Below are 46632 nucleotides of genomic sequence, written 5' to 3'. Positions count from 1 at the left end.
ACGCAACCGGTCCTGGTAGAGGCGCACCGCACGGGCACGGGTCTCCTCGTCGAACTTGCGAGGTGCTCCCATCGCTCCAGTCTCCTTGCTCGATCAGGAGCCTCTCCACCACCCAGGACGATTCATCAACTCAAGTCAAGGTCTCTAGGTGTACTTGATCGGAGAGGTTGGTCGAGGTCGTGTGACGACACGATCTGGGCGCCCGGTCGCCGTGGCTGCCGCATGTCACGTTGGGTCATGAGTGTGGCGCGGGACGAGCTTCGTGAGCTCGTGGAGCAGCTGCCGGACGCAGAGGTGCCGACGGTGCTGGCCGAGGTGCGTCGGCACCTTGCGCCGGCGCCGCGGGGGCCGTGGCCCCCGGCGTTCTTCGGTGCGGGTCGAGCGGGACGTTCTGATGTGGCTGCGCGGTCGGAGGAGATCCTGGACGCGGGTGTTCCGGGTGCACGGCCGCGAGGACGTCGCCTCTCACCCTCAACGGACGGTGGTCATCCTCGTGCCCGCGTGCTCGAATAGACCGATCCGGAGACAAGCGGTACGACGAGTGTCACGAGGAGGCTACTCAGCGTGTCTGATCAGGACGCCTTCGGGCCGATCGACTTCATACTGATCGAATATCCCGACGACGCCGACACGACGGCCTGCGTCGACGCGATCACCGCTCTGGTGGAGCAAGGAACGATCCGCCTGTACGACGTCCTGCTGATCCGCAGGGCGGCCGACGGCTCGTACTCCGGAGTGGATCTCGGCGACGCGACGGCCGCGAGCGGCTTCACCGAGTTCGAAGGTGCGCGATCGGGCCTGATCGGTGACGACGACGTGAGCGCGGTGATCGAGGTGATGCGGCCGGGCACCATTGCCGCGTTGATCGTGTTCGAGAACGCCTGGGCGGCGCCGTTCGTCCGCGCCTCGCTGAATGCCGGGGGTGAAGTGATCGCCAGCCAGCGCATCCCGGCGTCGGACGTGGTCGAGGCGCTGGACATTCTCGAAGCAAGCCACGTGGGCTGATCGCGAGGAGAGGGAGGACGTCATGCCAGGCTTGTTGCGGGGAATCGCCAGGACCGCGGTCGTGGCCGGCACGGCAAGCGCGGTGGCCGGGAGGGTGCAGCGGCGCCAGGCGCGCAAGTTCGCCGAGAGCGACGCGCAGGTCTACGCACAACGGGAGCAGGCCTACGAGCAGCAGATGGCAGGCCAGAACCAGTACCAGCAACCGGCCCCTCCGCCTGAGCAGTACCAGCAACCGGCCCCGCCGCCTGCTGCCGCGCCGCAAACCGACGTGATCACGCAGCTCAAGGAGCTCGCCGAGCTCCGGGATCAGGGTGTGCTGACCGACGACGAGTTCGCCACGCAGAAGGCGCGGATCCTCGCCTGAGGGGTTCGGGTCAGAGGGAGCCGGCCGGGAACGACACGTACTTCGTCTCCAGGTACTCCTGCAGGCCGACCTCGCCGCCCTCGCGTCCGAGCCCGGACTGCTTGGTGCCGCCGAACGGAGCAGCCGCGTCCGAGACCAGCCCGCGGTTGAGCCCGACCATGCCGCACTCGAGCGCCGTCGCCGCCCGGAGGAGCGTGTCCGCCCCGGTGGAGTAGACGAACGCGACGAGGCCGGCCTCGGTGGCGTTCGCGAGGCGCAGGGCCTCCTGCTCGGTGTCGACGAGGTAGATCGGCGCGACCGGCGCGAAGAGCTCCGCATGCGCGATGTGTGCGTCGTGCGGGACGTGGTTCAGCACGACGGGCCGCAGGAAACCGCTGTCGGGTTCCGGCTCGTCCATGAGCACCGGTTCGGCACCCTCGGCGATCGCCGTGTGGACGAGTCGCACGGCGCGATCGCGCTGGGCCCGGTTCACCAGCGGGCCCAGCGTGGTCGCCGGATCGGAGCCCGGGCCGGTCACCTGCGCCCGGAGGCGTTCGGTGAGCCGGGCGACGAACTCGGCGGCCACGGGGCGTTCCACGATGAACCGGTTCGCCGCGACGCAGCTCTGCCCCCCGTTGCGCAGCTTCGCGGTCGTCGCGCCCTCCACGGCAGCGTCCAGGTCGGCGTCCGCGTACACGATGAAGGGTGCGTTCCCACCCAGCTCCATGGACGTGCGGACCACGCCCGCCGCGGCCGTGGCGAGCAGCGTCCGGCCGACCTCGGTCGATCCGGTGAAGGAGAGCTTGCGGATGCGCCGGTCGGCCAGGATCCGCTCGACGACCGGGCCCGGCCGGCTCGTCGTGACGACGTTGACGACGCCGGGTGGCACGCCGATCCCGTGGAGGAGCTCGGCGAACAGCAGGGCCGTCAGCGGCGTCTCCTCCGCCGGTTTCAGCAGGACGGTGCATCCCGCCGCGAGGGCGGGCGCGATCTTGCGCGTCGCCATCGCCAGGGGGAAGTTCCACGGCGTGACGAGCAGGGCCGGCCCGACCGGCTGCTGCAGCGTGAGGTGCATCGCGGCGCCGTCGGGCGCGGTGCGGGTCATGCCGTGGACCCGCACCGCCTCCTCCGCGTACCACCGGAGGAACTCGGCGCCGTAGCGCACCTCGGCCCGCGACTCCGCAAGGGGCTTGCCCATCTCCAGCGTGATGAGCCGGGCGAACTCCTCGCTGCGGGCGCTCAGCTCGTCGAAAGCCGCTCGCAGCAGCTCGGCACGCAGGCGCGGTGGCGTCCTCGACCAGCTCGGGAAGGCTGTCGCCGTCACCTCGACCAGGTCGGGGACGTCGTCGGGGCGCGCGTCGGCGACCTCGGCGACGGCATCGCCCGTCGCCGGATCCGCGACCGTGAACGTCATCCCGGACCTCGCGTCCCGCCACACGCCGCCGATCAGGAGGCCGGTCGGGATCCCGGTCGTCCGCCCTCCGGCGGGCTCCCGCACGTCGAGCCCGCTCAGTTCGACGTCGGTGCTCACGCGCTCGGCTCCGTCGCAGGCTCCGCGATGCGCTGCGGCGCCGACGCGCCGCCCGCCCGCGCCTGCGCGTAGGCGGCGCGCAGGTACTCCGTGTCGTTGCTGCCGCATTCCGCGCAGATGGGCGCGTGGTCGCCCGTCGCCGGGTTCCGGTCCATCTCCTGGGCGAGGTAGGAGCGGTCGCACGACGTGCACAGGACCCGCGCCTCCCACGGGTCGTCGACCTCGGACCGCGGGTCGTCCGGCCGCGAGAGGAGGACGTGCCGCTCGCCGGTCAGGAAGCGGCCGACCGCGTACAGGCTCCCGGCGAGGACGAACGTGATGGGTGACGACCAGGTCGCGCCGAAGGAACCCCCGGTCTGGACCAGGACGATGCCCGTCGTCGATGCACCGAACCAGGCGACGAGGCCGACGACGTTGAAGGCCGGAACGCGTCCGGGCCGGAACTCGAACTCCTCGGCGCGGCGTCGATCGCGGCGCGCGAAGGCGAGGTAGACCAGCGCGATCGCCACCCAGGCGACGACGACCACACCCTGCCACTGCAGGGCCTTGAGGAGGTAGGAGATCGCGTCCGTCAGCATCAGCCCGAACACGGCGACACCGATGATGACGACCCACACCCGGCGCGGCAGCCGCACCCGCAGCACGCGGGCGAAGAAGCTCTCGGCGTTGATGCTGGCGAGGTAGTAGTTCGCGGTGTTGATGCGGGTCTGGCTGACCCAGACGAGCGCGACACCGAAGATCCCGGTCAGGCCGACGATGGCCTGCACGGCGGACAGCTCGCTCAGCGTCCCGCCTGCCGCGAGGCTGTGCGCCAGGAAGATGCCGACGACGGCGTTGACGACCAGCGTGAGGACGTAGAAGAGCGGGCCGAAGGTGAGCCACCCGTGGAACCTGGCGTCCCCGGTCCGCGCGAGCCGGGCGTAGTCCCAGGTGAACGGCATCATGATCCAGACACCCATGTACGTGGTGAAGGCGAAGAGCCACCCGGGGGCGTGCACGTTCGTCGTCGGGTCGACGGGGCCCGCGGTCAGCCAGTCGTCGGTGTACCCGTACTCGACGATCGTCCAGACGACCGCCACCGTGAGGCCGATGTAGTAGAAGGGCAGCAGGAACCCGTTCAGCTTGTCGAGCCACGCCCGTACGCCGCCGATGACGAGCGGCACGCTGTAGGCCGCGACCACGGCGTACCAGAGCTCGATGGAGCCCACGCCGGTGTACTGCTGGAAGACGACCGCCACGACGGCGCCCTCGAACACCGCGTAGTAGAGCGCGGTGGCCCCGATGATGAACGGCGCGACCGCGGCGCCCAGGTATCCGAACAGCGCCCGGGAGAACAGCGCGCTGGAGATTCCCGTGCGGGCCGCGTACCGGCTGATCAGCGCGCCCATGACGCTGTAGGCGACGACGGACAACCCCAGGCCGATCAGCGTGTTCACCGTGCCGACGACCAGCGCGACCGTCGCGCCCACGATCAGCCAGAACATGGCGCTGGCGAATGCGTACCACGCCATCAGCAGCGAGACCCGGCCCGATCGCCAGGTCCTGGGCGCGACGTGCAGGGCATAGTCCTCGGTGGAGGCGCTCCGCACCACTTTCGGATCGTCGTGGAACGATACGTGGAGTGGGGCGATCGTTCTCGGCGCAGCCTGCTGCTCGGACATATCCACCTCCGGCCTTGTCGTACAATGCGAAACGGGTGAGCATCCGCGGTTTCCGAAGCCGTATGCGGCATTTCCGGCGGAGCGGTCGATTATTGACACGCGGCGCAAGCACAGACAAGTGTCAATCGACAAAAATCCGGCCGAGCGTCCTGTGGCGGTTACAGGACGCCGGGTGACCGGGCGTTTGTCACCATGACGAAAACGCGCTCGTGATCTGTGGTTCCGGACAACGTCGACGTGCGCGGTGGCCGGCTCCGTCACGATTCCGTCGAAGGCCTGCCCGGCCGTGGCCGGGTCGGTGCCGCAGCGCGCCGGCGGTGCGGTCGCGGGTTCTCGGAGCGATGACAACTCGACGGGTGTCGGCTCTCAACTCTCCCTATTGCTCCTCGAGAACGGCGTGACACACGATTGCGGCCCGGACGACGCCGGGAGCGCCCGGCACCCGGACCGTGGCGATGAGGGAGCGATGAGGGAGGTGGAGCCGATGGGACTTCGGGTCGCGGTCGACGTCGGCGGCACCTTCACCGACGTCTGCGTGGTGGGCGGGGACGGTGTCGGCCCCCGGGTCACGAAGGTGCCGACCACCGCGCATCCGGTCGACGCCGTGCTGCGCGGCATCGTCGACGCGGAGGTGGACCTGGCTGCCGTCGAGTCGCTCTCCCACGGCACCACCGTGGCCACCAACGCGCTGCTCAACCGGAGCTTCCGCGGGCCGCCCTCATCACCACGAAGGGCTTCCGCGACGTCATCGAGATCCGGCGGGGGACGAAGAGCGACCTGTGGGACGCCTATGACGACGTCGCCCCGCCCTACATCGCACGCCGCGACCGGCTCGTCGTGACCGAGCGCATCGACTCGACGGGCCGGGTGATCGCCCCGCTCGACACCGAGGAGGCGCACGCGGTCATCGAGGTGCTCCGCCGCCGCGGGATCGAGACCGTCGCCATCTGCTTCCTCAACTCCTACGTCAACCCGGTGCACGAGCGCGAGATGCAGGAGCTCGTCACGGCCGCGCTGCCCGGCGTCGCGGTCTCGGTGTCGAGCACGGTGCTGCCGGAGATCATGGAACACGAGCGGTTCTCCACCACCGTCGTGAACGCGCTGCTCTCGCCGCTCATCGAGCGGTACACGTCGAGCCTCGAACGCGAGCTGGTCGACGCCGGGTACCGAGGCAAGATCCATCTCCTGCACGGTGGCGGCGGCGTGATGACGGTCCACTCCGCGCAGAAGTACGCGGGCAGGCTCGCCTCGTCCGGCGTGGCCGCGGGAGCGATCGCGAGCAAGCACATCGCGCTGGCGTGCGGCTTCGACAACTCGATCGGCGCCGACATCGGCGGGACGAGCGCGGACATCTCCATCGTCGTCGGGGGCGAGTCGAAGATCGTCCGCAACTGGCACGTCGACTACGGCCACCCGATCTGCTTCCCCAGCCTGGAGGTGCTGACGATCGGCGCGGGCGGGGGATCGGTGGCCTGGGTCGACGACGGCGGTGCGCTGCGGGTCGGCCCGCACTCCGCGGGCGGCGTGCCGGGCCCCGCCTGCTACGGACTCGGCGGGCAGGCCGCGACCACCACCGACGCACAGCTCGTCCTCGGCAGGCTGAGCACGTCTCTTGCGGGCGGCCTGCGGATCCTCGTCCCGGAGCAGGCGGCCGCCGCCGTCGGCCGGATCGCGGCGCAGATCGGCTCCTCGGTCGAGGAGGCCGCGGCCGGGATCCTGCGCGTGGCATCGGCCAACATGGCCGACGCGCTGCGGATCATGTCGGTGCGCCGGGGCCACGACCCGCGCGACTTCGCGCTGATCGCTTTCGGCGGCGCCGGTCCGCTGCACGCCGTCGACCTCGCGCGCGAGCTCGGGATCCCGGAGGTCGTCGTGCCTGCGCACCCGGGCGTGACCTCGGCCGTCGGCTGCCTGCTGGTCGACATCCGCCACGACGTCGGCGCGATGTTCATCCGGGACGTGGAGTCGGCCGATCCCTACGAGGTCGAGTCGATGTTCCTCGAGCTGGAGTCGGCGTCGCGCGCGAGCCTCCTGGAGGACCGGGTCGAACCCGAGCGCATCAGTCTCCAGCGGTTCGTCGAGATGCGCTACCGCGGCCAGTCGAGGTCGCTGCCGGTCGCGGTCGACGGCCCCGTGCGGGTGCTCGACGGGCTCGTCGCGAAGTTCCACGCGCAGCACCGGCGCGAGTTCGGGTTCAGCCAGATCGGCGCCGAGGTCGAGCTGTACCAGCTCTCCGTCGCCGCGTTCGGGGTGGTCGACAAGCCGCGCATCACGCCGGGCAGCCACGGGACCGCGCCGCTGGAACCGGCCGCGCGCCGCCGGGTCCGGGTCACCGACGAGGACACCTGGATCGAGACGCCGGTGTACCGGCGCGAGGACCTCTACCCCGAGGCGCGGCTCGACGGTCCGGCGATCATCGCGCAGGCGGACTCGACGACGCTGCTGCCGCCGGACTCCGTCGCCGTCGTCGACGACATGCTGAACCTGCGCGTCTCGCCGTTCGCGGGGGTGAGGTCGCCGTGACCGCCGCCGGGCACGGGTCGCCGTTGGACCCGATCACGAGCGAGGTGCTGCGCAACGCGTTCGTCACGGCGGTCGACCTCATGGCCGAGCAGCTGCTGCGGACGGCGCACTCGTTCGTCATCCACGCCCGCGACTTCTCCGGTGCCGTCTGCGACGCAGGCGGTGACACGGTGGCCCAGGGCAGCCAGGACGTCGCCGTGCAGGTGGGCACGCTGCACTTCTCGGCGAAAGCCGTCCTCGAGGCCTTCCGGGGCGACATCTACGAGGGCGACGTGTTCGTGCTCAACGACCCGTACACGGGCGGCACGCACTTCAACGACGTGCGTGTCCTGCGCCCGATCTTCTCCGACGGTGTCCTGATCGCCATCGCCCAGTGCAACGGTCACTGGGCCGACATCGGGGGAGCGGCCCCCGGCTCGTTCGACACGGGCGCGGTCGAGCACTTCGGGGAGGGCCTGCGCATCACGCCGGTGCGGATCTGGTCGCGCGGGCGCTACCTGTCCGACGTCGGCCGCCTGATCGCCTCGAACACGCGGTCCCCCGAGGACGCCGAGGGCGACCTGCTGGCCCAGGCCGAAGCGACCCGCGTCTGCGAGCGGGAGATCCTGCGGCTGGTGGGCCGGTACGGCCAGGACTGCGTGATCGCGGCCTTCGCCGAGTCGCAGGCCTACGTGGAACGGGTGCTGCGGCGCCGCCTCGCCGCGCTGCCCGACGGCTACTGGGAGGCGCAGGACTACATCGACGTGGATCCGAACCTCGGTGAGGGCCTCGTCCCCATCAAGGTCGGCATGCGCATCGCGGGCGACCGGCTGCAGTACGACCTCAGCGGTTCGCACCCGGCCATCGGGAGCTTCCTGAACTCGGCGTTCGGCGGGAGCTACTCGGCGGTGGTCGCCGGCACCAAGACGTTCTTTCCCGACGTGCCGCTCAACTCGGGGTTCTACCGGCCGATGCTGGTCGACTTCGGGCCGCCGGGGTCGGTGGTCAACGCCTCCTGGCCGACCGCCGTGACCGGTTTCTACGCCGGGCCGTACGAGAAGATCGTCAGCGCGATCTTCCAGATCTGGTCCGAGATCGTGCCGCAGCGGGCGATCAGCACGTCGTTCAACCTCGAGTACCTGCTGCTCGGCGGGTACGACGTCCGCGGCGGCAGGCGCGACCAGTTCATGTACTACGACTGGATGGCCGGGGGATGGGGCGGCCGCAACGGGAAGGACGGTTCGAACGCCACGGCGTCGATCTTCGGCGTCGGACACGCGCTGCAGTCGATCGAGATGCAGGAGCGGACCTCGCCGATCCTCACCACGCGCTGCGAGCTGCAGACCGACTCCGGCGGCCCGGGCGAGTTCCGCGGCGGCCTCGGCCTGGTCAAGGCGGCGGTCCTCACCGACTGCGAGGGCGCCGTGCTGTCCTACTGCTCCGACCGGGCGCGTTCGGTGATCACCGGAACGCGGGGTGGGGCGCCGAGCTGCCCGCACGGGCTGTGGATGAACCGCAGCTCGCCCGGTGAGGAGTACGTGGGGTCGCTCGCCTCCCGGCTGGCCGTCGTGCCCGGGGACTCGCTGGAGCGGCCGTCGGCGGGCGGGGGCGGGTTCGGAGACCCGCTGGACCGCGATCCGGAGCGGGTGCGCGAGGACGTCGTCGACGGGTACGTGTCGGTGGACCGCGCGCGCAAGGACTACGGCGTGGTCGTCCGGATCGACCCACGCGATCCCGACGACGTCCTCGTCGACGTCGCGGCGACGGCGGCCGAGCGCGCGCGGCTCCGGGTGAGCCGGTTCCACTCGCTGCAGGCGCTTCCCCGCGAGATCGCCAAGCTCTACGTGGACGGCGAGCTCACGACATACGATCTCGTGCGCCAGTTCGGTGTGATTGTCGACTGGGGCAGCGGTCAGCTGCTCGAACGAACGACCGAACAATTCCGCGAGATCCAGCACGAACGTTGTGTGCGCCACTGGCGGCCGAGCGGCGACCAATAGTCGATCGGCGCCATCCCGCCCGTGCATTTCTGAAGGGCCCGACAAGGCAGATTCGAAGGAGGCTAGACCCATGGCATTACTGGAACGGTCCGCCTGGTACGACATCGCCCGCGACACCAACTGGTCGCCGCGCTACGTGACGTTCGACGAGCTCTTCCCGCCCGATCAGAGCGACCCGTACGGCATTCCGCTGGAGGAATGGGAACGATTCGACGAACCGTACAAGGTCTCCTACCGCGAGTACGTGAACGTGCAGCGCGAGAAGGACGCCGGAGCGTACTCGGTGAAGGCCGCCCTCGCCCGCTCCCGCTACTACGAGGACGCCGATCCGGCCTACCTGAGCATGCTGAAGCTGCACTACGGTGCGATCGCGCTGTCGGAGTACGCGGCCTGCCAGTCCGACGCCCGCATGACGCGGTTCTCGCGGTCGCCCGGCATGCGCAACATGGCGACGTTCGGGATGCTCGACGAGCTGCGGCACGGGCAGATCCAGCTGTACTTCCCGCACCAGCTGGTCTCCCTCGACCGGCAGTTCGACTGGGCGCACCAGGCACACCACAGCAAGAACTGGGCCGCGATCGCCGGTCGGCACGCCCTGGACGACGTGATGATGACGCGGGACGCCGTGACCACCTCCGTCATGCTCAACTTCACGTTCGAGACCGGGCTGACCAACATCCAGATGATCGGCCTGTCCGCCGATGCCGCGAACATGGGCGACTTCACGTTCGCGAACCTGATCACGAGCATCCAGTCGGACGAGGCGCGGCATGCGCAGATCGGCACCCCGGTCCTCGAGATCATGGTCCGCAACGGGCGCAAGGCGGAGGCCCAGCAGGCCGTCGACATCGCGTTCTGGCGGATCCACCGGATCTTCGCGATTCTCACCGGGATCCCCATGGACTACTGGATCCCGCTGGAGAAGCGCGACCGGTCGTTCAAGGAGTACATGACGGAGTTCGTCGGCGAGCAGTTCGAGCGCCAGCTGCTCGATCTCGGCCTGGAGCGGCCCTGGTACTGGGACATCTTCCTGGAGGACGTCGAGACCCACCACCACTGCCAGGCGGCGGCCACGTGGGCGTGGCGGAACACGCTGTGGTGGAACCCGACGGGCAACGTCGGACCGCGCGAGCGAGCGTGGCTCGAGGAGAAGTACCCGGGGTGGAACGACACGTTCGGCATGTACTGGGACGTCATCATCGAGAACATCCGAGCGGGCCACCCCGAGAAGTCCGAGGCCATCGGAATGCCCGCCATGTGCAACATGTGCCAGATCCCGATCTCGCATAAGGGCGGAACGGTCTGGCGGGCGCGCGCCCACCAGCTTGAGTACGAGGGCCGGCTCTACAGCTTCTGCAGCATGGTCTGTCAGTGGATCTTCGAGCTGGAGCCGGACCGGTACAAGACCTTCACCACGATCGCCGACCGGATGTACAACGGGGAGATCTCCCCGAACACGCCGGAGAACATCCTGCGCTACATGGGCGCAGGCGTTATCAGCGACGGTGGCCGCGACGCGCACGACCTGGCCTGGGTGAAGGCGTACGACGACGCCGGCGAAGGTCCGAAGACGCTCATCGCCGGCAGCTGATCCGTCGGCGCCGGTACCGAATCATCTCGCTCTAGAAACGGAGGATCTCGATGAGTTCGCTTGCCATCATCGGGCGGCTCGAGAAGGACGCGCACACCCGCATCATCGATGTGGACACGGACTTCACGATGGATGAGGTGGTCGAGGCGTGCCTGGCGCCCGCGGTCGGCTACCAGGCCCGGCACCCGAAGCCGGGGGCCACGTTGCGGGTGCGCCGCACCACGGACACGGATGATGCCGAGCCCTTCCCGCGGTCGATGACCGTGGCCGAGGCGAAGCTGCGGCACTTCCAGCAGATCGACATCTACGTGTCGGAGGAGTAGCCGCGCGATGGCGCACCCCCGGTTCCACCCCGTCTGCGCGGTGGACGACCTCTGGGCGGGCGAGATGCAGCCCGTCTCGGCCGGCGGCACGGACGTCCTGCTCCTGCGGACCGACGACGGTGCCGTCCGGGCGATCCAGCGGATCTGCCCGCATCAGGACCAGCCCCTCGACAACGGCGACTTCGACGGTTGCACGCTGACTTGCGGTGCGCACCTGTGGGAGTTCGACGTCCGGACCGGGCGCAGCATCAATCCGGACGACGCGTTGCTCGCGATGTACCCGGTCGAGGAGCGCGACGGGACGATCTACGTCGCTGTCGACGGAATACGTCCGTTTCATTCACACGCATGACGAGAACACGCATGACGAGAAAGGCGGCACAGTGACCGAGACCGAGGTCCGTCAGGCTGCCCGGCGCGCCGGCCCGTTGCTGCGCGGAGGCGACGTCTCCGTGGTGGCGGTGGACGCCATCGAGCAGGACAACCCGGGCAAGGAGATCCACGTCGACGACCACCGGACCTATGTCCGGGTCGAGGCCGAGGGCGGGCTGATCATCCGCCGGTCGACCATGGAGCGGCTGCTCGGCCGGCCGTTCACCATGCAGGAACTCGAAGTGAATCTGACCGGCTATTCCGGCCAGATCGACACCCATGACGAATACATGCGCTGGTACTTCCTCAGGTGACCGTCGAGGTATCGACGACCGGCGCGAACGAGGAGTAGTGATGAGTGCGAACGAGATCGACCTGAAACCGCTCAAGACGTGGAGCCATCTGGCGAAGAACCGGCGGCGGCCGACCGAGTACGAGATCGTCTCCACCAACCTGCTGTGGAGCACCGACGACGACGCCCCGTGGGCGATGGGGCCGAGCGTGCCGCTCAGCCGCTGGTACATCGAGTACCGGAACTCGAGCCCGCTGCGCCACGAGGACTGGGACGGGTTCCGCGACCCGGACCAGCTGGTCTACCGGACCTACAACATGATCCAGGACGGGCAGGAGTCGCACGTCGACGGCCTGCTCGCCGACCACAGCGGGAACGACCACGACGCCGGCCTGAGCCCGGAGTGGGTGGCCACCCTGGCGCGGTTCTACACCCCGGGGAAGTACCTCCTGCACACCGTCCAGATGGCCGCGGCCTATCTCGCCGCGCTCTCCCCGGCGAGCACGATCGAGAACTGCTTCATCTTCGAGTCCGGCGATCAGCTTCGCTGGGTCTCGCGGGTCTCCTACCGGACCGCCGAGCTGCGCGCGGCCCACCCGGAGCGCGAGTTCGGCGGCCAGGAGCGGCGCGTCTGGGAGGACGACGGCGCGTGGCAGGGTTTCCGCGAGCTGATGGAGCGCACCCTCGTCACGTGGGACTGGGCCGAGCAGTTCGTCGTGCTCAACCTCGTCGCGAAGCCGGCCGTCGACGCGGCGCTGCTGCGGTCGTTGTCGACGGTCGCCCAGCAGAACGGCGACACCCTGCTGGCGCTGCTCTGCCGGGCCCAGCTGATCGACAGCGACCGCACCGACCGCTGGTCGGAAGCCCTGCTCGCGTACGCGCTCGAGTCGGCCGAACACGGTGACCGCAACCGTGAGCTCGTGCGCGGCTGGTTCGAGCGATGGGCGCCGCTCGCGGACGCCGCAGTCGAGGCGTACTGCGGGGCGCTTTCGCCGACGCTGGACCACGCCCGGCTCGTGCGCGAGCTCGCCGCCCACCGCGAGTCGTTGCTCACCCGGACGCCGGTTCCGCACTAGGTCTCGTCGGCCGCGGCCCGGTGCCGACAGAATGTCGGCCTGGGCCGGACCACGTGGCGATCACTCCTGCGAGATGCGACGACGCGCACGATGACGTGCCCTGGGGAGGACCGGTGACGCTCACCCTGGCAGACGTCCTGCGGCAGGACGACTTCGGTATGGAGCTGCGCGCCGGAGGTGGCCGGGCGCTCGGCGCGGACGTGGCGGGCGCGACGGTGCTGCTGCTCGGCCAGCAGCCCACGAGCGAGCACCGTGCGCTGCTCCTGCTCACCAGCGGCGTCCCCGGCGGCGCGGACGCCGACGGCGAGCGGCTGCTCGTCGCCGCCGCCCGCCGGGCCGGTGCGGCGGGGATCGTGCGTGCCGTCGGCGTCGGCGAGCAGGTCCCGGAGGAGATGCTGGCGGCGGCCGAGGAGCTCGGCCTGCCCCTGCTGACGGCACCCCCCGGCGCCTCGCTGCGCGGCATCAAGGACGCCGTCAACGAACGCGTGACGCGGTCGGACCTGCAGCTCTACCAGCGCCTCCTGACGCTGCAGAGCAGCCTGATCGCGGCGGTGTCCGCGCCGGACTCGACGGGCTCGCTGCTGCGTCGCCTCGGCTCGGTCGTGCACAGCACGGTGATCCTCTACTACCCGGACGGGCGGCTGCTCGCCGCCACCGGGGACGGCCCGACCGACGTCATCTGGCGGCGCATCGACAAGGACCTGCACGAGCGGCAGCGGTTCACCGTCGGTCGATGGCAGGTCGTCGCCTCGCTCATCAACGGACCCGAGGACACGCGCCGCTGGATCGTCCTGGCGAAACGGGACACGCCGACGTCCGACGAGATCGTCTCGCCGCTGATCGCGACGGTCGAGCAGTTGCTGGACGTCATCGCACTCAACCGGCGCGCTGCGGCGAACGAGGAGGCGTTGCAGCGCGCCGACGTCCTGGTCCGTCTGGTGTCGAGCAGCGGGTACGAGCGGTTGGGGTGGGACAACGTGCGGCCGTACGGGTTCGTACCGCACGCGCCGTGCTACGTGGCGGCGATCGCGCTGCCGCAGTGGAGCGAACGGCTGCTGGATCCCGATCTGCATGCCCAGCAGCTGCGGGAGGCGACCCAGATCCTGCGCGGTCTGGTGGCGAACTCCTCGGCGCCGCACCTCGTGGCCTCGACCGAGGGGGTGGTCGTGCTGCTGGTGCAGGCGTCGGACACGCGCGTGGTCGACGAGTGCGTGGCGGTCCTGCGCGGCCGGGCTCTCGAAGCGTCGGCGGGGATCGGGCGCAAGGTGGCCTCGCTCGAGCAGATCGTGAACAGCTACCGCGACGCGCGGCTGGCGTTGACGCGGGCTCTCACCCGCCCGGACGGCAAGCCGGCCGTGCAGCGGTTCGAGGATTTCACGGTGGCCGACGTCGCGATCAGCACCGGGAACGAGGACCAGCTGTACCGCCGCTCGCGGGATCTGCTGGCGAAGATGGAGGGGAGCGCGTCGATCCTGGAGACCCTCAACGTCTACCTGGAGAACGATCTCAGCATCAACGACACCGCGAGCGCGCTGCACATCCATCCCAACTCCGTGCGCTACCGGATCGGGCGGGCGGAGGAGCTGATCGGCGGGTCGCTGCGCGAGCTGTCCACGATCGTCGACGTCTACCTGGCCGTGCAGGTGATCGCCCGCGCGCGGGCCGGGTCGGTCGCCGAGTTACCCGCTCGCCCTCGGGAGGAGGCGAAGGTCGCCCGACAGGCACCATGAGAGCGCCTCAGCCGCCGCTCGCCCGCACCAGCGTCCGGATCTCGCGGAGCGCGACCGAGAGGGTCGCCAGGTCCGACTGGCCGCACGCGGCGATGTCGTCGAGCAGGCGATGGCAGCGCTGCACGGCGGCGTCGATCGTCGCGATCCAGGCGCGCACGTGCTCGTGGCCGCGGCCGCCGGGCGGCATGGTCCGCATGACCTCGGCTGTGATCGCCGAGCGGACGACATGGAGGTCCTCGCGCAGCGCGGCCCTGGCGAGGGCCTGCCACCGGTCGTCGCGCGGCAGGCCGAGGATCCGGCCCTGCAGCCAGTCGAGCCGCAGATGCTCGTCGAGCGCGAAGTAGACCACTGCCACGTCGCCGACGGGGCGCCTGCTCGAACGGGCGACCGAGGTGATGTCGAGGGCCGCGATGAGGTCGGGCGACGTACGCACCGACCTGGCCAGCTCCTCCGGCACGCCCCCGTCCACGTGGGCCCGGACGGTTCCGTCGAGGGCGGTCCGCCGTTCCTCGCTGACGAGTCCCGGGATCAGCGCAACGAGCTCCTGCACACCGGGCTGGAAGAACTCGATCGTCGCGGTGATGTCGAGCGGCTGCGCGCGGTTGCGGAGCAGCCACCGGGTCGCCCGCTCGGCCAGCCGGCGTACCTCGAGGAAGAGGGAGATCTGCGTCGGGGTGTCGACGAGGTCGTCGAGCGCTTCGATCCGGGTCCACAGCGCGCTCAGGCCGAAGATCTCCCGGGCGGCCGTGTTCGCTCGCGCCACTTCCGCCGCGGAGAGACCCGTCTCCTCGGTCAGACGGAACATGAACGTGACGCCTGCCCGGTCGACGACGCGGTTGGTGACGCGGGTCGCGATGATCTCGCGGCGCAGTGAGTGCTCCCGGATCTGGTCCGGGTAGCGGGTCCGCAGCGCGTCGGGGAAGTACTCCTCGAGCTCCCTGCCCAGGTACGGGTCCTCCGGAACGGAGGAGGCGAGCAGCTCGCCGAACAGCCCGATCTTGCTGTACGCGAGGAGGACCGCGAACTCCGGCAGCGTGAGCCCCCCGTCGAGTTCGGCCCGGTTGGTGAGCTCCTCGGTGCTGGGGAGCTGCTCGAGCACCCGGTCGAGCCGCCCCGAGCGCTCCAGCGCGTCGAGGTACCGGACGTGGACGTCCCGCATCGCAGGGGCCTGCGCTGCGGCGAGGTGGAGCGCCCGGGTCTGGCCCTCGTTGTCGGCGAGGACCCGGGCCGCGACGTCGTCGGTCATCGCCGCGAGCAGTTCGTCGCGCTGCTTGCCGGTGAGATCGCCGTCCCGCACCACCCGGTCGAGGAGGATCTTGATGTTGACCTCGTGGTCGGAGCAGTCCACGCCGGCCGAGTTGTCGATGGCGTCGGTGTTGATCTGGCCACCACGCAGGGCGTACTCGATCCGCCCCCGCTGGGTGAAGCCGAGGTTCCCGCCCTCGCCGACCACCCGGCACCGCAGCTCGGTGGCATTGATCCGGACGGCGTCGTTGTTCTTGTCGCCGACCTCGGTGTTCAGCTCGGTCGACGCCTTGACATAGGTGCCGACACCCCCGTTCCACAGCAGGTCGACCGGCGCCTTGAGGATCGCGCGGATGAGCTCGTCCGGCGGGAGCGCTTCCGCGTCGACGTCGAGGGCCCGGCGCAGCTCATCCGCCAGCGGCACCGCCTTCGCCGTCCGGGGGAAGACCCCACCCCCTGGGGAGATGAGCGCCGGATCGTATTCCGCCCAGGACGAGCGGGGGATACCGAACAGCCGCGCGCGTTCGTCGAAGCTGCGCTCCGGATCGGGATCCGGGTCCAGGAAGATGTGCCGGTGGTCGAAGGCGGCCAGCAACTTGATGTGGCGCGACAGCATCATGCCGTTGCCGAACACATCACCGGACATGTCGCCGATCCCGGCGACGGTGAAGTCGTCGTTCTGGACGTCGACACCCAGTGCCCGGAAGTGTCGCCGCACCGAGACCCAGGCGCCGCGGGCGGTGATGCCCATTGCCTTGTGGTCGTAGCCCTGGGATCCACCGGAGGCGAACGCGTCGCCGAGCCAGAAGCGGTACTCCGCGGAGATCGAGTTCGCGATGTCGGAGAACGTCGCGGTGCCCTTGTCGGCGGCCACGACGAGATACGGGTCGTCGCCGTCGTGCCGGACGACGCGGGGCGGCGGCACGACATGCCCGTCGACCAGGTTGTCGGTGACGTCGAGCAGGCCCCGCACGAACGTCCGGTAGCAGGCCGCGACCTCGGCCTGGAGTGCGTCCCGGCCCGAGGGCGGGCACTTCACGACGAACCCGCCTTTGGCGCCGACGGGTACGATCACCGCGTTCTTCACGGTCTGGGCCTTGGCCAGGCCGAGGATCTCGGTGCGGAAGTCCTCGGGCCGGTCCGACCAGCGCAGCCCGCCCCGGGCGACGGGACCGCCGCGCAGGTGTACACCCTCCACCCGGGGCGAGTACACGAAGATCTCGAACATCGGCCGCGGCCGCGGCAGGTCCGGGATGCTGCGCGGGTCGAGCTTGAGAGCGATCGACGCGGCCCCCTCCTGGAGGTAGTTCGTCCGCACCGTCGCCGTCACCAGGTTCAGCAGGCTGCGCAGCACGCGGTCCTCGTTCAGGCTCTCCACCAGGTCGATCCGCCGCTCGATCTCGGCGACGGCCTGCTTGGTGGCCAGCCCGCGGTCCTCGAAACGGTCGACGTCGGGATCGAAGCGGATGGTGAACAGCTGGGCGAGCCGGGCCGAGATGTCCGGGTTGCCCACGAGCGTCGCGACCATGAAGTCGCGGCTGAACGTGGCCCCTGCCTGGCGCAGGTACTTGACGTACGCCCGAAGAACGGTCACATCCCGCCCGCGCAGCCCGGCGCGGAGAACGAGCCGGTTGAACCGGTCGTTCTCGATCTCGCCACGCCACACCGCGGCGAGCGTCTCCTGGAACCGCTCCCGCACGTCGGCGACGTCGAGCCCACCCAGGTCCTCGCGCCGCAACCCGAGGTCGTAGATCCACACAGGCGGTGCACCCGCGGGCCGGATCTCGTAGGGCCGTTCGTCGACGACCCGCGTCCCCATGTTCTCCAGCAGCGGCACCACGTCGGAGAGCATCAGGGGCTCGCCGTACCGGTACAGCTTCAGGCGGGGCGCCGGATCGACCGTGTCGAGCGGACGGTAGAGGTACATCGCGAGGCCGTCGGGTGGGCTCCCGGCGAGCAGGGCCTCGAGCCGGCGGATGTCGCTGACCGCCGTCCGGGCCGTGTGGTCGTCCTGGTATCCGGGGGGCAGTGCGTCGGAGTAGCGGCTGAACAGCAGCACCCCGTCCTCCTCGCCGAGTCGGTCGACGAGCGCCTCGGCGAGATCGTCGGTCCACGTGCGCAGGGTCGAGGCGAGCCGGGCCTCGATCACCGACACCTCCCGTTCGGGGGCCGTGCCGGGCTCGACGTAGATCACGAAGTGCAGGCGTGCCACCGCGGAGTCGGTCACGAGCGTGGACTCCTCGACGTGGACTCCGTGGAACGCGGTCATCAGGGTGTCGCGGATGCGCAGCCTGGCCGCCTCGTTGAGCCTGCCCAGGGGCAGGTCGACGAAACAGGAGAAGAACCGGCCGAAGCCGTCCCGGCGGACGCGCAGCCGGAGTCGTTGCCGGTGCTGCAGCTCGAGGATCGCGACGGCGTCGCCGTAGAGCTCATCCACACTGGACTGCAGGATCTCGTCCCTCGGGTAGTTGTCGAGGATGTCGACGAGCACCTGCGCCTCGTAGCTCTGCCGGGGGTCCGCGGTGCGATCCAGCACCGCCCGGATCTTCCGCCGCACGATCGGGATCTCGTCGAGCGCGGCCTTCGCCACGCTTCTCGGGTAGAGCCCGAGGAAGCGCCGCTCGCCGACCGCCAGGCCGTTCTCGTCGAACCGTTTGACACCGACGTAGTCGAGATGGATCCCGCGCTGGACGGTGGCGCGCGAGTTGGCCTTCGTGATGTTGAGCAGGACCGGTTCGAGCATCTTGCCCCGCACGTCGGGCGGCAGTTCCGACAGCGGGTGGGTGACGACCTTCCGGACGTCCCGACCGGCGTCTCGCAGGATGCCGAGCCCGGATCCGGCGACCGCCCGCAACACCTTCTCGTCGGGCCCGGTGACGAGCTCGTACTCCCGGTAGCCGAGGAAGGTGAAGTGATCGTCGGCGAGCCACTGCAGGAACTCCGCCGCCTCCGCCCGATCGTCCGGGTCGACGATCGGCGCCTCGGACCCCAGGCCCTGCGCGATGGAGACCGCCCGCTCCCGCATCGCGGCCCGGTCCTCGTACGCCGCCCGGACGTCGCCGAGCACGCGGATCAGGTCCAGTCGGAGCTGGTCGAGCACGTCCGGGTCGGCCTGGCGATCGATCTCGATGTGGTGGAAGGACTCCCGGACGATCTCGGTGTCCTCCGCGCCGCCCGCGTCGGCCTCGGTCCCCCCGAGCAGAGCGAGCAGTCGGCCGTCCGCATCGCGTACGACCTCGAAGACCGGGTGGAGGGCGATGTGCACGCCGAGTCCGTGCCGGGAGAGCTCGGTCTTGAGGGAGTCCGGGACGAACGGCACGTCGTCGGTCACCACCTGCACGACGCTGTGCGGGCACGCGAAGCCGTCCTCGTCGAAGGTCGGCGAGAACACCGTGACGGCGGGCTCACCCGGCTGCCGGCGGCGCGCCAGCCGCAGGTGGGCGAGCGCGGTCCCGAACAGGTCGGAGACGGTCCGGGCGGCGAGATCCTCGGCTGCGACCCGCTCGTAGTACCGGTCGACGAGTGACTGGAACAACCGGACCTCGGCACCACCCATGCGCTTCGACGCGTACTGGCGAAGACGCTCGATGATCTCCGACCGAACGTCTCGGGGCACAGCCTGCATGGCTCGCTCCTCCCACCACGCCTCACCGAGAGGGTTCCACCTTCGAGGCCGCTGTGGGGAGTCGTTCCGCCGCACGGCGCATGCGATGTGCGAACCGGGCGGCCTCTGTCCGTGACCGGGGGGCCTCGCGCTCCTATCCTGTCGGCATGGCCGCGGACGAACCGGCCCCCGGGGTGGCTCACCTCGAGGCGAACGACTGCTGGGCGTTGTTGCGATCCCGCGAGGTGGGGCGGCTGGCGCTCTGCATCGCAGGTCGCCCGGACATCTTCCCGATCAACTATGTCGTCGACCACGGGACGGTCGTGTTCCGGACGGCCGAGGGCACCAAGCTGGCAGCCGCGGTGACGGGTGAGGCGGTCGCGTTCGAGACGGACGGGTACGAGCCGGACAGCGGCGAGGCCTGGAGCGTCGTCGTGAAGGGGCACGCCGAGGAGATCTCGCGCGGCTACGACCTGCTCGACACCGCCGGCCTGCCGCTCTTCCCGTGGCACGCCTCGCCGAAGCAACGGTTCGTGCGGATCGTGCCCGACGAGATCAGCGGCAGGCGGTTCCACGTCGTCGGGCCCGAAGCGTGGACCACCCCGCTCTCGGACGCGCCCCGCACACCGAGCGAGTGAGGCGTGATCGCCGCGGACGAACGAGGATGGTCACCATGATGGACAGGGACACGACCGGAAGACTCGACACAGCTCGCGAGCACGCTGCGGACCACGCGACCGTCGAACGCCGCCATGTCGATGAGCATGCCGAGGTGTCGAGCAGGCATCTGGCCGCACACGAGGAGCTCTACGCCCGGCACCGGGACGAGCACGCCATGCTGGCGGACCAGCACATCAGCGGGCATGAGCGGGCGGCGTCCGCGTCGGCCCCCCGGCGGGCGGCCCTCAGCGCACGGCACGCCGGACAGCACCTCCGGATGGAGATTCGGCACGCGTCGCAGCACGCCTGGCTGGCCGCGAGTCACGCGGGCGCACGCCTGGGCATGGACTGCCGCCACGCGATGGAGCTGGTCGTCCAGGAGCGCCAGCACGCGAGGGCAGGCAGGCGCTCGGGTCGCTAGGGCTCACGCTCACGGGCATGTGGCGTGAGCCTCGGCCGGGGCTCGTGCATCCGGGCTCACCACCCCGCGGCGTCCAGCATGAACTGCCCGCGCTCCAGCGCGAGCAGCGCCCGCTTGGCGGCAAGGCCACCCGCGTAGCCGGTCAGCGCGCCGCTGGCGGCGACGACGCGGTGGCACGGGACGACCACCAGGACGGGGTTGCGGGCGCAGGCCGCACCGGCGCGGCGCGGGCCGTCCTCGGTCAGGCCGGCGGCGCGGGCCAGCTCGGCGTAGCTGCACGTCCCGCCGTACGGCACGCGGTGCAGGGCGTCGAGGACGCGACGGTGCTCCGGCTCGACCGCGGACAGGTCCACGGGGACGTCGAAGCCCGTACGGCGGCCGGCCAGGTACTCGTCGAGCTCCCGGGCAGCCTGGTCCAGCAGCCGGTGCTCGACCGTGCCCGCAACCGGCGTGGCACCGGGGCGCGGGCCGAACCGCACGCGGGTGAGCCCCCGCGGCGACGCGGAGAGGGTGACTGCTCCGAGCGCCGTCTCCCGGACGACGGTGGGGCGGCGGTGGGACCGGGTGATCATCGGATCCTCCTGGGTCGTGGTGCGGACGATCGGTCCGCCGTACGGAACACCTCCGGCGCGGGCGGGTTGCGCCGCAGCCGGCACGAGCCGGCCTCGTCGAGGCCCGAGACGCGCAGCGTGATGTTGAGCCGGCCCGCGCCCAGGCCGACGTCGAGGACGTCGTCAGCGGTGTGCGGCAGCAGCTTCGGGACGCCGTGGTAGGCGAGCCGGCTCTCGTCGCCGAAGACGAGCAGGTCGCCCGAGCGGAGCTCGAGGTCGACCCACGGACGGCCGCGCGAGTGCGGGTTGCCGAGCCGGAACAGGCACGGCGCGCCGAGCGAGAACGACACGACCGGGTCCGGGGCCCGCTCGTCGCTGTCGCGGTGCATCCCGAGCCGGGCGCCGTCGCGGTAGTGGTTGATCAGCGCGATGTCCGGGCGGTACGCCGATCCGCGGGCGGGGTCGCCGTAGGCGTCGGCGACGGCCGCGCGGCCGAGATCGCCGAGCCATTCCGGGAACGCGGCAACCGGTGAGCCGTCCTGGTCGTCACGGGTACGGGAGTAGCGGTAGGGCACCCAGTGCCAGCCCAGGCAGACGGTCTCGACGCTCATCCGGGCACCGTTCGGCAGCGCGGCGGCCCGGATGCCGGGACCCTCGGCGGCCCAGCGGCGGCACCGCTCCACGAGGATGCGCTGCTGGCGCAGGTCCAGCCAGCCCGGGACGTGCACCGCGCCGGGCGCCGGCTCGCGGCGCTCGTGGCGTGGGCCGGTCGGGCCGGCCGGGGCGGACATGCTCATCGGCTCCTCGGCGTGTCGTGGTGTCGGTGCGGGGCCGCGCCGTCGTCCGCGGGGCCCTCCGCAGGATCCGAACACCGCAGCGGGGAGGTCGGTTGCAGGTCGTTTGCCGGCGACCGGCGCTGGAAACCCGGACGAGGAGATCCCTCCCGCCCTCGACCGGATGGGGACCCGATGACCGCGCTGCACCCGACCGCGCTGCGCCGCAGGCGCGCCGAGCTGCTGCACCGGGTGGGCTCCGCACGCACCGTCGTCGACGTGTTCGTGCAGGCCGCTCGGCGCCTGCACGGCCTCGTGCTCCACGACGCCGCCGCCTGGGTGATGACGGACCCGGTGACCGGCCTGCCGGGCGCGCCGAGCCTGCTGGACGGCTTCGCCGCGCCCCTGGAGATGTGCACCGAGCACTGGCACCGCGAGTTCGTCGAGGACGACGTCCACCACTTCCGCGGGCTCGCCCGCGCCGCGAGCCCTGCCGCCGCGCTGCAGGCCGCCGTGGCCGAGCCCGAGCGGAGCGCGCGGTTCCGCTGGTTCGTCCGCCCCCTCGGCTTCGCCGACGAGCTGCGCGGCGTGCTCCGGGCGGGTGGCGTCACGTGGGCGATGGTGACGCTGTGGCGCCGCGACGGCGAGCCGCCGTTCTCCGCGGCCGAGGCCGACCTGGTCGCAGGCCTGTCGACCCCGCTCGCCGAGGCTGTGCAGCGGTGCGTCCGCGACGGCCTCGCGGGCGAGGCCGGTCCGGTCCGGGACTGCCCGGGCCTGCTGGTGTTCGACGAGGCGGGCCGGCTGGTCTCGGCGAACGAGCAGGCCGGCGCGTGGCTCGACGAGCTGCCCCGGCAGGAGCTGGTCCCCACGCCGTTCGGCCTGCAGGTCCCGGTGTGGGTCCTGGTGACCGCTGGTCGCGCCCGCCAGTCCCTCGCCGCGGGCGGGGACGGCTCCGTGCGGACGCGGGTGCGCTCACGCAACGGACGATGGCTCGTCGGCCACGCCTCCGCGACCCGCGACGCGGACGGGGCGCCCGCCGGCACCGCAGTGGTGATCGAACCGGCGAGCCCCGCCGCGATGGCCCCGGTCGTCGTCGAGGCCTACGGTCTCACCGAGCGGGAGCAGGAGATCACCTCCCGGATCTCCCGCGGGGCGGGCACCGGTGAGATCGCCCGCGCGTTGCACCTCTCCCCGCACACCGTGCGCGACCACGTCAAGGCGATCCTGGCCAAGGTCGGGGTGTCGAGTCGCGGCGAGCTGGTCTCCACGCTGTACCTGGACCACTTCGAACCCGCCCACGTCGCGGGCATCCATGTCGACGGGCCGCACTGATCCCCCTCAGTTGCGGGATGGGTGCCGGCGCGGCGGCGGGCGAGGGTCGAGGCATGAGAGCTACGAGGGGAACGAACACCTGGGCCGCGACGGTGGCGGCCGCCGCGCTCCTCCTGACGGGCCTCGGCGCGGTGACGGCCGCGCCCGCGTCCGCCGCGCCCGCGGCGGCGGGCCCGCAGGACCGCAGCTGCCGCATCGTCGTCACGGCGCGGGAGACCGTGAACGTCCACGTCACCGACGACGGCGACCCACCCGACGACAACGTCAGCCCGGCGCCGCCGAAGAACGGGACCGAGCGCGACCGCGACCGCATCGTCGGGGTGCTGGCCAAGGGTCGCAAGGCCTGCCTGACCGACGTGGGGCCCGGGCGCGAGGGCCGCTCGTACACGGTCGGCGGCGCCTGCACGCCCACGGGCAAGAACCGCTTCTGGGACGCCATCCGCTTCCAGGGGCAGGAGGGCTATGTCCCGTCGCCGTGTGTCCGGCGCTCGCTGCGCTGAGCGGCCGGGCTGGGAAGGGAGAGCCGACGACGGCCCGCAGCCTGTGGCGCCCCGACGGCGAGCCCGACTCCGACCCGGTGCTGCACAGCGGCTTCGCCGGGGTCGGGCGGCGCGACGGGCTCACGCGGCGGCGGGCCGGCAGGTCCGGCAGGGCCGGTACCCGGCCAGGCGGGCCTCGTCGAGGGTGGCGAAGCCGTGGCGGTGGGCGGGGGTGATCCGCCGGGCGTCGCGGCAGCTCGGGAAGCAGACGATGCCGGTGGTGTCGCTGGCCAGGTAGTGCACGCCCGCGCGGGCGAGCGCGGCGAGCTCGTCGAGGTCGGCGTGCTCGGCGCGCAGCAGCTCGGCCTTGCGCCCCGGCCCGAACATGTAGCCGCCGAGTGTGCCGTCGGCGCGGACGACCCGGTGGCAGGGCACCAGCAACGGCAGCGGGTTGCCGGCCAGCACCGTGCCGACCGCGCGGACCGCCGCGGGATGGCCCGCCTCGCGCGCGACCCAGCCGTAGGGGCGGACCTGCCCCGGCGGGATGCGGCGCGTCGCCAGCAGGACGTCGCGCTCGAACTCCGACACGGCGCTCAGGTCCAGCGGTGGGCGCCTCCCGGACCGGCCGCGCAGCGACGGCCCGATGCCGGCGGGCAGCCGCCCGGCGGGGCGCAACGGGCGGGCGAACCGGGCGCGGTAGGCGTCGGCGAACCCGTCCGCGCCGCCGTCCATCCCCGCCGCGGGGCGGACGAACTGGGCCCCGTCGGCGGTGAAGGCGACGAACATCTCCCCGAGCCGGCCCGGGGTGGTGGCCCAGCGGGCGAAGACCCGGTCGTCGAGGCTCGCCGGTGCGGTGGTCGCGAGCCCGGCCAGCGCGGCCAGGAGCCCGCCGGGGTCAGTGTCGGGGTCCGTGTCGAGGTCAGTGTCGAGGTCAGCGTCGGGGTCACGGTTCGCGCGGAGTACGGGGCGGCCGTTGCGGCCGGAGACGATCGTGATCATCGGGTCCTCCCTTCGAGGGCGTGCGTGGGTCGTACCGGGGGCGTGCCGGTCGCGGCGGCGCCCGCCGCCCCGCCGAGGAGCTCCCGCAGGCGGGCGAGCCCCCGCGAGATGTGGGACTTCGCCGTGCCCACCTTGCAGCCCAGGACCTCGGCCACCTCTGTGGTCGGCAGGCCCTGGACGTGGCGCAGCACGACGGCGGTCCGCTGCGCCTCCGGGAGGCGGGCCAGGACGTCGCCGAGCCGGCGCCGGACCTCGGCCGCCTCGACCTGCTCGGCGGGCCCCGGCGCGGGGCTCGGGTCCTCGGCCGGTTCGAAGGCCGGCGGCGGGCCGGGGCGCCGCGCGGCGTCCCGGGCGCGGTTGCGCGCCGTGTTGCGCAGGATCGTGAGCAGCCACGGCCGCACGGCGAGGTCCGCGATCCGCTCCGGCGGGTAGCCGCACAGCGCGCGGTAGGCCCGCAGCAGGGTCTCCGCGGCGAGGTCCTCGGCGTCGGCGTCGGCCCGGGCGAAGCTGCGGGCCACGGAGTACAGCAGGTCCCGGTGGGCATGCACGACCTGCGCGAACCCGGCGTCGAGGTCGCGGACCAGCCCGGCGGCGAGGGCGGCCTCGTCGCGGATCGGGGACGTCATGGCGGGCAGAACACCACCTCGGGCCGCTCGGTTGCAGGGGTGCTCAGCGGGCGTTGTGGAAGATGACGCCGAGCACGTGCCGGCTGCCGCTGTGCACGGCGCTGACGCCGTGGCGCATCTGGACGCGGTGGTCGCCGCGTGTCCCGCGCCGCGGGCGCGTGCGCACGGGGAAGATCACCGCCTGGCCCTGGCCCGGCCGCAGCACGATCGGCCGGGACTGCTGGCGGGGACGCTGCTCGACGAGCACGCTCTCGCCACCGGTGAAGTCCACGTCCGGACGGCTCAGCATGACCAGGAACTGCAGCGGGAACGTGAGGTCGCCGTAGACGTCCTGGTGCAGGCAGTTGTAGCCGGACGGGCCGTAGCGCAGCACGAGCGGGGTCGGCCGGTGCTGGCCCTGGGCGGCGCACGCCGCGAGCAGTCCGTCGAGCGTCTCGGGGTAGCCGCCCTCGCCGAGACGGAGTGCCCAGTCGTTCGCGACCCGCGCCAGCGGCGGGTACAGCGCCGTGCGCAACGCCTGGACCAGCGGGGGCAGCGGGTCGGCGAAGTAGCGGTAGCTGCCCTCGCCGAACGCGTGGCGCGCCATGTGGACCGTGCTGCGGAACCGGTCGTCCTCGTCGAACATGGCGATCGTCTCGGCGCACCGCTGCGCGTCGAGGATCGGCGGCGTGACCGCGCACCCGTCCTCGTCGAGGCGGCGGGCGAGCTCGGGCCAGTCCAGCGCGTCCAGGTCGAGACCGGTCGTGTCGAGCACGGTGTCGGGCACGGTGTCGGTGCGGGTGGCACCCATCGGTGCACCTCCTTGCGGGTCGCTCGCGTGTTCCGGGTACCTCAACACCGTCGCGGGGAGCCCGGTTGCACCTGGGTCGACCCGCACGACGACGGGCCACCCCACGCCGTGCACACCCCCGCGCGCCGTGTACACGCGCAGGTCGCGGTGCACACGGCCCGACGTCTGTGGGGTGACGTCACGGTGTGCACGGGTGGGCGGCGGCCCGCCGAACCGCGTACCGGCCCCGGTCAGGGCACGGTCACAGCTCCGCGAGCGGGACGTCGGTGTCCGCCAGCCGGTCGGGGTCGACCGGGGAGCCGGAGCGGATCAGGCGCTGGATGTCGTCGGTGACGTCCCAGACGTTGACGTTCATCCCGGCGAGCACCCGGCCACCGGCGAGCCAGAACGCGACGAACTCCCGGGCCTTCGGGTCCCCCCGGAACACGACCCGGTCGTAGCTGCCCGGTTCGGCGTGGCCCGAGTACTCCATGCCGAGGTCGTACTGGTCGGAGAAGAAGTACGGCACCCGGTCGTAGACCACGTCCTGGCCGAGCATCGAGCGCGCGGCTGCCGGGCCCCCGTTGAGCGCGTTCGCCCAGTGCTCGACCCGGATCCGCCGCTGGAGCAGGGGGTGGTCGGTGTTCGCGACGTCACCGGCGGCGTAGACGTCCGGGTCGCTCGTCCGCAGGGCCGCGTCGACCAGCACGCCGTCGTCCACCGCCAGCCCGGCCGCCTGCGCCAGCTCGACCGCGGGCCGGATCCCGATCCCGACGACGACCGCGTCGGCGGGCACCTCGGTGCCGTCGCCTCCATCGCCGCCGAGGACGACCGAGGCGACGTGCCCGTCGCGCCCGGTGATCTCGCGGATCCCGGTGCCGAGCCGCAGGTCGACGCCGTGCTCGGCGTGCAGGTCGGCGAAGACCTGGCCCAGCTCGTCACCGAGCACCCGCTGCAGCGGCAGCGGGGCCACCTCGACCAGCGTCACGGACGCGCCGTGCGTCCGCGCCGCCGCCGCGACCTCGAGCCCGATCCAGCCGCCGCCGATCACGACCACCCGGGCGCCCTCGGTGAGCACGTCGCGCAGCGTGTCGGCGTGCCCGATCCGGCGCAGGTAGTGCACCCCGTCCAGGTCGGCGCCGGGCACGCCGAGGCGGCGCACCACCGAGCCGGTGGCCAGCAGCAGCTTGTCGTACCCGAGCCGCTCACCGCCCGCCAGCGTGACCACGTGTGCCGCGGGATCGAGCCCCTCGGCCCGGACACCGGTGCGCAGCTCGATGCGCTGCTCGTCGTACCAGCCACGCTCGTGCACGAACGCCTTGTCCCGTTCCTCGCTGCCCAGCAGGTAGCCCTTGGACAGCGGCGGCCGCTCGTACGGCGCGTCGTCCTCCTCGCCGACGAGGACGACGCGGCCGGTGAAGCCCTCGGCGCGCAGCGTCTCCGCCGCCTTCGCGCCGGTGAGGCTCGCACCGACGATGACGAAGGTCCGGTCATCCTGGGGGGTGGATCCGGTCATGTGCTCCTCCACGTTGAGTGCGCCGCTGGGGTACGCGCCTCAGCTTGCCGGGGTACCCGGATGTGCGGGAGGGGATCCGGTCATCGCACCCCTTCCTTGCGCCAGCGTCACCGCGGCCCCGGCGTCGAGGCGGCCGTACCCGTACCAGGGGCTGTGGCCGGAGGCGTCCCACCGGCCGTTCTGCGGGTCGACCCGCTCGCAGGAGCGCCGCAGCACGTCGGCGACCTCCTCGCGGCGCAGCCCGGGGGCGACCGCGAGCACGAGCGCGGCCACCCCGGCCGCCCCCGGGCAGGAGCTGGACGTGCCGCCGAAGGAGTCGGTGTAGTTCCCGGCCGGGTCGCCCGCCCCGGTCCCGCCGCCGGGGTTGTAGCCGCCGCGGCCGGTGATGTCGGTGGTCCAGATGCCGGGGGTGAGCGGGGCGGGCCGCCCCTGCGCGGGGTAGGCGAAGTCGTTGCTGGGAAAGGCGCAGAAGACGGCGTCGCCCATGTCGCTGTAGACCGATCGCACGTCGCGGTCGTTGCTGGCCGCGACGGCGAGGACGGTGTCGTGGGAGGCGTAGCCGTCGAGGTCGACGCTCTCGTTGCCGTTCCCCGCGGCGAACAGCACGACGCAGCCCAGCCCGCCCCGGCCGCGGGTGGCGGCGAAGTCGATCGCGAGGCGGGTCTGGTCGGGCAGCGGCGTGCGGGCGCGGTGGCGCGGGTCGGAGGGATCGAACCAGGCGCCGTCGACGGGCCCCCAGCTGCAGGAGACGACGTCCGCGCCCTGCTCGGCGGCCCATCCGAACGCGGCGGCCTCGGCCTGCGAACCCAGCCCCGACACGAGCCGGATCGGCATCAGCCGCGCCCCCGGCGCCACGCCCGAGGCGCCCGCGCGACCGTCCGCGCAGGCCACGCCCGCGCAGGCGGTGCCGTGCTCCTCGCCGGACCGGGCGGGCCGCGGATCGGCGTCGCCGTTCGTCACGTCCCGGGGTGCGGCGATCTTGCCCGGGCCCGCGAACTCCTGGTGGTCGATGTCGATCCCGGTGTCGATCACCGCGATGGTGACGCCCTCGCCGCGGGTGACGGCGTGGGCCGCGGCGACGTTCGCGTCGGCGTCCACCCACCGCCCGTCGACCGTCGTGGCCTCGAGGTGCCACTGCTGCGGGGCGATCGCGCGTCTGCCCACCGCCCGCACGATCTCGGGATGGGCGAGCTCGACGTCGTCGCGCTGCAGGAGGCGCTGCGCGATCGCGAAGACCTCCTGCCCGGTGCCCTCGGCGGCGGCGGTGAACCAGCCGTTCACGGCGTAGGACGGCCGGTACCGGACGGCGAGGCCCTCGCTGCGCAGGATCTCGCGGCACCGCCCCTCGGGAACGTCCGCGCCGAAGGTCACGAAGACGTTCTCGGTGTACAGCACGGGTTCGCCGCTCTCCACGTCGACCAGGACGTGGCCAGCGAAGCGGGTGGCGGGGGAGTCGCGCAGCCCCGCGATGGCCTCCTCGACGGTGCGGGCGGACGGCTGGCGGCGCCGGTAGACCTCGACGCACGCCTCCGGGAACGCGAGGACCACGTCCATCCCCGCGACGAACCGGGCCTCCGGGGCCAGCACCGGCCCGGTGCGCAGGGAGCGCCGGTGCCGGGTGCGGACGGCGAGGAGCTCGGGATCGACCTCGAAGCGGAACGTCTCGCCGTCGCGTCCGCCGTACGTCACCTCGGGCATGGTCACCTCCGTGCCGGGAGCGCAAGCTTGCCCGGCCGCGCGGGCACCCGGCGGCCCGGGTTCAGTCCGGGCGGGCGCGGGCGCGCCCGGACCCCTGGGCCATGAACGCGGCGTGGCAGGCGAGGTTGACGGCCAGGAACTGGTTGGGGTCGTCGAGATCGACGCCGAGGACGTCGACGATGCGCCGGATCCGGTACGCGACGGTGTTGCGGTGCAGGTAGAGCTGCTCGCAGGTGCGGCTGATCGACCGGTTGTTCTCGAGGTACACCCGCAGCGTGGTGAAGTAGTCGTGCTGCTTGGCCCTGCCGAGGGTCGCCAGCGGAGCGAGCAGGTCGTCGATGCTCTGGCGCACGGACGTCGACGAGTACCACTCGACAAGCAGCCTGCTCAGCCCCGGCGCGTCGAACATGACCGGCTCGTTCGCCGCGCCGCGCAGGCGGGCGCTCTGGAGCGCGGAGTCGGCCTCGGCGCGCGAGGCGCGCAGCCCCTGCAGGCCCTCGTGGGATCCGCCGACGCCGCAGAGGATCTCGATGCCGGGCGAGGACTCCGCGGCCCGGTCGAGCACCGCCTGCACCGCCGCGCGCAGCCGCCGCAGCGCCGCGGGGCCGTCCGCGTGGTTGTGGGTGCGCACGAGCAGGACCCCGCCGGTGCGCGGGGCCATCGTCCAGGTGCCGTCGTGGTGGGCGGCGGTCTGCCGGGCGACCCGGCTCAGGGTCTGCGCCTGGTGGTAGGCGATGACGGTGTCGTCGCCCGCGATGTCCAGCAGGTTGGTGAACTCCAGGTCGACGACCTGGTTCCACGCCTCCACCCGGATGCCGAGATCGGCCGCGCGGCGCAGCCACGGCCCGCTGTCCTCGGCGGCGGCGTCGAGCAGCCGGTGCAGCAGCTCGCCCGCGGAGAGCAGGGACAGCTGCTCGGCCTGCTCGGCCTCGATGGTGCGCCTCGTCAGCGCCCCGCAGAGCCGCCACGTCACGAGGTGGGCGAGCGCGTCCTCGGGGGCGAGGGTCGGGCGGCGCTGCAGCCAGGGGCCGCGCGGATCGGTGAGCACCGCGGGGACGCCGGCGAGCGCCGGGTCGCGCTCGCCGACCGCGAGCCCGAAGGTCCGCGCGGCGCCGCTGCGGTGCAGCAGTTCGGGACCGGTCACGTCGGCCGGTCCCGCGGCCTCGAGCGCGTCGACGGCCCGGCAGATGTCGACGGCCCGGTCCAGCAGGGTCGGGAGCTGGGCGTCGAGCATCCGGACGACGGTCGTGAGCAGCTGCGTCACGTCGACGGGGCGGGTGAGGCGGATCATCGACAGGTCCTCGCGGCGGGCCAGTGCGAGCGCGCTGAGCGAGGGCGTCGGCGCCTCCGACTGCAGGACCAGCCCGGCCACGTCGTCGAGGCGGCGCAGCGCGACGTCGAGCCGGTAGCCCCGCGCCTCCCGGGACGCGACCCGGCCGAGCACGACCAGCGCGCCAGGCGGGCAGTCGTCGAGATCACGCAGGTCCTCGGCCAGCCAGGTGGCGCGGACCTCGCGTCCCGGCCTGCTGGAGGGTCCCGCCGAGACCTCTGTCAGGCCGGGGTGGCGATGTTCCAGCTCGGCGAGGACCTCGGCGACCGTCACACCCACCATCCGCACACCCCACACCTCAGGGTGTGATCTGTGCAAGCACCACAATCGAGACTGTGGTCTTGTGCATCTCGGCCATGGTTGTGACGGAGCGTGGTCACTAGCGTTCCGGCACATCACGCCGCCAGTGGAAGGGGCACTCGCGTGGCAGACGACTCCAGGCTCGGCATCCTGCTGCTGAGCACCACGGCGCCGGAGCGGCTCGGCGGTATGTCCAGGCGGTGCGAGGAACTCGGGTTCGACGAGATCTGGCTCGCGGAGGACTACTTCTTCTACGGCGGCTTCACCGGAGCCGCGCAGGCCCTCGCGGCCACCACGCGGGTGCGGGTCGGAATCGGCATCGTCTCCTGCGTCGCCCGCCACCCGGCGGTCACCGCGATGGAGATCGCCTCGCTGGACCGGGCCCACCCGGGCCGGTTCCTGCCCGGCGTCGGGCACGGCGTCCCCGCCTGGGTGGCGCAGATGGGCCTCACCCCGAAGTCGCCGATGCGGGCGCTGACCGAGGCCGTCACCGGGATCCGCGCACTGCTGAGCACGTCCGAACCGCTCACGACCGAGGGCGAGTACTTCACGTTCCGCGAGGTGGCGCTGTTCCACCCGCCGGCGGGCGACGTGCCGCTCTACCTCGGCGTGATCGGCGCGAAGGGCTGCGAGCTCGCCGGGCGCATCGCCGAGGGCAACGTCCTTTCGGTGCTGGCGCCGACCGAGTACGTGACCTGGGCCCGCGACCTCGGGCAGCGCGGACGCGATGCGGCCGGGCGTCCCGGCGCCTTCAGCGTGCCGACCTACGTGCTCACCGCGGTGGACACCGACCGCGACGCGGCCAGGGCGGCGGTGCGGGCCTCGATCGCGTTCTACCTCGCCGCCGTCGGCCCGACCCCGCTCACCGGCGCGATCGGGATCAACGACGAGGTCGCCGAGCTCGTGGCGGACGGGTACGACGCGGTCGTCGAGCGGATGCCCGAGGAGTGGGTGGACCGGCTGGCGATCTCCGGCACCCCCGCCGAGGTGGCGGCGCGGATCGAGCAGTACTGGGCCGCGGGTGCGGACAGCGTCGTGCTCTCACCCCAGCCGGCGGACTCCGTGGGCACGCAGCTGGAGCTGATCGCCGCGGAGGTCCTCCCGAGGCTGCACCGGTGACGGCAGTGACGACAGTGACGGCGACTTCTTCGGAGGCCGCGGCGCGGATCGACCTGGACAACCTGCCCGCCCTCGCGCTCGGCTGCACGGTGTTCGCCGGCGGGGGCGGCGGGGACCCCCGGATCGGCGAGCTGATGGCGATGGAGGCGATCCGCGAGCTCGGGCCGGTCCGGCTCCTGCCGCTGGACGCGCTCGCCGACGACGACCTGATCATGCCCTGCGGGATGATCGGCGCCCCGACCGTCATGGTCGAGAAGATCCCCAACGGAGCCGAGGGGCGCGTCATCCGCAAGGCCTACGAGGTCCGCTTCGGCAGGCCCGTCGCGGCCGTGATGCCGTTCGAGATGGGGGGCATCAACGGGGTCCTGCCGGTCGCCTGGGCGGCGTACGCGGGGCTGCCGCTGCTCGACGCCGACTTCATGGGCCGCGCCTTCCCCGAGCTGCAGATGCTCACCCCGCACCTGTTCGGCATGCCCGGCTCGCCCGCGGTGATCACCGACGAGCGCCTGCAGACCATCGAGTTCCACGCCCGCGACAACGTCTGGCTGGAGAAGCTCGTGCGCAACTGCGTCGCCTCGCTCGGCGGCTCGGCCTGCGGCGGGCTCTACCCGATGACGGCGGGCGCGGCGCGCCTGCCCGCGATCACCGGCACCGTGACCCGCGCGATCCGCATGGGCGAGGCCATCCGGCGCGGCGCCGAGGACCCCCTCGCCGCGATCGGGCAGGTCGCCCCGGTGACCCGGATCGGGCAGGGCAAGGTGGTCGACATCGAGCGGCGCACCAGCGGCGGGTTCGTCCGCGGCTCCGCTCTCGTCGAGGGACTCGGCACGGACAAGGGGCGGCTCTTCCGGCTGGAGTTCCAGAACGAGAACCTCGTGGTCCTCGAGGACGGCGAGCCGCTCGCGACGGTGCCCGACATCATCACGCTGCTCGACATCCACACCGGACACGGGATCGTGACCGAGGGCATCCGGTACGGGCAGCGGATCGAGATCGTCGCGTTCCCCGCGCCCGAGGTGTGGACGAGCCCGGAGGGGCTCTCCGCCGTGGGGCCACGGGCCTTCGGCTACGACTTCGACTTCGTCCCGGTGGGAGAGCGCCATGGCTGAGCCCACCTCCGAGCCCACCTCCGAGCCCACCTCCGAGCACGCCGCGGTCGCACCGCAGGCCCGCCTGCGCGTCGGCATCGACGTCGGTGGCACGAACACCGACGCGGTGATCGTCGACGAGCGGGACCGGCTGCTGGCGAAGGTCAAGCACCCCACCACCTCCGACGTCACGACCGGCATCCTCTCCGCGCTGCGGCTGGTCCTCGCCCAGCTCGACGGCGCGGCCGCCCGGGTCAGCCACGTCATGCTGGGCACCACGCACGCGACCAACGCGATCCTGGAGCGCCGCAACCTCAACCGGGTGGCCGCGCTGCGCCTGGGTGGTCCCGCGACGCACGCCGTGCCGCCGCTCACCGGCTGGCCGGACGACCTGCGCGCGGCGATCTCCTGCGGCGCGGTGGTGGTCGACGGCGGCGTCGAGATGACCGGCGAGCCCATCGTCCCGCTCGACGAGGACGCCGTGCGGCGCTTCCTCGACGGCGTGGCCGAGCAGGCGGAGGGGGTCGCGGTCTCGGGGGTCTTCTCCCCGGTGCTCTCCGACCAGGAGTTCCGGGTCGAGGAGCTGGTGCGGGAGGTGCTCGGCGACGTCCCGGTGTCGCTGAGCCACGAGATCGGCTCGCTCGGCCTCCTGGAGCGCGAGAACGCCTGCGTCCTCAACGCCGCGCTCGTCGCGGTGGCCGGGCGGGTCACCGCGGGGCTCGGCGATGCCATGAGCGCCAACGGGATCTCCGCCGAGGCCTACATCGCCCAGAACGACGGCACGCTGATGAGCCTGGACTACGTGCGCCGCTACCCGATCCTCACCATCGGCAGCGGGCCCACGAACAGCATGCGCGGTGCGAGCTACCTCACCGGCGTCACGGACGCGCTGGTCGTGGACGTCGGCGGTACCTCGACCGACATCGGGATCCTGTCGTCCGGATTCCCCAGGGAGTCGTCGACGGCCGTGGAGATCGGCGGGGTCCGGACGAACTTCCGGATGCCTGACCTCGTGTCGCTCGCCCTCGGCGGCGGGACGATCGTCGGCTCGGCGAACGGACAGGTGACGCTCGGGCCGGGCAGCGTCGGCTACCGGCTCACGACCGAGGCGCTGGTCTTCGGCGGGTCGGTCCCGACCCTGACCGACGCGATCGTGGCGACGGGCCGGGGCAACGGGATCGGCCGGATCGGTGACGCCTCGCGGGCCGCGGCCCACGAGGAGCTGCTGCGGCGCGCGATCGCCGAGGTCGACGCCCGCATCGAGGAGGGCGTGGACCGCGTCAAGACCTCCGGGCGCGAGCTGCCGCTGATCGCGGTCGGCGGGGGCAGCGGGCTGATCCCCGAGGTGCTGGCCGGGGTCGCCGGGGTCCACCGCCCGGACAACCACGACGTCGCGAACGCGATCGGGGCCGCCATCGCGTCGGTGTCCGGCGAGCTCGACCGCGTCTTCGCCTACGGCAAGGACGGCCGGGACGAGTCGATCGCCGAGGCCGTGCGACTGGCCCGCGACGAGGCGATCCGGGCCGGCGCGGACCCGGCCTACGTGGAGGTGGTGGAGATCGAGGAGGTGCCGCTGGCCTACCTCACCGAGCCCGTGGCGCGGGTGCGGGTGAAAGCGGCCGGCCCCCTGAAAACCCACTGACCGCTCGACGACCGACGGAAGGAGGCGCCATGGAGCTGCACGCCGCCGACTCGCTGGACGGGGCGCTCGACGTGCTGGCGCGCCACGGTGAGCGGTGCCAGGTCCTCGCGGGCGGCACCGACGTGATGATCCAGCTCGGCCGCGGGGAGATCGCCGCCTCGCTGCTGCTGCACATCGAACGGCTCGCCGAGCTGCGCACGGTCGGGTCGAACGGCTCGACCCGCATCGGCGCGCTCGTCACCCACCGCGCGCTCGCGACCGGCGCGCTCGGCACGGGGTACCGCGCCGTCGCCGAGTCCGCGGGGACCGTGGGCGGGCTGCAGACGCAGGCCGTGGGCACCCTCGGGGGCAACGTCTGCAACGCCTCGCCCGCCGCGGACACACTGCCCGCGCTGCTCGTGCACGACGCCGAGGTGACCCTGCGCAGCGCCACGGGCGGCCGGAGCGTGCCGCTGGAGCGCTTCGTCGTGGGCAGGCGGGCCACGGACCGGTCCCCGGACGAGCTGCTCACCGCGGTCACGCTGGCCGCGCCGCCACCGCGCAGCGGGGACGTGTACCTGAAGGTCGGCAGGCGCAGCGCCATGGAGGTGGCGATCGTGGGGCTCGCGATGCGCCTGACGTTCGACGGGGCGGGGACGATCACCGCGGCGCGCGTCGCCGCCGCCTCCGTCGCGCCGCGGCCGGTGCGGTCGACCGCCGCCGAGGCGGCCCTGGTCGGCAGCCGGGGAGGGGCGGAGGCGGTGCGGGCCGCCGCGGACGCCCTGCTCGGCGACATCGATCCCGTCGACGACGTGCGCGGCAGCGCCGCGTACCGGCGCCGGGTGATCCCGGGCCTGGTGGGCCGGGCCGTGCAGATCTGCGCGCAGCGAGCGGAGGGATGAGCATCGTGGACGTCACGTTCACCGTGAACGGCAGGCGGGCGACGGTCGCGACCGACCCGGCCGCCCCGCTGCTGGAGGTGCTGCGCGAGGAGCTGCAGCTGACCGGCACCAAGGAGGGCTGCAACGAGGGCGAGTGCGGCGCGTGCACCGTCCTCGTGGACGGGCTGCCGGTCGACTCCTGCATCTACGCGGCGGGGGCCACCGCGGGCCGCTCCGTCGAGACCGTCGAGGGCCTGGCGGACGACGCGCTCGGCCGCGACCTGCAGGCCGCCTTCGTCGCGGCCGGCGGCGTGCAGTGCGGTTTCTGCACCCCCGGGTTCCTCACCACGCTCGTGGCCGTGCTGCGCGAGAACCCCGCGCCGTCCGAGCAGGAGGTCCGCACCGCACTCGCGGGCAACATCTGCCGCTGCACCGGCTACAGCCAGATCCTCGACGCGGTCGCGGTCACGATCTCGGGGAGGAACGGGCGATGACCGTCATCGGCGAGCGCGTGCCCCGCACCGACGGGCGCGCCAAGGCCTCCGGAGAGGCCGTCTACGGCATCGACCACGCCGAGCCCGGCATGGTCTGGGGGGCGCTGCTGCGGTCCCCCGTGAGCTCGGGCCGGATCACCCGGCTCGACACCTCGCCCGCGACCGCGATGCCGGGCGTGCACGCCGTCGTCACCGCGGCCGACGCGCCCGACGCCTACGCCGGCTGGGTGCTGCGCGACCAGCGGCTGTTCGCCGGCGACCGGGTCCGCTACGAGGGGCAGCCGGTGGCCGCCGTCGCCGCCGACACGCTGGAGCTGGCCCGCGCGGCCGTCGCCGCGATCGTGCTGGAGATCGAGCCGCTGCCCGCGGTCGTGGACCTCGACGCCGCGCTGGCACCGGACGCGCCGCTGGTGCACCCGGACTGGGCGAGCTACGTCCCGGCCGGGGGCCCGGCGGCCGACTACCCGCGCCACGGCAACCTCGCGGCCGAGTCCGTCTCGGACCCGCCCGGGGTGGACGAGGCGTTCGCCCGCGCCCACCGGATCGTCGCCGACGAGTACCGGGTGCAACGCCAGTACCAGGCCTACATCGAGCCCAAGAGCGCCGTCGCGAGCTACCGCGACGGCCGGTACACGATCCACACCGCCCACCAGTTCCCCTACAACGTCCGCGACCGGGTGGCGCAGTTCCTCGACGTGCGCACCTCGGCCGTGCGCGTCGTCGGCCACACCATCGGCGGCGGCTTCGGCGCGAAGCTCGACGCTGCCCTGGAGCCGTACGCGGCCGTGCTGGCGCGCTCGCTCCGGGGCCGCGCGGTGAAGCTCGTCAACACCCGCACCGAGGACCTGATCACCTGCCCCAGCCGGGAGGGGGCGGTCACGCGCATCCGCTCAGCGCTCGACGCGGACGGCACGATCATCGGCCGTGAGCTGGAGGTGATCGCGGACAACGGCGCCTACAGCGGCGAGATGCCGTGGCTCGCGAGCATCGCGCTGCACTGCGCGCGCGGCGTCTACCGCGCGGGGCCGACCCGGGTGGCGGCCCGGCTCGTCTACACGAACACCACGCCCACCGGCGCGTTCCGCGGCGTGAACGGGACCTACCTCTACCACGCCGTCGAGCGGCACATGGACCACATCGCCGCCGAGCTGGGCGCGGACCGCATGGAGTACCGGCGCCGCCACCTGTTCGACGACGGCGAGGAGCTGCTCAACGGTCAGGTGCTGCACGACGCGGGGATCCTGCGCGAGGCGTTCGACGCCGTGGAGGCCGTGGCCCCGTGGAAGGAGCTGCAGGCGGCGCGGCGGCCCCACCGCGGCGTCGGGATCGCCGCGGCGTGGTGGCTCACCAACCCGATGCCCGGCACGGCCGTCGTCAAGATCCAGGACGACGGCACCGCCACGGTGGTCACCGCGGCCACCGACAACGGCTCCGGCGCGGTCTCGATGGGCGTCACCCAGATCGTGGCGGACCGGCTCGGCATCCCGCCGTCGGACGTGTTCGTCACGCTCCCGGACACCGACGTCGCCGGGTTCGACGCGGGCTCGCAGGGCAGCCGCACGACGCGGATCGTCGGCAAGGCGTCGATGATCGCGGCCGACGAGGTCGTCGAGAAGCTCAAGGAGGTGGCGGCGGGGATCCTGGAGGCCTCCGCGGCGGACCTGGAGGTCGCGGACGGCACGGTCCGGGTCGCGGGGGCGCCGGGCACCAGCGTCCCGATCGCGATGGTCGCCGCCACGGCGACGAACACGGTCGGCCCGATCCAGGGCACCGGGTCGTTCGTCACGCCGTTCCCGGACTTCAACCCGGGCTGCGCCACCGGGCTGATGCTGCCGTCGTTCCCGACGCCCACCTACCACGTGCACCTGGCCGAGGTGGAGGTCGACCCGGTCACCGGCACGGTGCGGGTGCTGCGCTACGTCGTGGCGCAGGAGGTCGGCAGGGTGATCAGCCCGGACGGGACGTACGGGCAGGTCATGGGCGGGGTCACGCAGGGCGTCGGCTACGCGCTGCACGAGAGCCTGCGCGTCGGCGGGGACGGCCGCTACGTCGAGCGGACGCTGGAGAGCTACCGGCTCCCGCTCGCGGGCGACGTGCCGCGCGTCGAGTTCCTCCCGCTGGAGCACCCCGACCCGGACGGCCCGTACGGGGCGAAGGGGGTCGGGGAGGGGCCGGTCCTGCTGCCCGCCGCGGCCATCGCCAACGCCGTGAGCGACGCGATCGGCCGACCGCTGGACGACATCCCGATCACCCCCGAGGACGTGCTCGCCGCGCTGCAGGCGGCCGGCGACGGTGAGGAGCTGCCGCGATGACGATCGTCGAACCGACAAGGACCACGTACACGGGAAGCCGCGTCCGGCGTACCGAGGACCCGCGCCTGCTCGCGGGCCGCGGTCGCTACGTCGACGACGTGACGGTGCCCCGGATGATCGAGGCCGCCGTGCTGCGCAGCCCGGTGGCCCACGCCCGCATCACGCGCATCGACGCAGGCCGGGCGCGCGAGCTGCCCGGCGTCTTCGACGTCCTGACCGGGCCCGAGCTCGCGGCCGTGGCGGGCGAGCAGCCCGTGATCTGGTTCCCGCTGCCCGACCAGCGGATCGCGCGCACCCACGCGCTCGCCACCGACCGGGTGCGCTGGGTGGGCCAGGCGGTCGCCGCCGTGGCGGCCGTGGACCGCTACGTCGCCGAGGACGCGCTGGAGCTGATCGAGGTCGAGTACGAGCCGCTGCCGGTGGTGGCCGACCTCGACGCGGCCCTCGCCCCGGACGCCCCGAGGCTCTACGAGGACTGGCCGGACAACGTGAGCGGCTCGCTCACCTACACCCAGGGCGACACGGACGCGGCGTTCGCGGTGGCCGACCTCGTGGTCTCGGAGAGCTTCACCCACGGCCGGGCGTTCGGCTGCCCGCTGGAGCCGCGGGGCTGCATCGTCGAGTGGGACACGTTCGCCGGCACCGTCGACGTCCACCTGTCGACGCAGTCGCCGAACCTCGCGCGCGACCTGTTCTCCGAGGTGCTGGGCGTGCCCGTGCACAAGATCCGCGTGCGCACCCCGAACCTGGGCGGCGGGTTCGGCAACAAGTTCGACTTCTACGGCGAGGAGGTGGTCGCCGCGGTCCTCTCGCGGCGCACCGGCCGCCCGGTGAAGCTGCTGGAGGACCGGGCCGACAGCTTCTTCGCCACCTCGCACTCGCGCGACCAGCGCCTCGACTTCGAGATGGCGCTGCGTGACGACGGCACCATCCTCGGCCTGCGCGGCGTCTCCTACGGCGTGCTGGGCGGGGCGCTCGGCACCGTCGGGAGCGGGCCGCCGTGGGCGTCCGTGCTCACCTGCATGGGGCCCTACAGGATCCCGAACCTGCACCTCACCGTGACGGCGGTGATGACCAACCGGGCACCGTACGGCTCCTACCGCGGCTGGGGGGTGCCGAAGGGCAACATCGTGCACGAGCGGCTCATCGAGATCGCCGCCCGCAGGCTCGGCATCGACCGCGCGGAGATCCGGCGTCGCAACTTCCCCACGCCCGACGAGTTCCCCTTCTTCAGCGGGGTGGCGTTCACCTACGACAGCGGTGACTACCCCGGCTGCCTCGACCTCGCGATGAGCAAGGTGGACGAGCTGGGCTGGCGCGAGCGGCAGGCCGCGGCCCGCGCGGAGGGGCGCTCGGTCGGCATCGGGTACTCCTTCCACGTCGAGCCGAGCGCCTACGGCCCCAGCCGCATCCTCAACCTCGTCGGGCTCGCCCACTCCGGCTTCGACGAGGTCACCGTCCGGATGGACTCGATCGGCAAGGTGACGGTCTACTCCGGGCAGATCAACATGGGGCAGGGCACGCACACGATCTACGCCCAGCTCGCCGCGGACGCGCTCGCGATCCCCATGGAGGACGTCGTCGTCGTCACCGGCGACACCGACTCCTGCCCCTACACCGGCTACGGCACCGGCGGCAGCCGGGCGGCACCGCTGGGCGGGGCGGCCATCCTGCGGGCGTCGGGGCGGCTCAAGGCGAAGATCCTGCGGGTCGCCGCCGAGCTGCTCGAAGCCTCGCCGGAGGACCTGGAGATCGAGGCCGGCGTGATCGGGGTGGCGGGCACCTCCGGGCGCACCGTCACCACCCGCGACATCGGGGACGCCGCCTACCGCAGGCTGCTCGACCGGATGCCGGAGGCGGAGATCCCGACCCTGGAGGAGGTCGACGTCTTCGACCCGCCCAACATGGCCACCTCCTACGGCTGCACCGCACTGCTGGTCGAGGTCGACCGGGGGACGGGTGTGGTGACGCTGCTGGACTGCCTGCAGGCCCACGACTGCGGCACGGTGATCAACCCGATGCTGGTGGACGGCCAGCTCGCCGGGGGGCTCGCGCAGGCCCTCGGCGGTGCGTTGCTGGAGGAGCTCGTCTACGACGAGGAGGGCCAGCTGCGCACGGCGAGCTTCATGGACTACCTGCTGCCCACGGCGATGGAGATCCCGCCGTTCCACTTCTTCCACACCGAGACCCCGGCGCCCGACATCCCCGGCGGCATCAAGGGGGTGGGTGAGGCGGGCACGATCGCGGGCGTCTCGCTGGTCGCGAGCGCCGTCGACGACGCGCTGGCCGACCTCGGCGTCACCGTCACCCGGTTCCCGATCACCCCGCCACGCCTGCTGGAGCTGATCCGCGCCGCGCAGGCCCGCACCCCGGAGGCCACGACGTGAAGCCGCCACCCGTCCGCTACGCCCGCGCCACCGACGCGCGGGAGGCCGTCGCGCTGCTGGCCGAGCACGGCTCGGAGGCCAAGGTCCTGGCGGGCGGCCAGAGCCTCGTCCCGCTGATGAGCTTCCGGCTGGCCCGCCCGTCCGTCCTGGTCGACATCAACCGGGTGCCCGGCCTCGACACCGTCGCGACCGACAACGGCAGCCTCGTGATCGGGGCGATGGCGCGCCAGCGCGACGTCGAGCTGAGCGACGTCGCCGCCGCTGCCGTGCCGCTGCTGCCGATGGCGCTGCGCCACGTGGGCCACGTCGCCATCCGCAACCGTGGCACCGTGGGCGGCAGCCTCGCGCACGCCGACCCGGCGGCGGAGCTGCCCTGCCTGGTCGCCGCGCTCGGCGGCGAGCTGGAGGTGGACGGCCCGCGCGGCACCCGCACCATCGCCGCGCAGGACTTCTTCGCCGGCACCTTCACCACCGCGCTGGAGCCCGACGAGCTGCTCGTCGCCGTCCGCCTGCCCCGGCTCCCGCAGGGCACCGGGGTCGCTGTGGAGGAGCTGGCCCGCCGCCACGGGGACTTCGCGATCGCCGGCGCCGTGGCGGCCGTCCACCTCGCCGCGGACGGCACGGTGGACCTCGTGCGCCTGGGTGCCAGCGGCGTCGACTCGGTGCCGGTCCGGCTGCACGCGGCCGAGGCCGTCCTGGCCGGGCAGGCGCCCACCGCCGAGGCGATCGCCGCCGCCGCGGACACCGTCCCGGCGAGCGTGCGCCCCACCGACGACGTCCACGCCCCGGCGTCCTACCGGCGGGACATGGCCCGGCTCCTCGTGGAGCGGGCGATCGGGGTGGCTGTCCACCGGAGCACCGAGCGGAGCGGAGTGCGGGCATGAACGAGGACACGATCGGCACCATGGCGGTCTCCGTGACCGTCAACGGCCACGTCTACACCGGCGACTGCGAGCCCCGGCTCACGCTCGCGGACTTCCTCCGCCACCGGTGCGGGCTCACCGGCACCCACCTCGGCTGCGAGCACGGCGTCTGCGGCGCGTGCACGATCCTCGTGGACGGCCGCAGCGCCCGGGCTTGCCTCATGCTGGCCGTGCAGGCCGACGGGGCGACGATCACGACCGTGGAGGGCCTGTCGGGCGGCGGCGAGCTGAACTCGCTGCAGGAGGCGTTCTGGGACAACCACGGCCTCCAGTGCGGCTTCTGCACGCCGGGGATGCTCATGACGGCGACGGAGCTGCTCGACGAGAACCCCGAGCCGGACGCCGCGGAGGTCCGCGAGTGCCTCTCGGGCAACCTCTGCCGGTGTACCGGATACGACGCGATCGTCACCTCGGTGCTGGACGCGGCGCGCCGGATGCGCGGCTGACCCGTCGTGACGCGGGGTCAGCCGTCCCCGTTCTCGATCCGGTCCAGCGTGCGCAACGCGTCCTGCGCCGCGGCCCGGCACTCGGCCGACGCGTCGCGGGCGACCTCGTCGAGCGCCGCCCGCGCGCGGGGGCTCCCGATGCTCGCGAGCACGTCGACGAGATCGGGGCCGCCGCGACCGGCGAGCAGCGCCTCGGTGACGAGCGGGACGGAGCGGTCGCCCGCCTTCACGAGGAGGATGCAGGCGAGCACCCGTCCCGTCTCGTCGCCGCCGTCGGCCGCGTCGACCAGGGTGTTCCCTGCGGTCCGCAGCCCGGACCAGCGCCAGGTGACGCCCGCGGCGAGCAGGCCGAACCCGGCCATCAGAGCACGCCCGGCAGCGTGTGCTGCTCCCAGTAGGCCGGATCGTGGGTGTCGCCGTGCTCGAACCAGCCGTTGACGTGCGAGGTGACCTTCGCGGCGTGCTCCGGGGGCGGGCGGAAGGTCTGGCCGCCGCGGTCCGCGATGATCACCAGGTCGAGGTGCACGCGGATGTCGATCACCCGGTCGACCTTCGTGAAGTCCGGGAACCACTCGCCGTGGACGGGCCAGCTCAGCAGGACGAGCCGGTCGATCTCCAGCCCGCGCCAGGTGGCGAGGTTCGCGACGGTGCCGCCGTGGCTGTGCGCGAACACGTCCGGGCGGTGCAGGCCCTGGTCGACCGCCCAGTCCGCCATCTGCTGCGCGGCGAGCCTGCGCGCGCCGTCGGAGTACAGCCCGCTCCACCGGAAGCTGGGATCGTGCACGTGCAGCGGGGGCGCGAGCGCGTCGAGGTAGCGGTAGAAGTCGCCGCCCGGCTGCCACCAGAGCGTCCGTCCCGCGAAGGTCCCGTGGGTGAGGAACGCCGTGTGCGACGGCCGGTCCGTGCCGGTGCGGGGTGACGGGCGGGTGGTGACGTGGCGCAGCACCTCGTGCTGCGGATCGACGCGGGCCAGCCCGATCCGGCCGATCTCGCGGGTCAGCGCGTCGCCGCGGGAGGCACCGTCGACGAGCTGGGCGACGACGTCGTCACGGGGGCCGGTGGTGTCGATCGCCGCCACCGCGGCGGAGGTGCGGACGAGCCGGCTCTCGCTGTGCAGGTTGACCTCGACGAGCGCGGCCGCCGCGACCGGGTCGGGCCGCTGCGCGATCTCGGCCATCAGCGCGGCGCCCGCGTCCCCGGGCAGGCGCAGGTCGGGCTCGGGGAGCCGCCGCGCGACCGCGGGATCCAGCGGAACGGCCATCTCGTCCAGAGTGACCGGCTCGGCCCGCCCGAGGGCGTCGACGGCGGCGGGCAGGCCGAGCGCCTCCGGCTCGTCGACGCGCTCCGGAACACCTGCGGCCGCGGCGCCCACGGACAGCACGATCGCGGCCTGGCTCAGCCGCGCGTCCCGGCCGCGGGCCGTGAACGCCTCCGGGCCGGGGATGGGTTCGGCCACGGGACCCCCTGTCGACGTGGAGCCGCCAGGATCCCACGGGGGGGTGGCGCGAGAACGAGAACGTGCGGCGTGGCGGCGGCGAACCGGGCGCGACGCCGGTCCGAGCGTCAGCGACGACACACCGTGTCGGCCGCCGGGGGCCGTGAGCTCCGCGGCCACGCTGCAAGCACCGCCTCGAGATCCACTCAGTATTCGAACATGTGTTCGCAATCAGTGCTGTGAGCTGGTACGATCGGACGCATGACGGCAGCCCTTCCGGAGCAGCGGCTCGTGGAGGAGGTCGCGCGTCTGGAGCGGTTGAAGAACCGGATCGCGGCCCGGCAGGCCGAGGCGATCCGGGAGTTCGCCCGAGCGCATGTGGCATCGCAGACCGCCGATGGGCGGGTGGAGCCGGGGCAGCTGGAGGGGTTGGAGCGCAGCATCGTCGCGCAGGTCGGGCTGGCCTGTCGGGTCGCGCCGGTCGAGGCGCGACGGCGGCTGCGGGTGGCGCGGGACCTGCACGCCGGGCACGACCGGGTGCGGGCGCTGTTCGCGGCCGGGGAGCTGGGCGAGTACCAGGTCGCCACGATCATCGCCGCCACCAGCCACCTCGACGAGGACGCCCGCGCGGAGGTGGACCGCCAGCTCGCCGAACGGCGGGTCGAGACGCTGGGGGTGCGGCGCATCCACGACCTCGCCCGCACGCTCGCCGCGGCCGCGGATCCGGACGGGTTCGCCCGGCGCTGCCGCGCCGCTCGCTCGGGGCGGCGGGTCACCGTGCGCCCGGCGGCGGACGGGATGGCCGACCTGACCGCGCACCTGCCCGTCGAACAGGCCGTCGCCTGCTACGCCACCCTCGCCCGCGCCGCCCAGGACGCTGCCGCCTCGCCGGAGCCGCTCACCCGCGGCCGCGGGCAGGTCATGGCCGACACCCTCGTCGAACGCCTCACCGGACGGGCCACCCCCGACGCGGTGCCCGCGGAGATCCAGATCCTGGTACCCGTCGAAGCCCTGCTCGACCCCACCAGCCCGCTACCCGCACAGATCCCCGGCCACGGCCCCCTCCCCACACAGCGGATCCTGGACAACACCGCACGCAAGACGTGGCGGCGGCTGCTCACCCGCGACGGCATCATCATCGGCGGCGACTCCCGCCGGCGCGCCTTCACCGGCACCCTGGCCGAGCTCATCCGCGCCCGCGACGGGCACCGCTGCCGCGAACCCCACTGCGACGCCCCCATCCGCCACCTCGACCACATCCACCGCCACACCCACGGCGGCCCCACCAGCTTCACCAACGGACGCGGCCTGTGCGCCTTCCACAACCACACCCGCGAAACCCCCGGCTGGACCGCACACGTCGTCGACAGCACCGGCAACACCGTCATCACCACCACACCCACCGGCCACCGCTACCACTCGACACCCACCGCCACGATCACCCCGCCGTTCGGCCGAGCGCACGATCCGACACGGATCAGGGCAGGGTGAGGGGCTGCCGCGGAGCGGCCGGTGCCGCCCCGTCGATCACGCTGCCGGGTGCGCCGTCGAGCACACCGTCGAGCCGGCGTCGAGCAGGCCGTCGAGCACGGCGCCATGGGCGGCGAGGGCCGCGTCGAGGCCCTCAGGGGTCTCGCCCGCCCAGGCGATGTAGCCGTCCGGGCGCACCAGCATCGGCGTGACCGGTGCTGCCAGCGTGACGGGGCCGGCGAAGCCGGCGGGCGCGACCAGCACGAAGCGGCCGGCGCGCAGCGCCTCGTACAGCCGGGTGCCGCCCGTGCCGGTGCGAGTCCCGACGACGTCCGGCGCCCGCGTCCCGACGAGCCGGTGCGCTCCGCGGGGCCGGGGGTAGGCGATCCCGATCCCGCTCTGCAGCATCCGCATGCGGCGCCCGATCGGAGGGACGGCGAGCAGCCGCGGCACCAGCGCGTCCCGCAGCGCACGCGCGGGTGCGGAGCGCAGCATCGCGGCGCGCAGGAGGCCGCCGCTCATCCGCAGCACCAGGCGGCCGACGGGGTGGCGCTCCCGCTCGTAGCCGTCGAGCAGCGCATCGGGGTCCGCGACGCCGCGGACCGCCGCCGCGAGCCGCCAGCTCAGGTTGGCGGCGTCCTGCAGGCCGGTGTTCATGCCCATGCCGCCCGCGGGGGAGTGGACGTGGGCGGCGTCGCCCGCGAGGAACACCCGCGCGACGCGGTAGTGCGGCGCCTGGCGCTCGTCGGAGTGGAAGCGCGACATCCAGCGCGGGTCGTGCATCCCGAAGTCCGTGCCGAAGACGTGCCGGGCGACGGCGGCGATCTCGTCGAGGGTGACGGGCGCGTCGTCCGGGAGCTCACGGCGCCGGTCGCGGGCGATGACGCGGTACCAGCCGTCGCCGAAGGGCACGACGAAGCAGAAGCCGTGTTCCTTGCCGTTGACGGTGAGCTGGTCGGCGGGCGGGTCGGTCATCCGCACGTCTGCGAGCATGAGCGAGCGTGCGGCGGCGCGGCCGGGGAAGGGCAGCCCGAGCGCGCGGCGGACGGCGCTGTGGTGGCCGTCCGTGCCGACGGCGTACGCGGCGCGCACCCGGGAGCCGTCCGCGCAGGTCACCTCGACGCCGTCGGCGTCCTGCTGCAGGCCTGTCACCTCCGCGCCGCGCACGACCGTCGCGCCGGCGCGCACCGCCCGGTCCAGGAGCGCCCGCTCCACCTCGTACTGGGGCGTGACCAGCATGAACGGGTAGCGGCCCGGCAGCGACGACAGGTCGACCGCCACCTGGCCGAACACCCGGAAGCGGTCCGCGCGGCGGCCGCGGGCGAGGAGCGCGTCCGCGAGCCCGCGGGCGTCGAGCTGCTCCAGCGTGCGGGCGTGGACGACGAACGCCCGGGTGAGGGTGGAGTCCTCGCTGCGCCGCTCCAGCAGCGTGACCCGCAGCCCCGCGGTGGCGAGGTCGCCCGCCAGCAGCAGGCCCGTGGGTCCGGCGCCGACGATGCAGACGTCCGTGTCCGACATGGCTCTGCTGGACCGGTGGGAGGGCGACGTCGACGGCCTCCAGATGCTCCTGCGCAGCGCCGTCGCGGACGACGAGGCGGCCCTCGCCCGCACACAGACGATCTTCGCCGCGCAGCTGGCGCCGATGGTCGCCGGCCTCGTCGGCGACCCCGCGGGCGTGCCCACCCGCGCCGGCCTCGTCGCGTCACAGGCGCTCGGCGTGGCCCTCA

40 protein-coding genes are annotated in these 46632 nt (G+C 72.9%); 26 read left to right on the top strand and 14 right to left on the bottom strand.

Annotated features, from left to right (window positions below; all coding sequences use genetic code 11):
* Window positions 1-564: 564 nt before the first annotated feature.
* Together AB7J25_RS08950 and AB7J25_RS08945 are read left to right on the top strand one after the other, a co-directional pair.
* A complete protein-coding gene (locus AB7J25_RS08950; RefSeq protein WP_428507019.1) occupies window positions 565-1005 on the top strand; it encodes a DUF6325 family protein in 441 nt (146 codons plus the stop codon).
* Window positions 1006-1066: 61 nt separating this feature from the next.
* A complete protein-coding gene (locus tag AB7J25_RS08945) occupies window positions 1067-1369 on the top strand; it encodes an SHOCT domain-containing protein (protein ID WP_428507017.1) in 303 nt (100 codons plus the stop codon).
* Window positions 1370-1379: 10 nt separating this feature from the next.
* Here the strand turns inward: AB7J25_RS08945 and AB7J25_RS08940 are convergent, their stop codons facing one another.
* The gene (locus tag AB7J25_RS08940; protein ID WP_428507027.1) at window positions 1380-2846 is read right to left on the bottom strand and encodes an NAD-dependent succinate-semialdehyde dehydrogenase; all 1467 of its coding nucleotides are present in this window, start codon (window positions 2844-2846) and stop codon (window positions 1380-1382) included.
* A 29-nt stretch (window positions 2847-2875) separates the two neighbouring features.
* A complete protein-coding gene (locus tag AB7J25_RS08935; RefSeq protein WP_428507015.1) occupies window positions 2876-4471 on the bottom strand; it encodes a purine-cytosine permease family protein in 1596 nt (531 codons plus the stop codon).
* 553 nt (window positions 4472-5024) lie between these two features.
* On the opposite strand from AB7J25_RS08935, the gene AB7J25_RS08930 reads away from it, so the two are divergent.
* The 9 genes from AB7J25_RS08930 to AB7J25_RS08890 all read left to right on the top strand — a co-directional run bounded on the left by AB7J25_RS08930 (window position 5025) and on the right by AB7J25_RS08890 (window position 14426).
* Window positions 5025-5381 carry a hydantoinase/oxoprolinase N-terminal domain-containing protein gene (locus AB7J25_RS08930; protein WP_428507013.1) on the top strand — a complete coding sequence of 119 codons (357 nt, stop codon included), beginning with the start codon at window positions 5025-5027 and terminating at the stop codon, window positions 5379-5381.
* Window positions 5288-7063 (top strand): hydantoinase/oxoprolinase family protein, encoded by a 1776-nt coding sequence (locus AB7J25_RS08925; RefSeq protein ID WP_428507025.1) that lies wholly within the window; start codon window positions 5288-5290, stop codon window positions 7061-7063. Before AB7J25_RS08930 ends, AB7J25_RS08925 begins: the two co-directional genes overlap by 94 nt.
* Window positions 7060-9042 carry a hydantoinase B/oxoprolinase family protein gene (locus AB7J25_RS08920; RefSeq protein WP_428507011.1) on the top strand — a complete coding sequence of 661 codons (1983 nt, stop codon included), beginning with the start codon at window positions 7060-7062 and terminating at the stop codon, window positions 9040-9042. The genes AB7J25_RS08925 and AB7J25_RS08920 overlap by 4 nt, the downstream gene beginning before the upstream one ends.
* Window positions 9043-9112: 70 nt before the next feature.
* A complete protein-coding gene (locus tag AB7J25_RS08915) occupies window positions 9113-10633 on the top strand; it encodes a YHS domain-containing protein (protein ID WP_428507009.1) in 1521 nt (506 codons plus the stop codon).
* A gap of 50 nt (window positions 10634-10683) precedes the next feature.
* A complete protein-coding gene (locus AB7J25_RS08910; protein WP_428507007.1) occupies window positions 10684-10956 on the top strand; it encodes a toluene-4-monooxygenase system B family protein in 273 nt (90 codons plus the stop codon).
* Between the two features lie 7 nt (window positions 10957-10963).
* Window positions 10964-11308: a Rieske 2Fe-2S domain-containing protein gene (locus AB7J25_RS08905; RefSeq protein WP_428507005.1), complete on the top strand. Its 345-nt coding sequence runs from the start codon at window positions 10964-10966 to the stop codon at window positions 11306-11308.
* A gap of 31 nt (window positions 11309-11339) precedes the next feature.
* Window positions 11340-11642: an MmoB/DmpM family protein gene (locus tag AB7J25_RS08900; RefSeq protein WP_428507003.1), complete on the top strand. Its 303-nt coding sequence runs from the start codon at window positions 11340-11342 to the stop codon at window positions 11640-11642.
* Window positions 11643-11682: 40 nt separating this feature from the next.
* A complete protein-coding gene (locus AB7J25_RS08895) occupies window positions 11683-12696 on the top strand; it encodes an aromatic/alkene monooxygenase hydroxylase subunit beta (RefSeq protein WP_428507001.1) in 1014 nt (337 codons plus the stop codon).
* A gap of 113 nt (window positions 12697-12809) precedes the next feature.
* On the top strand, window positions 12810-14426 hold the full coding sequence (locus AB7J25_RS08890) for a helix-turn-helix domain-containing protein (protein ID WP_428506999.1): 1617 nt from the start codon (window positions 12810-12812) through the stop codon (window positions 14424-14426).
* A gap of 7 nt (window positions 14427-14433) precedes the next feature.
* Here AB7J25_RS08890 and AB7J25_RS08885 read toward each other — a convergent pair whose 3' ends face one another.
* A complete protein-coding gene (locus AB7J25_RS08885) occupies window positions 14434-19296 on the bottom strand; it encodes an NAD-glutamate dehydrogenase (RefSeq protein ID WP_428506997.1) in 4863 nt (1620 codons plus the stop codon).
* Between the two features lie 146 nt (window positions 19297-19442).
* On the opposite strand from AB7J25_RS08885, the gene AB7J25_RS08880 reads away from it, so the two are divergent.
* Window positions 19443-19913, top strand: coding sequence for a pyridoxamine 5'-phosphate oxidase family protein (locus AB7J25_RS08880; protein ID WP_428506995.1), 471 nt, complete (start codon window positions 19443-19445; stop codon window positions 19911-19913).
* 35 nt (window positions 19914-19948) lie between these two features.
* Complete coding sequence (locus AB7J25_RS08875; protein WP_428506993.1) at window positions 19949-20356, top strand: hypothetical protein; 408 nt, start codon at window positions 19949-19951, stop codon at window positions 20354-20356.
* A gap of 56 nt (window positions 20357-20412) precedes the next feature.
* Here the strand turns inward: AB7J25_RS08875 and AB7J25_RS08870 are convergent, their stop codons facing one another.
* Complete coding sequence (locus tag AB7J25_RS08870) at window positions 20413-20928, bottom strand: methylated-DNA--[protein]-cysteine S-methyltransferase (protein WP_428506991.1); 516 nt, start codon at window positions 20926-20928, stop codon at window positions 20413-20415.
* Window positions 20925-21698, bottom strand: coding sequence for an alpha-ketoglutarate-dependent dioxygenase AlkB family protein (locus AB7J25_RS08865; protein WP_428506989.1), 774 nt, complete (start codon window positions 21696-21698; stop codon window positions 20925-20927). The genes AB7J25_RS08870 and AB7J25_RS08865 overlap by 4 nt, the downstream gene beginning before the upstream one ends.
* A gap of 177 nt (window positions 21699-21875) precedes the next feature.
* On the opposite strand from AB7J25_RS08865, the gene AB7J25_RS08860 reads away from it, so the two are divergent.
* Window positions 21876-23012 carry a response regulator transcription factor gene (locus tag AB7J25_RS08860; protein ID WP_428506987.1) on the top strand — a complete coding sequence of 379 codons (1137 nt, stop codon included), beginning with the start codon at window positions 21876-21878 and terminating at the stop codon, window positions 23010-23012.
* 53 nt (window positions 23013-23065) lie between these two features.
* Window positions 23066-23512, top strand: a complete 447-nt coding sequence (locus tag AB7J25_RS08855) for a hypothetical protein (protein ID WP_428506985.1) — start codon at window positions 23066-23068, stop codon at window positions 23510-23512.
* Window positions 23513-23632: 120 nt separating this feature from the next.
* Here the strand turns inward: AB7J25_RS08855 and AB7J25_RS08850 are convergent, their stop codons facing one another.
* The 6 genes from AB7J25_RS08850 to AB7J25_RS08825 all read right to left on the bottom strand — a co-directional run bounded on the left by AB7J25_RS08850 (window position 23633) and on the right by AB7J25_RS08825 (window position 30711).
* The gene (locus AB7J25_RS08850; RefSeq protein WP_428506983.1) at window positions 23633-24490 is read right to left on the bottom strand and encodes a methylated-DNA--[protein]-cysteine S-methyltransferase; all 858 of its coding nucleotides are present in this window, start codon (window positions 24488-24490) and stop codon (window positions 23633-23635) included.
* Window positions 24487-25116, bottom strand: a complete 630-nt coding sequence (locus AB7J25_RS08845) for an RNA polymerase sigma factor (RefSeq protein ID WP_428506981.1) — start codon at window positions 25114-25116, stop codon at window positions 24487-24489. Before AB7J25_RS08845 ends, AB7J25_RS08850 begins: the two co-directional genes overlap by 4 nt.
* 43 nt (window positions 25117-25159) lie before the next feature.
* The gene (locus tag AB7J25_RS08840; RefSeq protein ID WP_428506979.1) at window positions 25160-25906 is read right to left on the bottom strand and encodes a 2OG-Fe(II) oxygenase; all 747 of its coding nucleotides are present in this window, start codon (window positions 25904-25906) and stop codon (window positions 25160-25162) included.
* 241 nt (window positions 25907-26147) lie between these two features.
* Window positions 26148-27401 (bottom strand): NAD(P)/FAD-dependent oxidoreductase, encoded by a 1254-nt coding sequence (locus tag AB7J25_RS08835; RefSeq protein ID WP_428506977.1) that lies wholly within the window; start codon window positions 27399-27401, stop codon window positions 26148-26150.
* Window positions 27402-27440: 39 nt separating this feature from the next.
* Window positions 27441-29099 (bottom strand): S8 family serine peptidase, encoded by a 1659-nt coding sequence (locus AB7J25_RS08830; RefSeq protein ID WP_428506975.1) that lies wholly within the window; start codon window positions 29097-29099, stop codon window positions 27441-27443.
* A gap of 61 nt (window positions 29100-29160) precedes the next feature.
* Entirely contained in the window at window positions 29161-30711 is a 1551-nt protein-coding gene (locus tag AB7J25_RS08825) for a PucR family transcriptional regulator (RefSeq protein ID WP_428507023.1), read from the bottom strand.
* A 141-nt stretch (window positions 30712-30852) separates the two neighbouring features.
* Here AB7J25_RS08825 and AB7J25_RS08820 point away from each other — a divergent pair, with 141 nt between their 5' ends.
* From AB7J25_RS08820 to AB7J25_RS08780, 9 genes are read left to right on the top strand one after another with little or no spacing between them, the layout of a single operon-like run.
* Window positions 30853-31848, top strand: coding sequence for an LLM class flavin-dependent oxidoreductase (locus tag AB7J25_RS08820; protein ID WP_428506973.1), 996 nt, complete (start codon window positions 30853-30855; stop codon window positions 31846-31848).
* Window positions 31845-32957: a DUF917 domain-containing protein gene (locus tag AB7J25_RS08815; protein ID WP_428506971.1), complete on the top strand. Its 1113-nt coding sequence runs from the start codon at window positions 31845-31847 to the stop codon at window positions 32955-32957. The genes AB7J25_RS08820 and AB7J25_RS08815 overlap by 4 nt, the downstream gene beginning before the upstream one ends.
* Window positions 32950-34578 (top strand): hydantoinase/oxoprolinase N-terminal domain-containing protein, encoded by a 1629-nt coding sequence (locus tag AB7J25_RS08810; RefSeq protein WP_428506969.1) that lies wholly within the window; start codon window positions 32950-32952, stop codon window positions 34576-34578. Before AB7J25_RS08815 ends, AB7J25_RS08810 begins: the two co-directional genes overlap by 8 nt.
* 29 nt (window positions 34579-34607) lie before the next feature.
* A complete protein-coding gene (locus AB7J25_RS08805; RefSeq protein ID WP_428506967.1) occupies window positions 34608-35459 on the top strand; it encodes an FAD binding domain-containing protein in 852 nt (283 codons plus the stop codon).
* On the top strand, window positions 35456-35932 hold the full coding sequence (locus AB7J25_RS08800; RefSeq protein ID WP_428506965.1) for a (2Fe-2S)-binding protein: 477 nt from the start codon (window positions 35456-35458) through the stop codon (window positions 35930-35932). The genes AB7J25_RS08805 and AB7J25_RS08800 overlap by 4 nt, the downstream gene beginning before the upstream one ends.
* Window positions 35929-38244 carry a xanthine dehydrogenase family protein molybdopterin-binding subunit gene (locus AB7J25_RS08795; protein WP_428506963.1) on the top strand — a complete coding sequence of 772 codons (2316 nt, stop codon included), beginning with the start codon at window positions 35929-35931 and terminating at the stop codon, window positions 38242-38244. The genes AB7J25_RS08800 and AB7J25_RS08795 overlap by 4 nt, the downstream gene beginning before the upstream one ends.
* On the top strand, window positions 38241-40631 hold the full coding sequence (locus AB7J25_RS08790) for a xanthine dehydrogenase family protein molybdopterin-binding subunit (RefSeq protein ID WP_428506961.1): 2391 nt from the start codon (window positions 38241-38243) through the stop codon (window positions 40629-40631). The genes AB7J25_RS08795 and AB7J25_RS08790 overlap by 4 nt, the downstream gene beginning before the upstream one ends.
* Window positions 40628-41515 (top strand): FAD binding domain-containing protein, encoded by an 888-nt coding sequence (locus tag AB7J25_RS08785; RefSeq protein ID WP_428506959.1) that lies wholly within the window; start codon window positions 40628-40630, stop codon window positions 41513-41515. The genes AB7J25_RS08790 and AB7J25_RS08785 overlap by 4 nt, the downstream gene beginning before the upstream one ends.
* A complete protein-coding gene (locus AB7J25_RS08780; protein ID WP_428506957.1) occupies window positions 41512-42000 on the top strand; it encodes a (2Fe-2S)-binding protein in 489 nt (162 codons plus the stop codon). The genes AB7J25_RS08785 and AB7J25_RS08780 overlap by 4 nt, the downstream gene beginning before the upstream one ends.
* A gap of 17 nt (window positions 42001-42017) precedes the next feature.
* On the opposite strand, the gene AB7J25_RS08775 is transcribed toward AB7J25_RS08780, so the two are convergent.
* Together AB7J25_RS08775 and AB7J25_RS08770 are read right to left on the bottom strand one after the other, a co-directional pair.
* Window positions 42018-42362, bottom strand: a complete 345-nt coding sequence (locus AB7J25_RS08775) for a hypothetical protein (protein ID WP_428506955.1) — start codon at window positions 42360-42362, stop codon at window positions 42018-42020.
* Window positions 42362-43456 carry a hypothetical protein gene (locus tag AB7J25_RS08770; RefSeq protein WP_428506953.1) on the bottom strand — a complete coding sequence of 365 codons (1095 nt, stop codon included), beginning with the start codon at window positions 43454-43456 and terminating at the stop codon, window positions 42362-42364. Before AB7J25_RS08770 ends, AB7J25_RS08775 begins: the two co-directional genes overlap by 1 nt.
* Before the next feature lie 240 nt (window positions 43457-43696).
* Here AB7J25_RS08770 and AB7J25_RS08765 point away from each other — a divergent pair, with 240 nt between their 5' ends.
* Entirely contained in the window at window positions 43697-44926 is a 1230-nt protein-coding gene (locus tag AB7J25_RS08765) for a DUF222 domain-containing protein (RefSeq protein ID WP_428506951.1), read from the top strand.
* Between the two features lie 36 nt (window positions 44927-44962).
* Here AB7J25_RS08765 and AB7J25_RS08760 read toward each other — a convergent pair whose 3' ends face one another.
* Window positions 44963-46423, bottom strand: coding sequence for an FAD-dependent monooxygenase (locus AB7J25_RS08760; RefSeq protein ID WP_428506949.1), 1461 nt, complete (start codon window positions 46421-46423; stop codon window positions 44963-44965).
* On the opposite strand from AB7J25_RS08760, the gene AB7J25_RS08755 reads away from it, so the two are divergent.
* On the top strand, window positions 46422-46632 hold a 211-nt coding region (locus AB7J25_RS08755), incomplete at its 3' end, for a hypothetical protein (protein WP_428507021.1). The genes AB7J25_RS08760 and AB7J25_RS08755 overlap by 2 nt on opposite strands.

This window comes from Pseudonocardia sp., assembly GCF_050246655.1.
Taxonomy (GTDB): Bacteria; Actinomycetota; Actinomycetes; order Mycobacteriales; family Pseudonocardiaceae; genus Pseudonocardia.
This window is presented reverse-complemented; position numbering and strand designations above follow the sequence as displayed.

Excerpts from the sequence above, each read along its gene's own strand:
- AB7J25_RS08915 (WP_428507009.1), top strand. The coding sequence starts at position 9,113 with ATGGCATTACTGGAACGGTCCGCCTGGTACGACATCGCCCGCGACACC.
- AB7J25_RS08780 (WP_428506957.1), top strand. The coding sequence starts at position 41,512 with ATGAACGAGGACACGATCGGCACCATGGCGGTCTCCGTGACCGTCAAC.
- AB7J25_RS08860 (WP_428506987.1), top strand. The coding sequence starts at position 21,876 with ATGACCGCGCTGCACCCGACCGCGCTGCGCCGCAGGCGCGCCGAGCTG.
- AB7J25_RS08895 (WP_428507001.1), top strand. The coding sequence starts at position 11,683 with ATGAGTGCGAACGAGATCGACCTGAAACCGCTCAAGACGTGGAGCCAT.
- AB7J25_RS08765 (WP_428506951.1), top strand. The coding sequence starts at position 43,697 with ATGACGGCAGCCCTTCCGGAGCAGCGGCTCGTGGAGGAGGTCGCGCGT.
- AB7J25_RS08810 (WP_428506969.1), top strand. The coding sequence starts at position 32,950 with ATGGCTGAGCCCACCTCCGAGCCCACCTCCGAGCCCACCTCCGAGCAC.
- AB7J25_RS08800 (WP_428506965.1), top strand. The coding sequence starts at position 35,456 with ATGAGCATCGTGGACGTCACGTTCACCGTGAACGGCAGGCGGGCGACG.
- AB7J25_RS08905 (WP_428507005.1), top strand. The coding sequence starts at position 10,964 with ATGGCGCACCCCCGGTTCCACCCCGTCTGCGCGGTGGACGACCTCTGG.
- AB7J25_RS08850 (WP_428506983.1), bottom strand. The coding sequence starts at position 24,490 with ATGATCACGATCGTCTCCGGCCGCAACGGCCGCCCCGTACTCCGCGCG.
- AB7J25_RS08845 (WP_428506981.1), bottom strand. The coding sequence starts at position 25,116 with ATGACGTCCCCGATCCGCGACGAGGCCGCCCTCGCCGCCGGGCTGGTC.
- AB7J25_RS08760 (WP_428506949.1), bottom strand. The coding sequence starts at position 46,423 with ATGTCGGACACGGACGTCTGCATCGTCGGCGCCGGACCCACGGGCCTG.
- AB7J25_RS08855 (WP_428506985.1), top strand. The coding sequence starts at position 23,066 with ATGAGAGCTACGAGGGGAACGAACACCTGGGCCGCGACGGTGGCGGCC.
- AB7J25_RS08825 (WP_428507023.1), bottom strand. The coding sequence starts at position 30,711 with ATGGTGGGTGTGACGGTCGCCGAGGTCCTCGCCGAGCTGGAACATCGC.
- AB7J25_RS08880 (WP_428506995.1), top strand. The coding sequence starts at position 19,443 with ATGGCCGCGGACGAACCGGCCCCCGGGGTGGCTCACCTCGAGGCGAAC.
- AB7J25_RS08875 (WP_428506993.1), top strand. The coding sequence starts at position 19,949 with ATGATGGACAGGGACACGACCGGAAGACTCGACACAGCTCGCGAGCAC.
- AB7J25_RS08865 (WP_428506989.1), bottom strand. The coding sequence starts at position 21,698 with ATGTCCGCCCCGGCCGGCCCGACCGGCCCACGCCACGAGCGCCGCGAG.
- AB7J25_RS08835 (WP_428506977.1), bottom strand. The coding sequence starts at position 27,401 with ATGACCGGATCCACCCCCCAGGATGACCGGACCTTCGTCATCGTCGGT.
- AB7J25_RS08795 (WP_428506963.1), top strand. The coding sequence starts at position 35,929 with ATGACCGTCATCGGCGAGCGCGTGCCCCGCACCGACGGGCGCGCCAAG.
- AB7J25_RS08790 (WP_428506961.1), top strand. The coding sequence starts at position 38,241 with ATGACGATCGTCGAACCGACAAGGACCACGTACACGGGAAGCCGCGTC.
- AB7J25_RS08930 (WP_428507013.1), top strand. The coding sequence starts at position 5,025 with ATGGGACTTCGGGTCGCGGTCGACGTCGGCGGCACCTTCACCGACGTC.
- AB7J25_RS08840 (WP_428506979.1), bottom strand. The coding sequence starts at position 25,906 with ATGGGTGCCACCCGCACCGACACCGTGCCCGACACCGTGCTCGACACG.
- AB7J25_RS08805 (WP_428506967.1), top strand. The coding sequence starts at position 34,608 with ATGGAGCTGCACGCCGCCGACTCGCTGGACGGGGCGCTCGACGTGCTG.
- AB7J25_RS08775 (WP_428506955.1), bottom strand. The coding sequence starts at position 42,362 with ATGGCCGGGTTCGGCCTGCTCGCCGCGGGCGTCACCTGGCGCTGGTCC.
- AB7J25_RS08870 (WP_428506991.1), bottom strand. The coding sequence starts at position 20,928 with ATGATCACCCGGTCCCACCGCCGCCCCACCGTCGTCCGGGAGACGGCG.
- AB7J25_RS08830 (WP_428506975.1), bottom strand. The coding sequence starts at position 29,099 with ATGCCCGAGGTGACGTACGGCGGACGCGACGGCGAGACGTTCCGCTTC.
- AB7J25_RS08885 (WP_428506997.1), bottom strand. The coding sequence starts at position 19,296 with ATGCAGGCTGTGCCCCGAGACGTTCGGTCGGAGATCATCGAGCGTCTT.
- AB7J25_RS08910 (WP_428507007.1), top strand. The coding sequence starts at position 10,684 with ATGAGTTCGCTTGCCATCATCGGGCGGCTCGAGAAGGACGCGCACACC.